Raw genomic sequence first — 57,671 nt, 5'->3', positions numbered from 1 at the left:
TCGTCGGCAGCGCGCGTGGCGGCGTTGCCTTGCGACACCGTGAGCTTGTCGGGCGCGCTGGCGGCGGCATTGCGGTCTTCCACGCTGGCCTGCAGCTTGCCCGAGGCCTGACGGCTGGCGGCGGCCACGTTGGTGGTCGGCGCGTTTTCGGCGAGGCGCTGGCGATAGCTGCCGAAGTCGCGGCTTTGCGCGGTGATCGTGCGGCGTGCATCAGCGGCGGGCACGGCGGCTGCCGCGGCAGCGCTCGGCAGGTCGAGCACGGCACCGGCCTTCATCCGGTTGACGTTGCCGCCGACGAAGGCGTCAGGGTTGGCGTTCAGCAGCGCGACCAGCATCTGGTCGAGCGAAACATCGGCGGGCTTGTGGGCCGCGGCGATCTTGCCGGCGGTGTCGCCGCGACGCACCGTGAGCTGCTCGCCACTGCCACCGGTGGGGGCCGCGACGGCGGCACGTGCCGGAGCTGGTGCGGCTGCAGGGGCAGGCGAAGCAGCGGGTGCCGGTGTTGCCGCAACCGCAGGCGCGGGCTCGCGGCGCACGCGCGGAGCAGGTGCGGGGCGTTCGACCGGCGTGGCGATCTGCGGCGCAATGGGGGCGATCGGCGCGGCTGCCGCCTGGCGCGTGGCCGGCGGATCGAGCAGCACGGTGTAGTCGCGCACGATGCGGCCCGAGGCGCCGTTGGCTTCGAGCAGCAGGTCGATAAAGGGGTCGTTGAGCGGGCGGTTGCCGGCCAGGCGCACCACGTACTGGCCGCCGGCACGGCGTTGCAACGTGGCTTTCACGTCGCCCAGCGCCGCGTTGTAGGGGATGCCTGCGTTCTTGAAGGCTTCGGCCTTGGCGATGTTGATCTTCAGGCTGTCCGCTTCGTTGGCGGCGATTTCGGTGACGTCGATCTCGGCGCGCAGCGGTTCGCCCAGTGCCGACTGCACCCGCAGCGGCCCCAGCGCGAAGGCGCTGGCGTCGGCGCTGGCCAGTCCCAGTGTCAGGGCGGCAGCGGCGCCCAGGATGGAGAGGCGCCAGCCGTTCGACGGCAGGGCGGGGCGGGCGGCCGAAGGGCGGGCCGCGGGCAACAGATGTCTTGTCATGCTGATAGGGGCGGCTCAGGCCCTGAATTTGTAAGAGGACGTTAGCATCATCACCATGCACTGACAAGGCAATGCGCCTCTTCTACCCAGTGCGCGCATACTTCCGATGACATCCTGTGTTGCCTTTCGGCAACATTTTTGTATTCCAAGGGCCTGAGCAGCCCGCATCAGGCTTCGAGCAGGATGCGCAGCATGCGGCGCAGCGGTTCGGCAGCGCCCCACAGCAGCTGGTCGCCGATGGTGAAGGCGCCGACGTACTCGGGGCCCATCGCCAGCTTGCGGATGCGGCCGACCGGGATGTCCATGGTGCCCGTCACGGCGACAGGCGTCAGGTCCTTGACCGTGGCTTCGCGCGTGTTCGGCACGACCTTGGCCCAGGGGTTGTCGGCGGCGATCATCGCCTCGATGTCGGCGACTGGCACGTCCTTCTTGAGCTTGAAGGTCAAGGCCTGGCTGTGGCAACGCATGGCGCCGATGCGCACGCAGAAGCCGTCCACCGGCGTGGCGGCGGTGCCGAAGCCCGCGCCCTGGCCGAGGATCTTGTTGGTCTCGGCGCCGCCCTTCCACTCTTCCTTGGACATGCCGTCGCCCAGGTCCTTGTCGATCCAGGGGATCAGCGAACCGCCCAGCGGTGCGCCGAAGTTGGCCGTTTCGGCGGCGCTCAGGTTCTGCTGCTTGTGCAGCACCTTGCGGTCGATCTCGAGGATGGCCGACTTCGGGTCGTCGAGCAACGCGCGTACTTCGGCGTTGAGCGTGCCGAACTGGGTCAGCAGCTCGCGCATGTGCTGCGCGCCGCCGCCCGAGGCTGCCTGGTAGGTCATGCTGGTCATCCACTCGACCAGGCCGGCCTTGTAGAGGGCGCCCACGCCCATGAGCATGCAGCTCACGGTGCAGTTGCCGCCGACCCAGTTCTTGCCGCCCTTGGCGAGCGCGTTCTGGATCACGGGCAGGTTGACGGGGTCGAGCACGATGATCGCGTCATCGTTCATGCGCAGCGTGGAGGCCGCGTCGATCCAGTGGCCGTTCCAGCCGGCGGCACGCAGCTTGGGGAACACCTCGCTGGTGTAGTCGCCGCCCTGGCAGGTGATGACGATGTCGCACTTCTTCAGTGCCTCGATGTCGTTCGCATCCTTCAGCGTGGTCTCGTTCTTGGCCATTGCCGGGGCCTTGCCGCCGGCGTTGGAGGTCGAGAAGAAGACCGGCTCGATGAGGCCGAAGTCGCCTTCGGCCTGCATGCGGTCCATGAGGACCGAGCCGACCATGCCGCGCCAGCCCACGAGGCCGACCAGAGGTTGCTTGGATGCGTTCGCCATTTCAGTTTGCCCTTAGTGAAGAAAGAAAAATTCAGTCTTTTTTGCCCCCCGACTCGTCGGCCGGGGGAGGGCGTGACGAAGCGGGCTGCGGTTAGCCGGTAATCGTCTTTTTGGTGATGGCTGCTACGACCGCGTCGCCCATTTCGCGGGTGCCGACGCGCTTCGTGCCTTCGGACCAGATGTCGCCCGTGCGCAGGCCGGAGGCCAGCACGTGCTTGACCGCCGACTCGATACGGTCGGCAGCTTCGGGTTGGTTGAGGGAGAAGCGGAGCATCATGGCAGCGGACAGGATTGTAGCCAAAGGATTGGCAACCCCTTTGCCAGCAATGTCGGGCGCGCTGCCGTGGCTGGGCTCGTACAGGCCCTGGTTGCTCGAGTTGAGCGACGCCGAGGGCAGCATGCCGATGGAACCGGTGAGCATTGCGGCCTCGTCCGAGAGGATGTCGCCGAACATGTTGCCGGTGACGACCACGTCGAACTTCTTGGGCGCCTTCACGAGCTGCATGGCCGCGTTGTCGACGTACATGTGGTCGAGTTCGACGTCCGGATATTCCTTGCCGACCTCGGTCACGATGTCCTTCCAGAACTGGAAGGTCTCGAGCACGTTGGCCTTGTCGACGCTGGTCACGCGCTTGCTGCGCTTGCGGGCCGCCTCGAAGGCGACGCGGGCGATGCGCTCGACCTCGGGGCGCGAGTAGCGCATCGTGTCGAAGGCCTCTTCCGCGCCCGGGAAGTGGCCGTCGACGGCCGTGCGGCGGCCGCGCGGCTGGCCGAAGTAGATGTCGCCGGTCAGCTCGCGGATGATGAGGATGTCCAGGCCCGCGATCAGCTCGGGCTTGAGGCTCGAGGCGCCCACCAGCTGCTCGTAGCAGATGGCGGGGCGGAAGTTCGCGAACAGGCCCAGGTTCTTGCGCAGCCCCAGGATGGCCTGCTCGGGCCGCAGCGGGCGGTCGAGCTTGTCGTACTTCCAGTCGCCGACGGCGCCGAACAGCACAGCGTCGGATTCCTTGGCGAGCTTGAGCGTCGATTCGGGCAGCGGGTGGCCGTGGGCCTCGTAGGCCGCGCCGCCGACCAGCGCCGATTCCATCTCGAACTTCAGGTCGAGGACTTCGAGCACCCTGACGGCTTCTGCCACGATTTCGGTGCCGATGCCGTCACCCGGGAGAACTGCGATTTTCATAAGTTGGTCTGAGGTTTCTTGAAAACGGAAATGCGGTCGGTCACGAGATCATCGTGTGCGCCAGCCAGGGCTTCTGCGCCAGGCGCTCGGCCTCGAAGGCCTTGATCTTGTCCTTGTGGCGCAGCGTGAGGCCGATGTCGTCCAGGCCGTTCAGCAGGCAGTACTTGCGGAAGGCCTGCACGTCGAACGCGAACTCCTGGCCATCGGGCTTCACGACCACTTGGCGCTCCAGGTCGATGGTCAGCGAGTAGCCCGGGAAGGCGAAGGCCTCGTCGAACAGCTGCGAGACCTGCGCCTCGGGCAGCACGATCGGCAGCAGGCCGTTCTTGAAGCTGTTGTTGAAGAAGATGTCGGCGTAGCTCGGCGCAATGATCGCGCGGAAGCCGAACTGGTCGAGCGCCCACGGCGCGTGCTCGCGCGACGAGCCGCAGCCGAAGTTCTGGCGCGCCAGCAGCACCGAGGCGCCCGCGTAGCGCGGCTGGTTCAGCACGAAATCGGGGTTGGGTTTGCGGCTGGCCGGGTCCTGACCCGGAAAGCCGGCATCGAGGTAGCGCCACTCGTCGAACAGGTTCACGCCGAAGCCGGTCTTCTTGATCGATTTGAGGAACTGCTTCGGAATGATCGCGTCGGTGTCGACGTTCTCGCGGTCCATGGGGGCCACGAGGCCCTTGTGCACGGTGAATTTCTGCATGTGAATCTCTGGTGGGTTCAGGCGAACGTACGGACGTCGACGAAGTGACCATGCACCGCGGCGGCGGCGGCCATGGCCGGGCTCACGAGGTGGGTGCGGCCACCGGCGCCCTGGCGGCCTTCGAAGTTGCGGTTGCTGGTGGAGGCGCAGCGTTCGCCGGGCTCCAGGCGGTCGGCGTTCATGGCCAGGCACATCGAGCAGCCGGGCTCGCGCCATTCGAAGCCCGCGGCCTTGAAGATCTGGTCGAGCCCTTCGCGCTCGGCCTGTTCCTTCACCACGCCCGAGCCGGGCACGACCATCGCGAGCTTCACGTTCTTCGCGACCTTCTGGCCGAGCTTCTTCACCACGGCGGCGGCTTCGCGCATGTCCTCGATGCGGCTGTTGGTGCACGAGCCGATGAACACCTTGTCGATGAAGATGTCGTTCATGGCCTTGTTGGGCTCCAGGCCCATGTAGACCAGCGCGCGCTCGATGGCGCCGCGCTTGTTGGCGTCTTTCTCCTTGTCGGGGTCGGGCACGCGGCCGTTGATCTCGACCACCATCTCGGGCGAGGTGCCCCAGGTGACCTGCGGCGGAATCTGCGTCGCGTCGAGTTCGACCACCGCGTCGAAGGTCGCGCCCGGGTCGGACTGCAGCGTGCGCCAGTAGCTCACGGCCTGGTCCCATTCGACGCCGGTGGGCGCGAGCGGGCGACCCTTCACGTAGCTGATGGTCTTGTCGTCCACGGCCACCAGCCCGGCGCGTGCGCCGGCCTCGATGGCCATGTTGCAGACCGTCATGCGGCCTTCCATGCTCAGGTCACGGATGGCCGAGCCTGCGAACTCGATCGTGTAGCCCGTGCCGCCGGCGGTGCCGATCTTTCCGATGATGGCCAGCACGATGTCCTTGGCCGTGCAGCCCAGGGGCAGCTTGCCCTCGACCTTCACGAGCATGTTCTTCGCCTTCTTGCCCAACAGCGTCTGCGTGGCCATGACGTGCTCGACCTCGCTGGTGCCGATGCCGTGCGCCAGCGCGCCGAACGCGCCGTGCGTGGAGGTGTGCGAGTCGCCGCACACGACCGTCATGCCGGGCAGCGTCGCGCCACTTTCGGGGCCGATCACGTGCACGATGCCCTGGCGCTTGCTCAGGAACGGGAAGAACGCGGCGGCGCCGAATTCGGCGATGTTGTGATCCAGCGTGGTGACCTGTTCCTTGCTGGTCGGGTCGGCGATGCCTTCATAGCCGCGCTCCCAGCCGGTGGTCGGCGTGTTGTGGTCGGCCGTGGCCACGACCGAGCTGATGCGCCACAGCTTGCGGCCGGCTTCGCGCAGGCCTTCGAAGGCCTGAGGGCTGGTCACTTCGTGCACCAGGTGGCGGTCGATGTAGAGGATCGCGGTGCCGTCTTCCTCGGTGTGGACGACGTGTTCGTCCCAGATCTTGTCGTAGAGCGTGCGTGCCATGTCGGTCTCGTTCTTTCGTGGGGAAATGGATTGTCTGTCGATGCGGCTCAGGCCGCGAGGGATTCGGGTGCGTCCGTCGAATCGGCGGCCGCGTGCAGGTGATTCACCAGCGAGCGCGCGGCCACGGGCAGCGTGGAGAAGTCGCGCGCCACCAGCCGGATCTCGCGCGCCGCCCAGGCGTCGTCGAGCGCCACGCTCACCAGGCCGCGGCCGATGCCGTCCTGCATGAGCTCGAAGGCGCGCTGCGGCATCACGCCGATGCCCAGGCCGTTTTCGATCATCCGGCACATGGCGTCCAGGCCCGTGACGTGGATGCGCAGCTTGACGCTGCGACCGGCCTGCAGTGCGGCCTCGTGCATGGCGACGTAGATCGAGCTGTTGGTGTGCAGGCCGACGTGGTCGAAAGCCAGCGATTCGACGAAGTCGATGCGGCGGCGGTCGGCCAGCGCGTGCCCCGTCGGCACGATGAGCGCCAGGCGGTCGTGGCGGTACGGCAGGCTCTGCAGCTCGCCCGCGCCGCCGGCCACATGGCACACGCCGAGGTCGGCCGCGCCTTCCTGCACGGCGCGGATCACCTCGCTGCTCAGATGCTCCTCGAGGTCGATCTTGATGGCCTCGTGCGCGCGGGTGAAGACGCCCAGGTCTTCCGGCAGGAACTGCACGATGGCCGAGATGTTGGCGTGCACCCGCACATGGCCGCGCACGCCGTCGGCGTACTCGCTGAGTTCGCCCTGCATCTTCTCGAGGCTGTAGAGCACCGAGCGGGCGTGGTGCAGCAGGCTCTCGCCGGCCGGCGTGAGGTCTACCCCGCGTGCATGGCGGTAGAGCAGGGCGGTGCCGAGCGTGGCCTCCAGGTCCGACAGCCGCTTGCTGACGGCCGACGCCGCGATGAATTCGCGCTCCGCCGCGCGCCCGATGCTGCCCAGCTCGCACACGGCCACGAACAGCTGCAGCGACGTGAGGTCGATGCGGCGGGCGAAGTTGCGTTCGGACGTGCTCATGGAGGCTTGGGCATCGCATTTGGCGATGAGTTGGCTATTTTCTTACTGTTTTCAAGCTGTTGCCATCGCGATGCGCGATGGCCTCGCTGCCGGCCTGCGAGGAGGGGCATGTCGAACAGGCAATAAAAAAGCTGCCCGGAGGCAGCTTTTTCAGGGGGCGGAGTCTCCTGCGCTCGATCAGCGGGCCGAGATCGGCTTCACGTCACGCTTGGGCGAGCCTTCGAACAGCTGGCGCGGGCGGCCGATCTTGTACTCGGGGTCGCCGATCATTTCGTTCAGCTGGGCGATCCAGCCCACGGTACGGGCCAGCGCGAAGATCGCGGTGAACAGCGGCACGGGGATGCCGATGGCGCGCTGCACGATGCCCGAGTAGAAGTCGACGTTCGGGTACAGCTTGCGCGACACGAAGTACTCGTCTTCCAGGGCGATCTTCTCGAGTTCCTTGGCGAGCTTGAACAGCGGGTCGTTTTCCAGGCCCAGCTCGGTCAGCACTTCGTTGCAGGTTTCCTGCATCAGCTTGGCGCGCGGGTCGTAGTTCTTGTACACGCGATGGCCGAAGCCCATCAGCTTGACGTTCGAGTTCTTGTCCTTGACCTTCTTGATGAACTCGCCGATCTTCTCCACGCCACCTTCCTTCTGGATGTCGTAGAGCATGTTCAGCGCCGCTTCGTTGGCACCGCCGTGGGCCGGGCCCCACAGGCACGCCACGCCAGCCGCGATGGCCGCGAAGGGGTTCGTGCCCGACGAGCCGCACAGACGCACGGTCGAGGTCGAGGCGTTCTGCTCGTGGTCTGCGTGCAGGATGAAGATGCGGTCGAGCGCGCGCTCGAGCACCGGGTTCACCTTGTACTCCTCGCACGGCGTGGCGAACATCATGTGCAGGAAGTTGCCTGCATAGCTGAGTTCGTTCTTCGGGTACATGTACGGCTGGCCGACGGTGTACTTGTAGGCCATGGCCACGAGCGTGGGCATCTTCGCGATCAGGCGGATCGCGGCGATCTCGCGGTGCTCGGGATTGTTGATGTCCGTGCTGTCGTGATAGAAGGCCGACAGGGCGCCCACGAGGCCGGTCATGATGGCCATCGGGTGGGCATCGCGGCGGAAGCCGCGCAGGAAGAACTGCATCTGCTCGTTGACCATCGTGTGGTTCGTCACGAGCTTGGTGAAGTTGGCCTTCTTCGAAGCATCCGGCAGTTCACCGTACAGCAGCAGGTGGCAGGTCTCGAGGAAGTCGCAGTTGGTCGCGAGCTGCTCGATGGGGTAGCCGCGGTACAGCAGCTCGCCCTTGTCACCGTCGATGTAGGTGATGGCCGACTGGCAGGCGGCGGTCGACATGAAGCCCGGGTCGTACGTGAACATGCCGGTCTGCGCATACAGCTTGCGGATGTCGATCACGTCGGGGCCGATGGTGCCCTTGTAGATCGGCAGTTCGACGTTGTCGCCGCCATTGCTGAACGACAGCGTGGCCTTGGTATCGGATGCTTTCATTTCGGTTTACTTTCAGAGGAGGATTCAGGACGAAGGAGAAGAAATGGCTGGGCGCTGAGCGCCGTCGGTACGCATCAGCTGCAGCAGGGCGACCACCTCGGCCCCGGCCCATGCGGGCTCGGGCTCCTTTCTGCACAGCAGGAGGTCGAGGAGATCGTTGTCCGACAGGTCCATCAATGTCTCCATCGCTCCCGCCTGGCCGACGGTCATGCGGGATTCGTGCCGCTCGAAGAAGCGGGCGATGAACAGGTCGTTCTCCAGCAGACCGCGCCGGCAACGCCACTTGAGCTTGCTCAGCGCACGTTCGCCGAGCAGCGTATCGGGGGCGTTGGCGGGGGTCGACATAAGGCTTCTCGGAAAAACCGTCAGATGGCGCGACGCACCATCAGTTCCTTGATCTTGCCGATGGCCTTGGTGGGGTTCAGGCTCTTCGGGCACACATCGACGCAGTTCATGATCGTGTGGCAGCGGAACAGGCGGTACGGGTCTTCCAGGTTGTCCAGGCGCTCGGCGGTGGCTTCGTCGCGGCTGTCGGCGATGAAGCGGTAGGCCTGCAGCAGGCCGGCCGGGCCGACGAACTTGTCGGGGTTCCACCAGAAGCTCGGGCAGCTCGTGGAGCAGCTCGCGCACAGGATGCACTCGTACAGGCCGTCGAGCTCTTCACGCTCTTCGGGCGACTGCAGGCGCTCCTTCTCGGGCGGCACGGTGTCGTTCTGCAGGTACGGCTTGATCGAGTTGTACTGCTTGAAGAACTGGGTCATGTCGACGATCAGGTCGCGGATGACGGGCAGGCCCGGCAGCGGCTTGAGCACGACGGTGCCCTTGAGCGTGTTCATGTTGGTCAGGCAGGCCAGACCGTTCTTGCCGTTGATGTTCATCGCGTCGGAGCCGCAGACGCCTTCGCGGCACGAGCGGCGGAACGACAGCGTGGGATCCTGCGCCTTGAGCTTCATCAGGGCGTCCAGCAGCATGCGCTCGTGGCCGTCGAGTTCGACCTCGACCGTCTGCATGTAGGGCTTGGCGTCCTTGTCCGGGTCGTAGCGGTAGATCTGGAATGTGCGCTTCATCGTATGGACCTTGTAAATATTCTTAGAACGTGCGGACCTTGGGCGGCACGGAGGCCACGGTCAGGGGCTGCAGCTTCACGGGCTTGTACGAGAGGCGGTTGTCCGCGCTGTACCAGAGCGTGTGCTTCATCCAGTTGGCGTCGTCGCGACCCAGCGGTGCGACCGGATCGTCCGCGGGACGCTCGTAGTCTTCCACCGTGTGGGCGCCGCGGCATTCCTTGCGGGCAGCGGCCGAGACCATCGTGGCCTGCGCCACTTCGATCAGGTTGTCGACTTCCAGCGCTTCGATGCGGGCGGTGTTGAACACCTTCGACTTGTCCTTCAGGCCGATCGACTTGACGCGGTCGCGCACGGCGGCGATCTTGACCACGCCTTCGTCCATCGAGGCCTGCTTGCGGAACACGGCGGCGTGCTGCTGCATGACGGCGCGGATTTCGTTGGCCACGTCCTGCGCGTACTCGCCGCCGGTGGAGGCTTCGAGTTCGTTCAGGCGTTGCAACGTGCGGTCGGCGGCGTTCTTCGGCAGCTCCTTGTGTTCCTTGAGCTTGTCGTTGAACTCGACGATGTGGTTGCCGGCCGCGCGGCCGAACACCAGCAGGTCGAGCAGCGAGTTGGTGCCCAGGCGGTTGGCGCCGTGCACGCTCACGCAGGAGCATTCGCCCACGGCGTACAGACCGTTCACCACGGCGCTGTTGTCTTCACCCTTCTGGATGACGACCTGGCCGTGGATGTTGGTGGGGATGCCGCCCATCTGGTAGTGGATGGTCGGCACCACCGGGATCGGTTCCTTGGTGACGTCGACGTTGGCGAAGTTGATGCCGATTTCGTAGACCGACGGCAGGCGCTTGTGGATGGTGTCCGCGCCCAGGTGGTCCAGCTTCATGTGGATGTAGTCCTTGTTGGGACCACAGCCACGGCCTTCCTTGATTTCCTGGTCCATCGAGCGCGATACGAAGTCGCGCGGAGCCAGGTCCTTCAGCGTGGGCGCGTAGCGCTCCATGAAGCGCTCGCCGTTGCTGTTCAGCAGGATGGCGCCTTCGCCGCGGCAGCCTTCGGTCAGCAGCACGCCCGCGCCGGCCACGCCGGTGGGGTGGAACTGCCAGAACTCCATGTCCTGCAGCGGGATGCCCGAGCGCGCGGCCATGCCCAGGCCGTCGCCGGTGTTGATGAACGCGTTGGTGGACGCACCGAAGATGCGGCCTGCACCGCCGGTGGCCAGCAGCACGGTCTTGGCCTGCAGGATGTGCAGGTCGCCGGTTTCCATTTCGAGGGCCGTGACGCCGACCACATCGCCTTCGTCGTCACGGATGAGGTCGAGCGCCATCCATTCGACGAAGAACTGGGTGCGGGCTTCCACGTTCTTCTGATAGAGCGTGTGCAGCATCGCGTGGCCGGTGCGGTCGGCCGCGGCGCAGGCGCGTTGCACGGCCTTCTCGCCGTAGTTGGCCGTGTGGCCGCCGAACGGACGCTGGTAGATCGTGCCGTCGGGGTTGCGGTCGAACGGCATGCCGAAGTGCTCGAGCTCGTACACGACCTTCGGTGCTTCACGGCACATGAACTCGATCGCGTCCTGGTCGCCGAGCCAGTCGGAGCCCTTGATCGTGTCGTAGAAGTGGTAGTGCCAGTTGTCTTCGCTCATGTTGCCGAGCGAGGCGCCCACGCCGCCCTGGGCAGCGACGGTGTGCGAGCGGGTCGGGAACACCTTGGAGAGCACGGCCACGTTGAGGCCGGCACGTGCGAGTTGCAGCGAGGCGCGCATGCCGGAGCCGCCGGCACCGACGATCACGACGTCGAACTTGCGCTTGGTGATGTTTTCTTTTGTGTAGGTCATGGTGGGTCAGATCTTCCAAAGCACTTGAATGGCCCAACCCGCACAACCGACAAGCCAGACGATGGTGAAAACTTGCAGCACGAGACGGATGGCGACGGGCTGGACGTAGTCCATCCACACGTCGCGCATGCCGACCCACACGTGATAGAGCAGGGCGACGATCACGGAGAAGGTCAGGACCTTCATCCACTGTGCGGCGAAGATGCCGGCCCACAGGTCGTAACCGATGGGGCCGCGCGAGAAGATCAGCTGTGCGAGCAGGATGATCGTGAAGAGCGCCATCAGGGCGCCGGTGATGCGCTGGCTGAGCCAGTCACGCAGACCGTAGTGGGCGCCGACGACGACGCGCTTGGAGCCGTAATTCACAGACATGGTGGGCTCCTTCTCAGTACAGGCCGAACAGCTTGGCGCCAAGCACCAGCGTGAGGATGACGCTTGCTGCCAGCGTGAAGATGGCAGAGCTGTGACCGAACTCCTTGGTCACGGCCGAATGGCTCACGTCCATCCAGAGGTGGCGCAGGCCGGCGATGAAGTGGTGCAGGTAAGCCCAGATCAGGGCCAGTGCGACGAGCTTGAAGAACCATCCCGGGGCAAAGCCGATGCCGGTGTTGAACGCGGCCTTGAATTTCGCGAACGAATAGTCAGATGACAGCGAGGTGTCGAACATCCAGATGATGAAGGGCATCAGCAGGAACATCAGCACACCGCTCACGCGGTGCAGGATCGACACGATGCCCGCCGGTGGGAGCCGGTAGGTTGTCAGATCGGTGAAGGCGTTGATGTTCCGGAATTCGCGACGCGGCGGCCGGGGGGGAGTTGCAAGCTCTGTCATAGGGAGATGGCTTTCGTGGCTTTGTGACTTGTTGGCTTGTTCTGAGAGCGAACGCTTTTGTTTCTTCTGCGGAATGCAAACAACGCAAAATTCTATTGCAATGCACCATCGCGCATCGGACGCGCAGGAGTCAACGCACTGCGGTAGTCGGATGCTCGGGGCTCAAGGCTGCGTTGCGCGGGGTGAGTGTGCGCGTTTGCGCCCGCGCGGGCGATGTTCTTCGGCGCCATCGGATCAGCCCAACTGGTTGCGGTAGTGGTGGGTGTCGGTGCGGTACAGGCCGCGGCGAAGTTCCATCGGCATGTCGTGGTACGTGTGCGCCACGCGCTCCACGCTCAGCAGCGGCATCTGCAGCGGCACGTCGAGCAACTGGGCCTGTTCGGCGTCGGGCAGCACGGCACGGATCTTTTCTTCGGCGCGCACCATGCGCACGCCGAATTCGGTTTCGAACATCGCATACATCGGACCTGGCCAGGCGCGCAGCCGGTCGGCCGTGAGGCCCTTGAAGGGCGCGCCGGGCAGCCAGAGGTCTTCGAGGATGGTCGGCACGCCCGCATAAGCGAGCACGCGGCGCACCTGCAGCACGGCGTCGCCGGTGCGCAGGCTCAGTGCGCGCGCCACGTCGGCCGAGGCGCGCAGGCGCTTGCAGTCGACGATGGTGCGTTCGGCCGGGCCTTCGGTGTTGGGGTCGCCGGCATCGGGCACGAGTTTCAGGAAGCGGTACTGCACATGCTGCTCGGCATGCGTGGCGACGAAGGTGCCCTTGCCCTGGCGGCGCACCACCAGGTTTTCGGCCGCCAGCTCGTCGATTGCCTTGCGCACCGTGCCCTGGCTCACGCGGTAACGCACCGCCAGGTCCATCTCGCTGGGGATGGGCTCGCCCGGCTTCCACTCGCCGGCCTGCAGGCTCTGCAGGATCAAGGTCTTGATCTGCTGGTAGAGCGGACTGAAGGACGGCGTCGTGGGCTCGTCGAGGGTGGAGGGCGTGTTCATGGCAGCGGTGGGGTGCGCCGTGGCGGACCCCCAGAGGATATCTTATATAAGACATAAGACGGCCTTTGTTGAATCGGCTTAAAATGCGGCCCGGTCCCGCGCCGCGGGAAAGCTTCCCCCCGCTGGACCGCGGCGCCCCACGAGGACGCTACCCCGTTTCACCACCTTCTGGAGTCTTCCCATGAGCAAAAAGCCTGTCCGCGTTGCCGTTACCGGTGCCGCCGGTCAAATCGGTTACGCCCTGTTGTTCCGTATCGCATCCGGCGAAATGCTCGGCAAAGACCAGCCGGTCATCCTGCAACTGCTCGAAATCCCCGACGAGAAGGCCCAGAAGGCGCTCAAGGGCGTGATGATGGAGCTCGACGACTGCGCCTTCCCGCTGCTGGCCGGCATGGAAGCCCACGGCGACCCGATGACCGCCTTCAAGGACGCCGACTACGCGCTGCTGGTCGGTTCGCGCCCCCGCGGCCCCGGCATGGAGCGTGCCGAGCTGCTGGCCGTCAACGGCGCCATCTTCACCGCGCAAGGCAAGGCCCTCAACGCCGTCGCCAGCCGCAACGTCAAGGTGCTGGTGGTCGGCAACCCGGCCAACACCAACGCCTACATCGCCATGAAGAGCGCTCCGGACCTGCCGCGCAAGAACTTCACCGCCATGCTGCGCCTGGACCACAACCGCGCTGCCAGCCAGATCGCCGCCAAGACCGGCAAGGCCGTGGCCGACATCGAGAAGCTCACCGTCTGGGGCAACCACTCGCCCACGATGTACGCCGACTACCGTTTCGCCACCATCAACGGCGAAAGCGTCGCCAAGATGATCAATGACCAGGAATGGAACGCCAACACCTTCCTGCCGACCGTCGGCAAGCGCGGCGCGGCCATCATCGAAGCCCGCGGCCTGTCGTCGGCTGCCTCGGCCGCCAACGCCGCCATCGACCACATGCGCGACTGGGCCCTGGGCACCAACGGCAAGTGGGTCACGATGGGCATCCCGTCGGACGGCCAGTACGGCATTCCGAAGGACGTGATGTTCGGCTTCCCGGTCACCTGCGAAAACGGTGAGTACAAGCTGGTCGAAGGCCTCGAAATCGACGCATTCAGCCAGGAACGCATCAACAAGACCCTCGAAGAGCTCGAAGGCGAACGCGCCGGCGTCGCTCACTTGTTGTAAACCCCCAGGCTTCGCGCACTTCGTGTCGCTTCGCCAACCCCCTTGCAGGGGGCAACACCAGCGGCCCGGCAAAGCCGGTTCCGCGGTGTTCCGCGAAGGATGCGTCGGGCGAAGCCGGTAGCACCTCAATCGGTTTGACCATGCTCGACTGGAACCCCGCGCTCTACCGTCGCTACGAGGACGAGCGCACCCGGCCCGCACAGGAACTCCTGGCGCGGGTCCCGCTTGCCGAGGCCGCCCGCGTGGTCGACCTCGGGTGCGGTCCGGGCAATTCCACCGAGTTGCTGGTTCGTCGGTTCCCCAAGGCGCAAGTCACGGGCACCGACAACTCCGAAGCCATGCTGGTCAGTGCGCGCGAGCGCCTGCCGGCCGCGCGCTTCGAATTGAGCGACATCGCGACCTGGGCGCCGCGGTCTTCGGACGAAGCGCCCGATCTCATCTATGCCAACGCGTCCCTGCAATGGGTGCCGGATCACGAAACGCTGATCCCGCGCCTGTTCGATGCGCTGGCCCCGGGCGGCGTGCTCGCCGTCCAGATGCCCGACAACCGTCAGGAGCCCACGCACCGCCTGATGCGCGCGCTCGCGGCCGAAGCGCCCTGGGCCGAGCCCATCGGTGACGCCGACAAGCTGCGCACCCTGTTGCTGCCGCTGGGCGCTTACTACGACCTGCTGGCGCCCAAGGCGGCGAATGTCGATGTCTGGCACACGATCTACCAGCACCGCATGGCCGATGCCGCCTCCATCGTCGAATGGGTGCGCAGCACGGGCCTGAAGCCTTTCGTCGACCGGCTGCCGCCCGACCTCCAGGCGAGCTATCTCGCCGAATACGAGCGCAGGGTGGACCAGGCCTATCCGGTGCGCACCGACGGCAAGCGCCTGCTCGCCTTCCCGCGCATGTTCATCGTGGCGCACAAGAAGACAGACGCATGACGACGAAGACCGTCGCCCATCCCGCGGACGTGCTGCTCGGCGCACAGGCCGGCGCCGTGACGCTGCCGGTGTGCGACCACTACAGCGGCGTCGAGGCCCGCATGAAGAAGAGCCTCGCGCTCCAGGCCGAGATGGCCGAGGAGTTCGGCGCCTGCGTGTTCGACGTCACCCTCGATTGCGAAGACGGCGCCCCGGTCGGTGGCGAGGCCGAGCATGCCGCGCTCGTCACCGAGCTCGCGCTGGCCGCCCAATCCGGCATGCGCGTCGGCGTGCGCGTGCATCCGGTCGACCATCCTGCCTTTGCCGGCGACGTCATCACCATTGCCGGACGCGCCGGCCAGCGGCTGAGCCACCTGATGGTACCCAAGGTCGAGTCGGTGGCCGATGTGTTGCAGGCTGTTGCAGCGCTCGACGCGGCGGATGCCGGTGCATTGCCTCTGCACGTGCTGATCGAATCCCCGCTTGCGGTGCACAACGCCTTCGAGATCGCCGCTCATCCGCGCGTGCAGTCGCTGAGCTTCGGCCTGATGGATTTCGTGTCGGCGCATGCCGGTGCCATCCCTGCCGACGGCATGGGCGCGGCAGGGCAGTTCAGCCATCCGCTGGTCGTGCGGGCCAAGCTGGCGCTGGCCTCGGCCGCGCATGCCCATGGCAAGGTGCCCTCGCACTGCGTGGTCACCGAGTTCAACGACATGGATGCCATGCGCACCGCGGCCCGCAAGGCAGCCACCGAATTCGGCTACACGCGGATGTGGAGCATCCACCCGAACCAGATCCGGCCGATCCTCGAGGCCTTCGCGCCCGACGAGGCGCAGATTCAAATTGCCACAAAAATCATTACAAAAGCCGCAGAGGCGGATTGGGCACCGACACAAATTGATGGCACATTGCACGACCGCGCGAGCTACCGCCATTTCTGGCAGGTTCTGACGCGTGCCCACGCAACAGGGCGCGCGTTGCCCTCCGAGGCGAAAGCCTGGTTTGCATCGCGGTCTCCAGAAACCCACTGAATCCAGCCTCAAGGAAACCCGCACATGAAGAAAATCGCATTGATCACCGCCGTTGCGCTGGCCCTGCCTTTGGCCGCCGTGGCGCAGAACGCCACCGCCACCAAGCCGGCCGCTGCCAAGGCCGAAGCCAAGAAGACGCCACCGAAGCGCCAGGTCACCCGCAAGGCGGCCAAGGCTGTCGAAGAGGTCACGCCGATCGCCGACGACACCAACATCGTGCTCACCGAAGCCGACCTGGCCGTCGCGCAGCGCGTGTCCACCGGCAAGGCCCAGTGCGAGCTCGGCGCCGACGTGACCGTCACGCCCGACGAGAAGAAGCCCGGCTTCTTCACCGTGACGACCAAGGGTCTGAAGTACCGCATGCACCCGGTCGAAAGCCGCACCGGCGCCATCCGCCTCGAAGACCCGCGCGCCGGCGCCATGTGGCTCCAGCTGGGCAACAAGTCGATGCTGATGAACCAGAAGGCCGGCCTGCGCATCGCCGACGAATGCCAGACGGCGGCCCAGGTCGCCTTTGCCGACGAAATGAAGAAGAACCCGCCGAAGGCCCTTTTCGAAGGTGCTGACGCGGCCAAGAAGTAAGACGAGCACCGAACCCGGGGTGCGGCGCGGCTCTTGCTTGGCCGCTGGAGACCGTACCGCACGCCCGATAGCCTAGTTTCCGGAGAAAAGAAGATGTTGCAAGCCTACGTTGACCATGTTGCCGAACGCGCCGCGCTCGGTATCCCGCCGCTGCCCCTGAGCGCGAAGCAAACCGCCGAAGCGATCGAGCTCCTCAAGAGCGCGAATGCCAAGGACGGTGCCTTCCTGCTCGACCTGCTCACCCACCGCGTGCCCGCCGGCGTCGACGACGCCGCCAAGGTCAAGGCGAGCTACCTCGCGGCCGTGGCCCACGGCACCGAGAAGAATGCGTTCATCTCGCGCGCCCGCGCGACCGAACTGCTCGGCACCATGCTCGGCGGCTACAACATCAGCCCCATGATCGACCTGCTGGACGACGCCGAAGTCGGCGCCGTGGCAGCCGAAGGCCTGAAGAAAACCCTGCTGATGTTCGACCAGTTCCACGACGTCAAGGAAAAGGCCGACAAGGGCAACGTCCACGCCAAGGGCGTGCTGCAAAGCTGGGCCGACGCCGAGTGGTTCACCAGCCGTCCCGAAGTGCCGGCCAGCATCACCGTCACCATCTTCAAGGTGGCCGGCGAAATCAACACCGACGACCTGTCGCCGGCCCCCGACGCCACGACGCGTCCCGACATTCCGATGCACGCCCTGGCGATGCACAAGAACGCCCGCCCCGGCATCGTTCCTGAAGAAGACGGCAAGCGCGGCCCGGTGAAGTTCATCGAGGACCTGCGCGCGCGCGGCCACCTCGTGGCCTACGCCGGCGACGTGGTCGGCACGGGCTCGTCGCGCAAGAGCGCCACCAACTCGGTGCTGTGGTTCACCGGCGAAGACATTCCCTTCGTGCCGAACAAGCGTTTCGGCGGCGTCTGCCTCGGCGGCAAGATCGCTCCCATCTTCTACAACACGATGGAAGACTCGGGCGCGCTGCCGATCGAACTCGACGTCACGCAGATGAACATGGGAGACGTGGTCGAGCTGCGTCCCTATGAAGGCAAGGCGCTGAAGGACGGCAAGGTCATCACCGAATTCCAGGTCAAGAGCGACGTGCTGTTCGACGAAGTGCGCGCCGGCGGCCGCATTCCGCTGATCATCGGCCGCGGCCTCACGGCCAAGGCGCGCGAAGCGCTGGGCCTGCCCGTCTCGACGCTGTTCCGCCTGCCGCAAAGCCCGGTCGACACCAAGAAGGGCTTCTCGCTCGCACAGAAGATGGTCGGCCGCGCCTGCGGTCTGCCCGAAGGCCAGGGCGTTCGCCCGGGCACGTACTGCGAACCCAAGATGACCTCGGTCGGCTCGCAGGACACCACCGGCCCGATGACGCGCGACGAGCTGAAGGACCTGGCCTGCCTGGGCTTCTCGGCCGACCTCGTGATGCAGTCGTTCTGCCACACCGCGGCGTACCCGAAGAAGGTCGACGTCAAGATGCACCACGAACTCCCCGAGTTCATGGCCAACCGCGGCGGCGTGTCGCTGCGTCCGGGCGACGGCGTGATCCACAGCTGGCTCAACCGCCTGCTGACGCCCGACACCGTCGGCACCGGCGGCGACAGCCACACCCGCTTCCCCATCGGCATCAGCTTCCCCGCGGGCTCGGGCCTCGTGGCTTTCGCTGCCGCCACCGGCGTGATGCCGCTGGACATGCCCGAATCGGTGCTCGTGCGCTTCAAGGGCAAGATGCAGCCCGGCGTCACGCTGCGTGACCTGGTCAACGCCATTCCGTTGTACGCCATCAAGTCGGGCCTGCTGACCGTGGCCAAGCAAGGCAAGAAGAACATCTTCTCGGGCCGCATCCTCGAAATCGAAGGCCTGCCGGACCTGAAGGTCGAACAAGCCTTCGAGCTGAGCGACGCGTCGGCCGAGCGCTCGGCCGCCGGCTGCACGGTGCACCTGAACAAGGAACCGATCCAGGAGTACATCAACAGCAACATCACGCTGATGAAGTGGATGATTGCCGAAGGCTACGCCGACGCCCGCACGCTGGCACGCCGCATCGCCGCCCAGGAAGCCTGGCTGGCGAACCCGCAGTTGCTCAAGGGCGACGACGACGCCGAGTACGCCGCAGTCATCGAGATCGACCTGGCCGAGATCCACGAACCCATCGTGGCCTGCCCGAACGACCCCGACGACGTGAAAACGCTGAGCGATGTGGCCGGCGCTGCCATCGACGAAGTGTTCATCGGTTCGTGCATGACCAACATCGGTCACTTCCGCGCCGCGTCGAAGCTGCTCGAAGGCAAACGCGACATCCCGGTCAAGCTGTGGATCGCACCGCCGACCAAGATGGACGCCCAACAGCTCACCGAGGAGGGCCACTACGGCGTGTTCGGCAATGCCGGCGCCCGCACCGAAATGCCGGGCTGCTCGCTGTGCATGGGCAACCAGGCACAGGTGCGCGAAGGCGCCACGGTGATGTCGACCAGTACCCGCAACTTCCCGAACCGCCTTGGCAAGAACACGAACGTGTACCTGGGCTCGGCCGAACTGGCCGCCATCTGCTCGCGCCTGGGCCGCATCCCGACGCGCGAGGAGTACATGGCCGCCACGGGCGTGATCGATGCGTCCAGCGCGCAGATCTACCAGTACCTGAACTTCGACAAGATCGAAGACTACAAGGGCGTGGCGGACACGGTCACGGCCTGAGGGCTGCGGCAGCCGGTGATCTGACCGATTGATCGACTCGCCGGCCCCATGAAAAAGCCCCGCTTCGGCGGGGCTTTTTCATGGGCGCTCGCTCGGTGTCAGCCGTGCGACGGATTGGATTTCAGGTGCTCCTGGCCCTTCAGCACCATCGTCATCCCGGCCGTGCCCCCGACCGCGTTGGGCAGCGAGGCCTGAAGCGAGTGGGCAAAGTCTCCCCGGTACAGCTTGGCGCCCTGGTGGGTCAGGTTCGAATTGGCGTCGATGTAGATCGACTCGCCCAGGCCCGACCACAGCCGGCAGAAGCCATAGTCTTCCGACAGGTAGCGCCGCGTGACCGGGTCGACCATCACATCGAAGAAGCGGTAGTGCAGCCCCTGGTCGGTCTCGCCGATGCTGTCGGGCGTGTATTGCAAGTCGGGGTAGGCGGCCATGAGCCGCTCGAACACCTGGCGCCGGATCGCCATGAAGCCCGTCGGCGCCTCGGTCATTTTCATGAAGCCGTCGGGCTGCACTTCGAGCTCGATCTGCGTCGCGCCTTCCTCGGCCTGGGCATTGACCGTGTAGCGCGTGAAGGCCGCCTCGAACTGTTGCTGCGTGGTGCCTGCCGCCACACCGTCCTGCGGCCAGTTCTCGCGCTTCAGCGGATAGACGCCCGCGGCGATGTCGTAGCCCGACAGCAGCAGGCGGAACGCTGCCTCGGCGGAGAAGCCGATGTCCGCATCCACCCAGAACAGGTGGGTCCACTCCTTGTTGGCCAGGAACTGGGCCACGCAGTTGTTGCGGGCACGCGTGACCAGGCTTTCACCCTGGTGCATCAGCACCTGCATCCTCATGCCGGCGCGCTCGGCGTTGATGGTGAAGTTCAGCAGCGAGGCCACGTAGTTCTGGAAGAACTTGCCGTCGTGGCTCGGTGTCACGATCACGGGGTAGAAGTTCCGGAGTTCGGACGGGTCGAGCATGCGAGGGGGTTCCGTGTGTCGGGTGTCTGGCTGACTAGCGGGCCGGACGCCGCATCAGGCCCTGCAACAGGGTGTCGTAGGTCTGCGTGGCCGCCGCATCGCCGGGCAGGTAGCGTCCGATCAGCGCGCGCTGCCGATCGCGGTAGGTCTGGGCCTGGGCGTCGTGCCCGTCGATGGCCTCGAGCACGCGGGCGCTGCCTGCGGCCACGTCGTTCTCGGCGTAGTAATAGCCGAGGTCCGCGCACAGATGCGCGTTGTGCACCAGCGGATAGCCCTGCCAGCAGGTCTCGAGGTAGAAGTAGTTGAGCGGGTTCTCCCACTGGTGGGAGACCACGATGTCCGTGTTCTGCGCCAGGAACACCGGGGTTTCGTGCCGGCCCAGGAAGACCGCCTTGTGCTGGCGCACCAGGTCGAGCTGGTTCATCAGCGTGATGAACTCCATGCTGTCCTTGGCCATGCGCTCCGCGTTCGTGACCTGCAGCAGCGCGACCGCATCGGGCCGGGCGCGGTACGCCAGCTCGGCGATCAGGATCGGGTAGACGCAGAACTTCACCACGTTGATGTTCGGCTCCATCACGCTCAACCGTCGCGGCCCGCTGCGCGGCTGATACACGCCGCCGTCGGGCAGGGCGCGCGAGCGCTCCTCCAGGAACACCGGGCTCCAGACGAAAGGCACGGCGCGCGCCTCGGCGCGGCGCAGCACCTCGAAGTACGGCTGGCTGATGTGGGCCACCTGCGGAACCATCCAGATGTCGTCGTAACGCTGGTTGATGAACAGGTTGCGCCCCCACAGCGGCTTGCCGAAGAGCATCGACTCCATGGCGTGCACGTACTCGAAGCCGCAGCAGTACGACACCAGCCGCGCGCCGCGGCGCTTCAGGTGCTCGGTCTGGTCGGCATCGATCTGGCCACCCAGCTCGATCAGCACGTCCACGCTGTCCTTGGCCGCCTCGAAGGTCACGGTCGGCCAGCGGGCCTGGTCCCAGGGCAGGGCGGGGGTGATGGCGGTGGCGGTCGTGTTGACCAGCACCACGGAGGCCACGCTGGGGCAGTGCTTCAGCGCCTCCGCCAAGAACACGGCGTTCTGCTTGATCCCGTTGTTCCAGAGGGTCTCGGCCTCGTGGTGGAGGCCGATCGTGATGCCGATGCGCAGGCCGGCACCCGAGGCGGTGGTCATTGGTTTTCGCGGGGGACGTAGCCCGTCAGGCGCCAGCCGTTGGGTTCGAGGCGGAAGCTGACTTTTTCGAAGACCGTCTTGTCGTTGGTCAGGCGGGTGGCGAAGTCGACGTTGGCGTACAAGCCTGGCGGAATGCCGGCGCTGTCGTCCAGGTAACGGATGCGCGTCACGCTGGCCCAGTCGCGCCGGGCCACGACGCCCACGGTCTGGCGCGAGCGTTGCGTGTTGGCGACAAATTCTGCCTTCGGGAAGCGAGTCTTCACAAACGCCGATGCGCTGTCCCAGAGCTCTCCCGAACGGCTCTCGTCGATCTGCTTGAGGCTGCTGAGGCCCGCCTGAATGAGTTCATCGGCGGAACTGCCGTCCTGCGCCAGGACGCAGGAACTGGCGAGGGCCAGCGTGCATGCGGCCAGGAAATGGGGGAGGAACGGCTTCATTTGGGCAACCTTTGTGAGGAAAACCGCTGTGACAAACAGCGGCGGCGATTCTAGGCGGCGTGTTTGGATCGACGTTCCACGGAGACATTGGCGAACCTGAATTTGTCGCCAATCGTGAAAGTTTGTGAACTAAATCATCATTTCACGGTTTCCGGTGGGAGCTATTGATCCCAAATGTAAACGCCTGCGTACATTACCGCGTCCATTGTGAACGTCAGGGTAAGTACGCCCTGGCTGGGGCGACGAACCGCGGGCGGTCGTCTCTCTTCCCCGCCGCCGATCCCGCGCCCGCCCTCTGTGAACCGAGCTCAAAGCAAATGAACAAGTCTTACCGAAGTATCTGGAATGAAGCCCTGGGGGCTTGGGTTGCGGCGTCTGAAATTACTTCGGCGCGGGGGAAGAAAAGCGGCTCGAAGCTGGTGAGGACGGCGGTCGCTGCGGCGACGCTCTTGGCTGTGGTGACAGGTGGGCATGCCTCCTATCAGATCGGCGGTGGGTATGCGCCGAACTCGGTGACCAATGCCATTGCCATTGGCAACGGATCCGGAAGTGGCACCTCGGGAAACAACAGCGCGTATGCGATCGCTGACTACTCTCTCGCAATCGGGAACAATGCTCAGGCAAGTTCCCACAGCGCAACAGCAATCGGCTCTGGTGCCAAGGCCTCTGGCAAAGGCGCCTACGCTCTGGGCAATGACGCCAAGGCCAGCGGGACTTCTTCGGTTGCGGTGGGTGGCGGGGACGGATCGGGCAACGGCGGTTCTTCTGCCTCGGGCGAGCAGGCTGTGGCGATCGGTCGGGCGACAAACGCCAGCGGTACGAACAGCGTCGCCATCGGCGGCAACCTGACGGTAGATGGGGGTGCGAAGAGTTCCGGTGTCAACTCCGTTGCGATTGGCACCGGGGCCAATGCCGGCAACGACAACAGCGTTGCGCTTGGCAGCAATAGTGCGACAGCTGCAGCGGTCGCGACCTCCAGTGCCACGGTGAACGGGGTTGTGCTGAGTGGGTTTGCCGGCACTACGCCGAGTAGCGTCGTGAGCGTCGGTTCGGTGGGTAGCGAGCGCCAGATCACCAACGTTGCAGCTGGCCGCGTAACTGCCACTTCGACCGACGCTATCAACGGCAGCCAGTTGTTCTCCGTGGCCAGCGCGGTAGGGTCGCTGTCGACCTCGACTTCCACGGGATTGAGCACGGCCACCAGCGGCATCTCGAGCCTGTCGACTGGCCTGAGCACTGCGAATAGCAATGTGAGCAGTCTCTCGACGTCCACGTCCTCGGGCCTGAGCACCACGAACAGCAACGTCAGCAGCCTGTCGACCTCGACATCGTCCGGCCTGAGCACCGCGAGCAGCCGCATCGGTAGCCTCTCGACTTCGACGTCGTCTGGTTTGAGCACGGCCAACAGCCGTATCGACAGTCTCTCGACATCCACGTCGAGTGGCTTGAGCACCGCCACGAGCAGCATCTCGAGCCTGTCCACCGGCCTGAGCACCACGAACAGCAACGTCAGCAGCCTATCGACCTCGACGTCGTCCGGTCTGAGCACCAGCAGTAGCCGCATCGACAGTCTCTCGACGTCGACTTCGTCGGGCCTGAGCACTGCGACCAGCGGTATCTCCAGCCTGTCAACGGGCCTGAGCACGACAAACAGCAATGTCAGCAGCCTGTCGACTTCGACGTCGTCGGGTCTGAGCACGACCAACAGCCGCGTCGACAGCCTCTCGACGTCGACTTCGAGTGGTCTGAGCACGGCCACGAGTGGCATCTCCAGCCTGTCCACAGGCCTGAGCACGACGAACAGCAACGTCAGCAGCCTGTCGACCTCGACGTCGTCGGGCCTTAGCACCAGCAACAGCCGCATCGACAGCCTCTCGACATCGACTTCAAGCGGTCTGAGCACAGCCACGAGCGGTATCTCCAGCCTGTCCACGGGCCTGAGCACTACGAACAGCAACGTCGGCAGCCTGTCGACGTCCACATCGTCGGGTCTGAGCACGGCCAGCAGCCGCATCAACAGCCTGTCGACCTCGACGTCGTCTGGGCTGAGCACTGCCGCCAGCGGCATTTCGAGCCTGTCCACGGGCCTGAGCACCACGAACAGCAATGTGAGCAGCCTGTCGACCTCGACGTCGTCGGGTCTGAGCACGACCAACAGCCGCGTCGACAGCTTGTCGACGTCTACTTCGAGCGGTCTGAGCACTGCGACCAGCGGCATCTCCAGCCTGTCCACCGGCCTGAGCACGACGAACAGCAACGTGAGCAGCCTGTCGACTTCGACGTCGTCGGGGCTGAGCACCGCGACCAGCGGCATCTCCAGCCTGTCCACAGGGCTGAGCACGACGAACAGCAACGTGAGCAGCCTGTCGACCTCGACGTCGTCTGGCCTGAGCACGGCCACAAGCAGCATCGGCAGCTTGTCGACGTCTACGTCCACTGGTCTGAGCACCACCAACAGCAACGTCAGCAGCCTGTCGACTTCGACATCGTCTGGTCTGAGCACGAGCAACAGCCGTATCGATAGCCTGTCGACTTCCACGTCGTCTGGATTGAGCACGGCTACCAGCGGAATCTCTAGCCTGTCCACGGGCCTGAGCACGACGAACAGTAACGTCAGCAGCCTGTCGACTTCGACGTCGTCGGGTCTGAGCACGGCTACGAGCAGCATCAGCAGCCTGTCGACTTCCACGTCGAGTGGCCTGAGCACCGCGGCCAGCGGAATTTCCAGTCTGTCTTCAGGCCTGAGCACGACGAACAGCAACGTCAGCAGCTTGTCGACCTCCACGTCGTCTGGCTTGAGCACGGCCACGAGCAGCATCGGCAGCCTGTCGACTTCGACGTCGTCGGGTCTGAGCACGACCAATAGCCGCATCGATAGCCTGTCGACGTCCACGTCTTCTGGGCTGAGCACCGCGACCAGCGGCATCTCCAGCCTGTCCACGGGTCTGAGCACGACGAACAGTAACGTCAGCAGCCTGTCGACCTCGACGTCGTCGGGTCTGAGCACGGCTACGAGCAGCATCGGCAGCTTGTCGACATCTACTTCGAGTGGCCTGAGCACTGCCACGAGCAGCATCGGTAGCCTGTCGACTTCCACGTCTTCTGGGCTGAGCACGGCGACCAGCGGTATCTCGAGCCTGTCTACAGGTCTGAGCACGACCAACAGCAACGTCAGCAGCCTGTCGACCTCGACGTCGTCTGGCTTGAGCACGGCTACGAGCAGCATCGGCAGTCTGTCGACGTCTACTTCGAGTGGTCTGAGTACTGCCACCAGTGGCATCTCCAGTCTGTCCACTGGTCTGAGCACCACGAACAGCAATGTGAGCAGCCTGTCGACCTCGACGTCGTCCGGCTTGAGCACGGCCACCAGCAGCATCGGTAGCCTGTCGACTTCGACCTCGTCGGGCTTGAGCACCGCCACAAGCAGCATCGACAGCTTGTCGACGTCTACGTCGAGTGGTCTGAGCACCGCAACCAGCGGCATCTCCAGCTTGTCCACCGGCCTGAGCACGACGAACAGCAACGTCAGCAGTCTGTCGACCTCGACGTCGTCGGGCCTGAGCACGGCCACGAGCAGCATCGATAGCTTGTCGACGTCTACCTCGAGTGGTCTGAGCACTGCCACCAGCGGCATCTCGAGCCTGTCGACCTCGACGTCGTCCGGCCTGAGCACGACCAACAGCCGAATCGACAGCCTCTCGACGTCCACGTCCTCGGGCCTGAGCACGGCGACGAGTGGCATCTCCAGCCTGTCTACAGGCCTGAGCACAACCAATAGCAATGTGAGCAGCCTGTCGACTTCGACGTCGTCTGGCCTGAGCACGGCCACGAGCAGCATCGACAGCCTCTCGACGTCTACGTCCAGTGGTCTGAGTACTGCCACCAGCGGAATCTCGAGCCTGTCCACGGGTCTGAGCACCACGAACAGCAACGTCAGCAGCCTGTCGACCTCGACGTCGTCGGGCCTGAGCACGGCCACGAGCAGCATCGACAGCCTCTCCACGTCCACGTCGAGCGGTCTGAGCACCGCGACGAGCGGCATCTCCAGCCTGTCCACCGGTCTGAGCACGACGAACAGCAATGTGAGCAGCTTGTCGACTTCGACATCGTCGGGTCTGAGCACGGTCACGAGCAGCATCGACAGCCTCTCCACGTCCACTTCGAGCGGTCTGAGCACGGCGACCAGTGGTATCTCCAGCCTGTCGACCTCGACGTCGTCCGGCCTGAGCACGACCAACAGCCGCATCGACAGCCTCTCGACGTCCACGTCTTCAGGCTTGAGCACGACGAACAGCAATGTAAGCAGCCTGTCGGCTTCGACATCGTCTGGTCTGAGCACGGCTACGAGCAGCATCGACAGCCTGTCGACGTCTACCTCTAGTGGTCTGAGCACCGCGACGAGCGGCATCTCCAGCCTGTCCACAGGTCTGAGCACGACGAACAGCAACGTCAGCAGTCTGTCGTCCTCCACTTCGTCGGGCCTGAGCACTGCCACCAGTGGCATCTCTAGCTTGTCCACTGGACTCAGCTCCACGAACAGCAACCTGGACAGCCTCTCGACTTCGACGTCGTCTGGCCTGAGCACAGCGACCAGTGGTATTTCGAGCCTGTCGACCTCGACGTCGTCCGGCTTGAGCACGACCAACAGCCGAATCGACAGCCTCTCGACGTCCACGTCTTCGGGCCTGAGCACGGCGACGAGTGGCATCGACAGCCTGTCTACGTCTACGTCGAGCGGTCTGAGCACTGCGACCAGCGGTATCTCGAGCCTGTCCACAGGTCTGAGCACGACCAACAGCAATGTCAGCAGTCTGTCGACGTCCACGTCGTCGGGCTTGAGCACGGCGACGAGTGGCATCTCCAGCCTGTCTACCGGCTTGAGCACGACGAACAGCAACGTGAGCAGCCTGTCAACCTCGACATCGTCTGGTCTGAGCACCGCGACGAGCAGCATCGACAGCCTCTCCACGTCCACTTCGAGCGGTCTGAGCACAGCGACCAGTGGTATCTCGAGCCTGTCTACCTCCACGTCGTCCGGCCTGAGCACGACCAACAGCCGCATCGACAGCCTTTCGACGTCCACGTCTTCGGGCTTGAGCACGACGAACAGCAACCTGGACAGTCTCTCGACTTCGACGTCGTCTGGGTTGAGCACTGCAACCAGCGGAATCTCGAGCCTGTCCACGGGTCTGAGCACCACGAACAGCAACGTCAGCAGCCTGTCGACCTCGACGTCGTCGGGCCTGAGCACGGCCACGAGCAGCATCGACAGCCTGTCCACCTCCACGTCGTCGGGCCTGAGCACTGCAACCAGTGGCATCTCAAGCTTGTCCACGGGTCTGAGCACGACAAACAGCAACGTCAGCAGCCTGTCGACCTCGACGTCGTCCGGTCTGAGCACGGCCACGAGCAGCATCGACAGCCTGTCGACGTCTACCTCTAGTGGCCTGAGCACCGCGACGAGCGGCATCTCCAGCCTGTCCACCGGTCTGAGCACCACGAACAGCAATGTGAGCAGCCTGTCGACTTCGACATCGTCGGGTCTGAGCACGGCTACGAGCAGCATCGACAGCCTGTCGACTTCTACGTCGAGCGGTCTGAGCACCGCGACGAGCGGCATCTCCAGCCTGTCTACCGGATTGAGCACGACGAATAGCAATGTGAGCAGCCTGTCGACTTCGACGTCGTCGGGTCTGAGCACGGCCACGAGCAGTATCGACAGCTTGTCGACGTCTACGTCGAGTGGTCTGAGTACAGCGACCAGCGGCATCTCGAGCCTGTCGACCTCCACGTCGTCCGGCCTGAGCACGACCAACAGCCGAATCGACAGCCTCTCGACGTCCACGTCTTCGGGCCTGAGCACTGCCACCAGTGGCATCTCTAGCTTGTCCACTGGACTCAGCTCCACGAACAGCAACCTGGACAGCCTCTCGACTTCGACGTCGTCTGGCCTGAGCACAGCGACCAGTGGCATCTCCAGCCTGTCCACGGGCTTGAGTACGACGAACAGCAACGTCAGCAGCCTGTCGACCTCGACGTCGTCCGGTCTGAGCACCGCCACCAGCGGCATTTCGAGCCTGTCCACAGGTCTGAGCACGACCAACAGCAACGTCAACAGCCTGTCGACCGGCCTGAGCTCTGCAACCAGCGGTTTCTCCAGCCTGTCCACGGCCCTCAGCACGACGAACAGCAACCTGGACAGCCTGTCGACCTCCACGTCGAGTGGCCTGAGCACGGCGACCAGCGGTATTTCCAGCCTGTCCACGGGTCTGAGCACGACGAACAGCAACGTCGGCAGTCTGTCGACCTCGACGTCCTCGGGTCTGAGCACAGCCAATAGCCGCATCGATAGCCTCTCGACTTCCACGTCGTCTGGTCTGAGCACGGCTACGAGCGGCATCGACAGCCTCTCGACGGGTCTGAGCACGACCAATAGCAACGTGAGCAGCCTGTCGACGTCCACGTCGTCCGGTCTGAGCACCGCAACCAGCGGTATTTCCAGTCTGTCCACGAGCCTGAGCACCACGAACAGCAATGTGAGCAGCCTGTCGACTTCGACATCGTCGGGTCTGAGCACGGCTACGAGCGGCATCTCCAGCCTGTCTACCGGCTTGAGCACGACGAACAGCAACGTCAGCAGCCTTTCGACCTCGACGTCGTCCGGTCTGAGCACGGCGACCAGTGGCATTTCCAGCCTGTCCACGGGCCTGAGCACCACGAACAGCAACGTCAGTAGTCTGTCGACATCCACGTCGAGTGGCCTGAGCACTGCGACCAGCGGTATTTCGAGCCTGTCCACGGGCCTGAGCACCACGAACAGCAACGTGAGCAGCCTGTCGACCTCGACGTCGTCGGGTCTGAGCACCGCCACGAGTAGCATCGACAGCCTGTCGACATCTACCTCCAGTGGTCTGAGCACCGCGACGAGCGGCATCTCCAGCCTGTCTACCGGCTTGAGCACGACGAACAGCAACGTCAACAGCCTGTCGACCTCGACGTCGTCCGGTCTGAGCACGGCCACGAGCAGCATCGACAGCTTGTCGACGTCTACGTCGAGCGGTCTGAGCACTGCGACCAGTGGTATCTCCAGCCTGTCCACCGGCTTGAGCACCACGAACAGCAACGTGAGCAGCCTGTCGACCTCGACGTCGTCGGGTCTGAGCACTGCCACGAGCAGCATCGACAGCCTGTCGACGTCCACGTCGAGCGGTCTGAGCACGGCGACCAGCGGCATCTCCAGCCTGTCTACCGGCTTGAGCACGACGAACAGCAACGTGAGCAGCCTGTCGACCTCGACGTCGTCCGGTCTGAGCACGGCCACGAGCAGCATCGACAGCCTGTCGACGTCTACCTCCAGTGGTCTGAGCACCGCGACGAGCGGCATCTCCAGCCTGTCTACCGGCTTGAGCACGACGAACAGCAACGTCAACAGCCTGTCGACCTCGACGTCGAGTGGCCTTAGCACTGCTACCAGCAGCATCGACAGCCTGTCGACGTCCACGTCGAGTGGCCTGAGCACGGCGACCAGCGGCATCTCGAGCCTGTCCACGGGTCTGAGTACGACCAACAGCAACGTGAGCAGCTTGTCGACCTCGACGTCGTCGGGTCTGAGCACTGCCACGAGCAGCATCGACAGTCTGTCGACTTCTACGTCGAGCGGTCTGAGCACGGCAACCAGCGGCATCTCCAGCCTGTCCACGGGGTTGAGCACCACGAACAGCAACGTGAGCAGCCTGTCGACTTCGACGTCGAGCGGTCTGAGCACGGCCACGAGCAGCATCGACAGCTTGTCGACGTCTACGTCGAGTGGCCTGAGCACTGCGACCAGCGGTATTTCGAGCCTGTCCACGGGCCTGAGCACCACCAACAGCAATGTGAACAGCCTGTCGACCTCGACGTCGTCTGGTCTGAGCACGGCCACGAGCAGCATCGACAGCCTGTCGACTTCTACGTCGTCCGGTCTGAGCACGGCGACCAGCGGCATCTCGAGCTTGTCCACGGGCCTAAGCACCACGAACAGCAACGTGAGCAGCCTGTCGACCTCGACGTCGTCGGGTCTGAGCACTGCCACGAGCAGCATCGACAGCCTGTCGACGTCCACGTCGAGTGGCCTGAGCACGGCGACCAGCGGCATCTCGAGCCTGTCCACGGGTCTGAGTACGACCAACAGCAACGTGAGCAGCTTGTCGACCTCGACGTCGTCGGGTCTGAGCACTGCCACGAGCAGCATCGACAGTCTGTCGACTTCTACGTCGAGCGGTCTGAGCACGGCAACCAGCGGCATCTCCAGCCTGTCCACGGGGTTGAGCACCACGAACAGCAACGTGAGCAGCCTGTCGACTTCGACGTCGAGCGGTCTGAGCACGGCCACGAGCAGCATCGACAGCTTGTCGACGTCTACGTCGAGTGGCCTGAGCACTGCGACCAGCGGTATTTCGAGCCTGTCCACGGGCCTGAGCACCACCAACAGCAATGTGAACAGCCTGTCGACCTCGACGTCGTCTGGTCTGAGCACGGCCACGAGCAGCATCGACAGCCTGTCGACTTCTACGTCGTCCGGTCTGAGCACGGCGACCAGCGGCATCTCGAGCTTGTCCACGGGCCTAAGCACCACGAACAGCAACGTGAGCAGCCTGTCGACCTCGACGTCGTCGGGTCTGAGCACTGCCACGAGCAGCATCGACAGCCTGTCGACGTCCACGTCGAGTGGCCTGAGCACGGCGACCAGCGGCATCTCGAGCCTGTCCACGGGCTTGAGCACCACGAACAGCAACGTCAGCAGCTTGTCGACGTCCACGTCGAGTGGCCTGAGCACCGCAACCAGCGGCATCTCCAGCTTGTCCACTGGATTGAGCACGACCAACAGCAACGTCAGTAGCCTGTCGACCTCGACGTCGTCCGGTCTGAGCACCGCCACGAGCAGCATCGACAGCTTGTCGACGTCTACGTCGTCAGGTCTGAGCACCGCGACGAGCGGCATCTCGAGCCTGTCGACGGGCCTGAGCACGACGAACAGCAACGTGAGCAGCCTGTCGACCTCGACGTCGTCGGGCCTGAGCACCGCGACCAGCGGTATCTCGAGCCTGTCTACCGGTCTGAGCACGACGAACAGCAATGTGAGCAGCCTGTCGACGTCCACGTCGTCGGGTCTGAGCACGGCTACGAGCGGTATCGACAGCTTGTCGACGGGTCTGAGCACTGCAACCAGTGGCATTTCCAGCTTGTCCACCGGCCTGAGCACGACGAATAGCAATGTGAGCAGTCTGTCGACGTCCACGTCGTCCGGCCTGAGCACTGCCACCAGTGGCATCTCCAGTCTCTCCACGGGCTTGAGCACGACCAACAGCAATGTGAGCAGCCTGTCGACGTCCACGTCGTCGGGTTTGAGCACTGCTACTAGCGGCATCGACAGCTTGTCGACGGGTCTGAGCACCGCAACCAGTGGTATCTCGAGCCTGTCCACCGGCCTGAGCACGACCAACAGCAACGTCAGTAGCCTGTCGACCTCGACGTCGAGTGGCTTGAGCACGGCGACGAGCAGCATCGACAGCCTGTCTACGGGTCTGAGCACGGCGACCAGCGGCATCTCGAGCCTGTCCACTGGCTTGAGCACGACGAACAGCAACCTGGACAGCCTCTCGACGTCTACGTCGTCGGGTCTGAGTACCGCGACGAGCGGCATCTCGAGCCTTTCGACGGGTCTGAGCACGGCGACCAGCGGTATCTCCAGCCTTTCCACGGGCCTGAGCACCACGAACAGCAACGTGAACAGCCTGTCGACTTCGACGTCGTCCGGTCTGAGCACTGCGACCAGTGGCATCTCGAGTCTGTCTACCGGCCTGAGCACGACGAACAGCAACGTCAGCAGCTTGTCGACCTCGACGTCGTCCGGCCTGAGCACCGCGACCAGCGGTATCTCGAGCCTGTCTACGGGTCTGAGCACGACGAACAGCAACGTGAGCAGCCTGTCGACGTCCACGTCGAGCGGCCTGAGCACGGCCACAAGCAGCATCGACAGCTTGTCGACGGGTCTGAGCACTGCCACCAGCGGTATCTCTAGCCTGTCCACTGGCCTGAGCACGACGAACAGCAACGTCAGCAGCCTGTCGACTTCGACGTCGTCTGGCCTGAGCACGGCCACGAGCAGCATCGATAGCCTGTCGACGGGTCTGAGCACGGCGACCAGTGGCATTTCCAGCCTGTCTACCGGTCTGAGCACCACAAACAGCAACGTGAGCAGCCTGTCGACGTCCACGTCGAGTGGCCTGAGCACGACCAACAGCAACGTCAGTAGCCTGTCGACCTCGACGTCGTCAGGCCTGAGCACTGCGACCAGCGGCATCTCCAGCCTGTCCACCGGCCTGAGCACCACGAATAGCAACGTGAACAGCCTGTCGACTTCGACGTCGTCCGGTCTGAGCACTGCGACCAGTGGCATCTCGAGTCTGTCTACCGGCCTGAGCACGACGAACAGCAACGTGAACAGCCTGTCGACTTCGACGTCGTCTGGCCTGAGCACCGCGACCAGCGGTATCTCGAGCCTGTCTACCGGTCTGAGCACCACGAACAGCAACGTGAGCAGTCTGTCGACGTCCACGTCGAGCGGCCTGAGCACAGCGACGAGCAGCATCGACAGCTTGTCGACGGGTCTGAGCACAGCGACCAGTGGCATCTCCAGTCTGTCCACGGGCTTGAGCACGACGAACAGCAATGTGAGCAGCCTGTCGACCTCGACGTCGTCCGGCCTGAGCACTGCAACCAGCGGCATCTCGAGCCTTTCCACTGGTCTGAGTACGACGAACAGCAATGTGAGCAGCCTATCGACTTCGACGTCGAGTGGCCTGAGCACTGCTACCAGTGGCATCTCCAGTCTGTCCACCGGTCTGAGCACGACGAACAGCAACGTCAGCAGCTTGTCGACGTCGACGTCGTCCGGCCTGAGCACTGCAACCAGCGGTATCTCCAGCCTGTCCACGGGCCTGAGCACGACGAACAGCAATGTGAGCAGCCTGTCGACGTCCACGTCGAGCGGCCTCAGCACGGCTACGAGCAGCATCGATAGCCTGTCGACGGGTCTGAGCACCGCCACCAGCGGCATCTCCAGCCTGTCCACCGGCCTGAGCACCACGAACAGCAACGTGAGCAGCCTGTCGACTTCGACGTCGTCCGGTCTGAGCACGGCGACCAGTGGCATCTCGAGCCTGTCCACCGGCCTGAGCACGACCAACAGCAACGTGGACAGTCTCTCGACCTCGACCTCGACGGGCCTGAGCACCACCACCAGCAGCATCGACAGCCTCTCGACCGGCCTGAGCACGACCAACAGCAATGTCGGTAGCCTGTCCACCTCGTTCTCGTCGGGCCTGAGCACCGCGTTCAGCGGCATCTTCAGCCTGTCGACGGGCCTGAGCACGACGAACAGCAACGTGAGCAGCCTGTCGACCTCGACGTCGAGCGGCCTGAGCACCGCGAACAGCGGCATCGGCAGCCTGTCGTCGGGTCTGAGCACGACGAACAGCAGCGTGAGCAGCCTCTCGACCGGCCTGAGCACGACCAACAGCAGTGTCGGCAGCCTGTCGTCGGGTCTGAGCACGACGAACAGCAACGTGAACAGCCTGTCGACCTCCACGTCGTCCGGCCTGAGCACGGTCACGAGCAGTGTCAACAGCCTGTCGACGTCGGTGTCCAGCGGTCTGAGCACGGTCACCAGCAGCGTGGACAGCCTGTCCACCGGCCTGAGCACGACGAACAGCAATGTGAGCAGCCTGTCGACCGGCCTGAGCACGACGAACAGCAACGTGAGCAGCCTGTCCACAGGCCTGAGCACGACCAACAGCAACGTCAGCAGCCTGTCGACCGGCCTGAGCACGACCAACAGCAACCTGGACAGTCTGTCCACCAGCGTGGGCTCGGCCAGCAGCGGCATCGCCAGCTTGTCGACCTCGACGTCGACCGGCCTGAGCACGGCGATGAGCGGCATCGGCAGCCTGAGCACCTCGGTCAGCTCGATCTACAACAACGGCACGAAGTACTTCCACGCCAAGTCGACGGGCGCCGACTCCATCGCCAGCGGGCAGGAGGCAGTGGCGATCGGACCGCGTTCCGAGGCCAGCGGCGACAACTCCTTCGCCGCCGGCAACGGCGCGAAGGCCACGGCCGACGGCGCGGTGGCGGTGGGCTTCGGGGCGCAGGCCACGGGCAAGAATGCCATCGCCATCGGTACCGGGGCGCTGGCCACGGGCTCGCAGGCCTTCGGCGCGAACTCCCGTGCCGGTGGCGGCGGTGCGGCCTTCGGCGACAGTGCCGACGCAGGCGGTACACCGCTGAGCAAGGCGCAGAACATCTCGCAAGGCACGGCCATCGGCTTCGGCGCGGTGGTGCAGCAGACCGGCGGCGTGGCGCTGGGTGCGAACTCGGTGGCTTCGACGGCGGCGGGCGTGGCCGGCTATGTGCCAGGCAGCGCGAACGCGGAGCAGGCCGCTGCCATCAGGGCCACGACCAGCACGCAGGGCGCGGTGTCGGTGGGCGATGCAGCCAACAACCAGTTCCGCCAGATCACGGGTGTGGCAGCCGGTACGGCCGACAGCGACGCGACCAACGTGGCGCAGCTGAAGGCGGCTTCAGCGGCTTCGAAGGCCAGCAGCGTGCAGTACGCCACCAACCCCGATGGGTCGGTGAACTACAACCAGATCACGCTGGGCGCCGGCGAGGCGGCAGGCGGCACGCGCATCAGCAACGTGGCGCCAGGTGTGCTGCCGACCGACGCGGTCAACCTGGGCCAGCTGCAGCAGGTGCAAAAGCAGGTGGGCGACGTGGCGCGCATTGCCTACTCGGGCACGGCGATGGCCTTCGCGATGTCGGGCACCTACCTGCCCACGCTGTATCCGGGCGAGAAGACGATCGGCGTCGGCCTGGGTTCGTACAAGGGCTACAGCGCCGTGGCGCTGACCTTCAAGGCCCTGTCGGACGACGGCAAGATGTCCTGGGGCGCGGGCCTGACCTCCACCGGCAAGGAGTGGGGCGTGAACGCCGGCATCGGCTGGAAGTGGAAGTAAGCGCTCGAGCCCGCACCTGAGCGAGCAACCGCCGGGCTGACGTCCGGCCCCGGTGGCTCCTGCGCCCTCAGCGCGGGAGCCATTGTTTTTTGGTACACACTCCGGCCATGCGCATCGGTATTTCAGTCCTCTCCCACGCGGGGCAGAACATCTGGGAAAACGGAATGGGACAGAACGTCCTGTTCCTGGCCCGGCTGTTGCAACGCATCGAATTCGTCGAGTCCGTCACCCTCATCGACGCGGGCGACCAGCACGCCATGCCGCCGCAGGTCGACCTGTCGGGCATGGGGCTCACGCTGGGCCATGCCCGCGAGCTGACCGACGCGCTCGACGTGGTCATCGAAATGGCGGGCGCGCTCGACGTGCAGTGGCTGGCGTACTTCCGCGCCTGCGGCGGGCGCGTGGCCTTTCACGGCGTGGGGCAGCCCTTCGTGGCGCTGGCCGAGCCGATCATCTTCAGCGACAAGGGCCACTTCGGCGCGGTCGACCGCAGCGACGAGATCTGGCTGCTGCCCAAGGACGCCGCCTTCGAGCCGATGATGCGCACGCTGCACCGCTGCCCGGTGCACGAGGTGCCGTACCTCTGGTCGCCGCAGTTCCTGGCGCAGCGCGTCGACGAGGTGCAGGCGCAGGGCTTTCGCTTCGGCTACCAGCCGCGCACGGCGCAGCAGCCGGGCTTTCGGGTGGCGATCTTCGAGCCCAACATCTCGGTGGTGAAGTCGTGCAGCATCCCGATGCTGATCTGCGACGAGGCCTACCGCGCCAACCCCGACACCGTCACGTCGATGCAGGTGCTCAACACGCTGCATTTGAAGGACCATCCGACGATGCTCTACCTTGCCAATTCGCTGGACATCGTGCGCCAGCACAAGGCGGTCTTCCACGGGCGCCACGACTTCGCCGGCTTCATGGTGCAGCACGCCGACGCGGTGGTGTCGCACCAGTGGCAGAACGACCAGAACTACAGCTACCTCGACGCGCTGTACGGCAACTACCCGCTGGTGCACAACTCGCCCTGGCTGCGCGATGCCGGCTACTACTACCCCGACTTCGACATTGCGGTCGGTGGCGAGCAACTCGCCGCGGCCGTGCGCGGGCACGACGCGCAGCTCGACGACTACCGCGCGCGCAGCCAGCGCGTGTTCGACGCGCTCGACCCGATGAACCCCGCCAACATCGACGGCTATGCGCAACGGCTGCTGCACCTGGTCGGTGGCGATCCGGCGTTCCGTGCCGATGGCGCAAAGGTGGCCGCATGAGCGAGGCGCCACACACCGCAATCCCGCGCGCGGCAGCCACTCCCACCAAGCTGAAAGTCGGCGTCTCCATCTTCATCCGCAAGGGTGAGCAGAGCTTGTGGGAAAACGGCGTCTATCAGAACTGCCTGTTCCTCGTGATGCTGCTGCTGCGCTCGCCCTGCGTCGAGCGCACCGTGCTGGTGGCCGGCGGCGGCGACGGCGGCCCGGCCGACGCGACCAACTTCCTGGCCGATTCGCCGGTACCGATCATCGACATGGCCACCGCCGCGCAGGAGCTCGACCTCATGATCGAGATGAGCGCGCAGCTCGGGCGCGACTGGTCGGTGGCGTTCCGCGAGCGCGGCGGCAAGATCGTCTCGATGCGCGTGGGCAACGACTACGTGATCGACATCGAGCGCATGATCTTCAACAAGCCGCACGGCATGCTGGTCAGCGGGGCGCCGTACGACGAGGTGTGGACGCTGCCGGAGTACGAAATCTCCTGCAAGCCGTACTTCGCGAGCACCTTCCGCGCACCCACCAAGCTGATGCCGCACCTGTGGAGCTCGATGGTGGTCGAGAAGGCCATGGCGCGCAGCCCCGAGGGCAAGCGCTTCGCCTACGAGCCGGGCCGCAAGCAGTGGCGCGTGGCGATCTTCGAGCCCAACATCTGCATGGTGAAGACCAGCTTCATCCCGATGCTGGGCTGCGAGTCGGCCCATCGCGCGCAGCCGCGCCTGATCGAGAAGATGTGGGTCTACAACAGCTTCCACCTGAAGGAGAAGCCGAACTTCGTGGCCTTCGCGCAGAGCCTGGACCTCGTGCGGCACGGGCTGGCAACCTTCGAAGGGCGCTTTCCGCTGTACCAGGTGCTGCCGGGCGCGATCGACGCGGTGTTCGCGCACCACTGGGAGAACGCGCAGAATTACCTCTATTACGAGGCGCTGTACGGCGGCTGGCCGCTCATCCACAACTCGCACCTGATCGGCGACTGCGGCTACCGCTACCACGACTTCGACTGCGAGGAGGGCGGGCAGGCGCTGCGGCGCGCGTTCGCCGAGCACGACGCCAACCTGCCGGCCTACCGCGAGCGCGCACGCGCACTGATCGCGCGGCTCGACCCGGAAGGCGAGGAAAACGTGCGCCTCTACACTGCGGCGATCGAGAGCCTCTACGCGTGAAGACGACACCGATGACCGTGCTTGCCCGACTCACTGCCGCTGCCCTGGCGTTCGCCGTCGGCAGCGCGCTCGCGCAAGGCGTGCTGGCCCCGCCTGCGGCGCCGCAGGACACGCTCACGCGCGCCGCCGCCAGCGTCGGCATCCAGCGCTGCCTGCCCGCCATCACGCGACTGGCGACGCTCACCGTGCAGGGCAGCCGGGCGCACGACGTGCTGCTCGACTGGGACCGCAAGCGCCCCGATGCCGGACCGGTGTTCTCGCTGGTCGGCATCCAGTATCCGAATGCGGGCGTGGCCGCGTCGATCACGGCCATTCCCGACGACAGCGGCGCCTGCACCGTGGCGGCCGAACGCATCTCGGTGGCGCCCTTCACCTGCGAGAGCGTGGCCGCGCAGGAACTGAAGAACTACAAGCGCACGGCGCTGCTGCCGATCTACACGGTCTACACCGACGACAAGGAGCCGACCTCGTCGGTCTCGCTGATCGATTCGCCGCCGGGCTGCCTCGTGATCCGCCGCTATGTCGAGTACGGCTGGCGCGATCCCAGTGCGCCCATGCCGGCCGCCGCGCCGGCGGGGCAGGCGCCCAAGCGCCGCTGATCCAGCGCTGATCCAGGGTTCGCGCGAGCCCGTCTCCGACACGCGCGAACGCCCTTGACCGGCCCTGGCGGGGGCCGCCTCCGCCCAAGAATGGATGGACGCCGCGTGCTTCGTTGCGGCGCAAGGAGACCCCATGCCACTGGCGACCCTGATCGGCCGATGGGCGATGCAGCCCTTCTCCAAAGCCCTGCCGCCGCTGGGCGACACCGAGCGCGCCGCACTCGAAGCCGGCACGGTCGGGTTCGAAGGGCAGCTGTTCGCCGGGCGCCCCGATTTCGATGCGCTCGCAGCCGCCGGCCCCAACCAGCTCAGCGCGCAAGAAGAAGCCTTCCTGGCGAACGAGGTGCCCGCGCTGTGCCGCATGCTCGACGACCACGCCATCGACCAGGCGCGCGACCTGCCGCCCGAGGTGTGGCGCTTCCTGCGCGAGAAGCGCTTCTTCGGAATGATCATTCCCGAGGCCTACGGCGGCCTGGGCTTCGGCCACTACGCCCATGCCACGGTGGTGGCGCGCATCGCCACCATCAACGTCGCGACCGCCGTGACGGTGATGGTGCCCAACTCGCTCGGTCCCGCGGAACTGCTGCTGCGCTATGGCACAGACGCGCAGAAGGACCACTACCTGCCGCGCCTGGCCGACGGCCGCGAGCTGCCGTGCTTCGGGTTGACTTCGCCCTATGCGGGCTCGGACGCCGCCGCCATTCCCGACCGCGGCGTGCTCGTCGAGCGTGAGTTCCAGGGGCGCCGCACGCGCGGCTTCCTGGTCGACTTCGACAAGCGCTACATCACGCTCGCGCCGGTCGCCACCGTGGTCGGCCTCGCGTTCCACGCCGTCGACGAGAGCCGACCCGAAGGTCAGCGCGACCTGGGCATTACCTGCGCGCTGATTCCCGTGCCGCACGAAGGCATGGAGATCGGCCGGCGCCACCGCCCGATGGACAGCGCCTTCATGAACGGCCCGATCCACGGGCGTCAGGTGTTCGTGCCGATGGACTGGATCATCGGCGGCGAGGCGCAGGTCGGGCAGGGCTGGCGCATGCTGATGGAATGCCTGGCCGCGGGCCGCGCCATCTCGCTGCCCGCGCTCGGTTCGGCGATGCAGCAGACCGCGCTGTACGTGAGCAATGCCTACGGCCAGATCCGCGAGCAGTTCGGACTGCCGATCGGCAAGTTCCACGCGGTGGCGGGGCTGGTCACGCAGATGTCGGCCGAGCTGTACGCCAGCGATGCCGCGCGCCGCTTCACCGCCGCCGCGCTCGACGCCGGCGAGCGGCCCAGCGTGGCCAGCGCGATCCTCAAGGTGCAGCTCACCGAGGCCGGTCGGCGCGCGGTGAACCGGGGCATGGACATCCTGGGTGGCAAGGGGATCATCTCGGGCCCGTCGAACCTGCTCGGCGTGGCATACCGCCAGGCGCCGATCGCGATCACGGTGGAGGGCGCGAACATCCTCACGCGCGCGCTCATCGTGTTCGGGCAGGGCGCGGTGCGTTGCCATCCGCATGTGCTGGACGAGATGGCGGCGGTGCAGGCGAAGGACGACACGGCACTGGGCCAGGCGCTGATCGCGCACGGCAAGCACGTGGCGCGCAACCTGTGGCGCAGCCTGTTCGGCGCACCGGTGCTGGGCGATCCGCCCGAGGCATTGACGGCCGAGGCGCGGCTCATCGCGCGCATGAGTGCCAAGTACGCACTCACGGCCGACCTGGCCATGGGGCTGCTGGGAGGCAAGCTCAAGCGCATGGAGCTGCTGTCGGCGCGGCTGGGCGACGTGCTCGCGCACCTGTATCTTGCGAGCGCTTGCGTGTGGCGCTACCGGGTCGATGCGGCGCCGCAGATGCTGCCCTTTGCCCAGGCGGCGATCCGGGTGCAGCTCGATGCGGCCGGCGAGATCCTGAGCGACCTCTACGCCAACCTGCCCACGCGCGGGCGGCGGCTGATGGGCGCGCTGGTGTTGCGCCGCACGGCGCATCTGGCCCCGCTTCGCGACGTGCAGCTGACGGCGTTGGCGGAGCTGTTGCGCACGCAACCGGACGTGGTCGCGCGGCTCGCGCCCGATCTGTCGGAGCCCGGCCCGGGCGGCCTGCGCGACCTGATGCAGGCGATGGCGCTCGGTGCGCGGCTGGGCGACGAGACCGCCGCGCTCAACAAGGTGCTGCGCCGCACGCGTTCGCTCGACGAGGCCGCGCGCTCGGCCACCGACCCCGCGCTGGCGCTGGCCTACCTGCAGGCGGCCGACAAGGTGATCCAGGTCGACGACTTCGAAGGTCCGGCGCGCACGGCGGAGGGCGCAGCCGACCTCAGCCTTTCGCCTGCTGGGCCGCCAGCGCCGTCAGGGCCGCCGCCGTCTGCTCGTCCGCCGGAAAGAACGACTCCACCGCGAGTTCCTGCAACGTGACGTCCACCGGCGTGCCGAAGATCGTGATGGTGCTGATGAAGCTCAGCACGCCGCTGGGCATGACCACCTGGAACGGCACGGCCACCGCCGACAGCGCGGTGTCGAGCAGCGGCGCGTCGTGGCTCACTGCCGGCGCGGGGTAGCCCTCCAGCTCGTCGTGCAGCGCCTGCAGCACGGTGTCGCCGGTGGCGGCGATCTGCTGCTGCAGCCGTTCGAGCAGGTGCGTGCGCCACTGCGCGAGGTTGGCGATGCGCGGCGCCACGCCCTGGGGGTGCAGGCTCAGGCGCAGCACGTTGATCGGCGCCTGCAGCAGTTCGGGCGCGCAGCCTTCCATGAGCAGCGGCACCAGCGCGTTGTGTGCCACGAGGTTCCAGTGGCGGTCCACGGCCAGCGCGGGGAAGGGCTCGTGGCCCTTGAGCACGAGGTCGATGGCGCGGCGCGCCGAGGCCATGGCGGGGTCGTCGAGCGAGCGCTGGCGGTACATCGGCGCGAAGCCGGCCGCCACCAGTAGCGCGTTGCGCTCGCGCAGCGGCACCTCGAGCCGCTCGGCCAGGCGCAGCACCATCTCGCGGCTGGGCGCGGCACGGCCGGTTTCCACGTAGCTCAGGTGGCGGGTCGAAACCTCGGCTTCCTGCGCCAGGTCGAGCTGGCTCAGGCGGCGGTGGGTGCGCCAGTGCCGCAGGTGGGCGCCGAACGGATCGCGTGCGCCGGGGAGGGCGGCGGCCTTGGACGAATGGGTGCGGGGGGTGTTCATGGAGCCGCATTCTGGCGCGGCGGCGGCGCACCGCCATGACCTCCCAGGTCATCGACGCGATCCACGTCCGACGGAATCATCGACCCCAACGCAGCAGGACTGGCCCGCAGCGTACCCACCCAGGAGATTCACATGTCTGTTTTCGCTTCCCCCCGCTTCCTGTCGAACGTGATGTGGGCCGATGCCGCTTCGTGCGCCGCGACCGGCGCGCTGCAGGTCGCGTTCACCGACGTCCTCGCCAACCTGACCGGCCTGCCGGCCTGGCTGCTCATGGGCACCGGCGTGTTCCTGCTGGCCTATGCGGCCGTCGCGGCCTTCATGGCCAGCCGCGCCACGCCGCCGCGCACGCTGATCGGCCTCGTGATCGTCGGCAACTTCGCCTGGGCCGTGGCTTGTGTGGCGTTGCTGGTGAGCGGCGTGTTCGCGGTCACCGCGCTGGGCGTGGCCTGGGTGCTGGCGCAGGCGCTGTGCGTGGTCGTGTTGGCCGAGCTGCAATGGACCGGCCTGCGCCGCACACGCGGCGGCGCCCGCATGGCCCTGGCCTGAGCGCCTGACCGTCCGTGATACGCCCGGCCCATTCGTGGGACGGGCGTTTTCCGGCTTCTCGGCTTCTTGCTATGAGAACGATAGTTTCGAGAGAGTCCGACAAGGAAGACTGACTACAGCCACTGACATTGATCCTCGCTATCCTTGAGGAGCTTCCACGAACACACAGGAGTCTTCTCATGGCCAAAGCCCCGGCGCACGCGTTTGCGTCCACCCTCAAGACCTTCAAGACCGCGTCGGGCAAATCCGGCAAGTACTGGTCGCTGAAGGAGCTGGCCAAGCAGTACCCCTCCGTCGAACGCCTGCCGGTGTCGATCCGCATCGTGCTGGAGTCGGTGCTGCGCAACTGCGACGGCCAGAAGGTGTCGGCCAAGCACGTCGAAGAGCTGGCCCACTGGGCGCCCAATGCCGAGCGCACCGACGAGATCCCCTTCGTCGTCACCCGCGTGGTGCTGCAGGACTTCACCGGCGTGCCGCTGCTGGCCGACCTGGCCGCCATGCGCAGCGTGGCCGGCAAGTTGGGCAAGTCGCCCAAGACCATCGAGCCGCTGGTGCCCGTCGACCTGGTGGTCGACCACTCGGTGATGGTCGACTACTACGGCACGCCCAAGGCGCTCGACCTGAACATGAAGCTGGAGTTCCAGCGCAACAACGAGCGCTACCAGTTCATGAAGTGGGGCATGCAGGCCTTCGACACCTTCGGCGTCGTGCCGCCGGGCTTCGGCATCGTGCACCAGGTCAACCTCGAATACTTCGCGCGCGGCGTCTACAAGAGCCCGGCCGACAAGAGCGACAAACCGGTCTACTACCCCGACTCGCTGGTGGGCACCGACAGCCACACCACCATGATCAACGGCATCGGCGTGGTCGGCTGGGGCGTGGGCGGCATCGAAGCCGAGGCGGCCATGCTGGGCCAGCCGGTCTACATGCTCACGCCCGACGTGGTGGGCTTCGAGCTCACCGGCAAGCTGCGTGAAGGCGTCACGGCCACCGACCTGGTGCTGTACGTCACGTCGATCCTGCGCGCCGAGAAGGTGGTGGGCAAGTTCGTCGAGTTCTTCGGCCCCGGCGCGGCCTCCATTGCCGTGCCCGACCGCGCCACCATCGGCAACATGGCGCCCGAGTACGGTGCGACCATGGGCTTCTTCCCGGTCGACGAGATGACCGTGGCGTACTTCGAAGGCACGGGCCGCACCAAGGAAGAGGTCGAGCGCTTCGAGGCCTACTACAAGGCGCAGGGCCTGTTCGGCATGCCCAACCCGGGCGACATCGACTACACCAAGGTCGTCAAGCTCGACCTGGGCACCGTCTCGCCCAGCCTGGCCGGCCCGAAGCGCCCGCAGGATCGCATCAACCTGGGCGACCTGTCGACCAAGTTCGCCGAGCTGTACAGCAAGCCCAACGACGCCAACGGCTTCAACCAGCCGGCCGACAAGCTCAAGCTGCGCTATGCGCTGCCGCGCAACGGCCAGGACGGCGACACCGACGTCGCGCCGCCGCCGCCCGGCTCGCCGCGCCCGGTGATCGAGATGGTGGCCAACCGCCCGACCAAGGAGGCCGCGCATGTCGCCGGCAAGCCGTTGTCGGCGGCGGAAAGCGAAGTGACCATCGGCAACGGCGACGTGCTGATCGCGGCCATCACCTCGTGCACCAACACCTCCAACCCGAGCGTGATGCTCGCGGCCGGCCTGCTGGCCAAGAAGGCGGTGGAGGCGGGTCTGAAGGTCAAGCCGCACGTGAAGACTTCGCTGGCCCCTGGCTCGCGCATCGTCACCGAATACCTGGAGAAGGCCGGCCTGCTGCCGTACCTGGAGAAGCTGGGCTTCTACCTCGCGGGCTACGGCTGCACCACCTGCATCGGCAATGCCGGCGACCTCACGCCAGAGATCAACGAGGCGATCACCAAGAACGACCTGATCGGCGCGGCCGTGCTCTCGGGCAACCGCAACTTCGAGGCGCGCATCCATCCGAACCTGAAGGCCAACTTCCTGGCCTCGCCGCCGCTGGTGGTGGCCTTCGCCATCGCGGGCAACGTGCTGACCGACCTCATGACGCAACCGGTGGGCAAGGGCAAGGGTGGCAAGGACGTGTACCTGGGCGACATCTGGCCCACGCCGAAGGAGATCGACCAGAACCTGCGCTTCGCGATGAACGCCAAGTCGTTCCGCGCCAACTACGACAAGGTCAAGACCGACCCGGGAAAGTTCTGGAGCAGCATCAAGGGCACGACCGGGCAGGTGTACGACTGGCCGAAGTCGACCTACATCGCCGAGCCGCCGTTCTTCGAGGGCTTCCAGATGACGCCGCACGCGTCGGACGCCGGCATCAAGGGCGCGCGCATCATGGCGCTGTTCGGCGACTCGATCACCACCGACCACATCTCGCCGGCCGGCTCCATCAAGGAAAGCTCGCCCGCGGGCATCTGGCTCAAGGCGCACGGCGTGGCCAAGGCCGACTTCAACAGCTACGGCTCGCGCCGCGGCAACCACGACGTGATGGTGCGCGGCACCTTCGCCAACGTGCGCATCAAGAACCTGATGATCCCGCCGGACGCCAACGGCACGCAGGAAGAGGGCGGCGTCACGCTGTTCCAGCCCGGCGGCGAGAAGATGTTCATCTACGACGCGGCCATGAAGTACATGGCGCAGGACGTGCCGACCATCGTCTTCGGCGGCGAGGAATACGGCACCGGCTCCTCGCGCGACTGGGCCGCCAAGGGCACGCAGCTGCTGGGCATCAAGGCCGTGGTGGCGCGCAGCTTCGAACGCATCCACCGCGCCAACCTCGTCGGCATGGGCGTGCTGCCGCTGCAGTTCCGCGGCGCCGATTCGTGGCAGACCCTGGGCCTCACGGGCCAGGAGCAGATCGACGTGGTGATCGGCGGCGAACTCAAGCCGCAGATGGACGTGAAGCTGGTCGTGCACCGCCCCGACGGCAGCCACCAGGAAGTGACGGTGCGCCTGCGCATCGACACGCCGATCGAGGTCGACTACTACAAGCACGGCGGCATCCTGCCCTTCGTGCTGCGGCAGCTGCTCGCGGCTTGACGGTTTGACCGCTTGATCCGCGTCGGACTCATCTCCGACACCCACGGCCTGCTGCGTCCGCAGGCCGTGGAGGCGCTGCGAGGCAGCGACTTCATCGTGCATGGCGGGGACATCGGCAACGCCGGCATCCTCGAAGCGCTCGCGGCCCTTGCGCCGCTGACGGTGGTGCGCGGCAACAACGACCGCGAGGCGTGGGCCGAGGCCATTCCCGAGACGGCATTCCTGAAGGTCGGCGACGTGCATGTCTACGCGATCCACGACCTCTCCCAGATCGACATCGACCCCGCCGGTGCTGGCGTGCGTGTCGTGATCTCCGGCCACTCGCACAAACCCAAGGTCGAAGACCGCGACGGCGTGCTCTACGTCAATCCGGGCAGCGCCGGCCCACGCCGATTCAAGCTGCCTATCGCTGTGGCGGAACTGATCGTCGACGGCAGCACGGTCAACGCGCACATCGTCGAACTGACAGTGTGAACGGCGGCGGGGTTGAATACCCCTAATTGAGAATAAATCTTATTCGATGGGGTATTCTCGGACCGCTCTTTGAAAAATGCACCATCACGGGGCATTGTCAAAGGGTGCTCTTCTGTTCGAGATCCCTGCCGATGCTCATTCCCTTTCTCATCATGCTGCGCGAAGGCATCGAGGCCGCGCTGATCGTCGGCATCGTTGCCAGTTACCTGAAGCAAAGCGGTCGCGGCGGCCTGATGCCCGCGGTGTGGGTCGGCGTGCTGCTGGCCGTTGCGCTGTCGCTGTTCGCCGGTGCCGGCCTGCAACTGCTCGCAGCCGAGTTCCCGCAGAAGCAGCAGGAGCTGTTCGAGGGCGTGGTCGGGTTCATCGCCGTGATCATGCTGACCTCGATGGTGTTCTGGATGCGCAAGGCCGCGCGCTCGATCAAGGGCGAGCTGCATGCGTCCATCGACAAGGCGCTCGCGCACCACGCCGACGGCCAGGGCTGGGCGCTGATCGGCATGGTGTTCCTGGCCGTGGCGCGCGAGGGGCTGGAATCGGTCTTCTTCCTGCTGGCCGTGTTCCAGCAGAGCACCGGTTGGGAGGCGCCCGTGGGCGCACTCGCCGGCATCGCGGTGTCTGTGGTCATCGGCTGGGGCATCTACTCGGGCGGCGTGCGGCTCGACCTGCGCCGCTTCTTCCGCTTCACGGGCCTGTTCATCCTGCTGGTCGCCGCCGGGCTGCTGGCCGGCGTGCTGCGCAAGCTGCACGAGGCCGGCGTGTGGAACCAGCTGCAGACGGTGGTGTTCGACATGAGCGAAACCCTGCCGATGGACAGCCCCGTGGGTGCCGTGCTGTCGGGCCTGCTGGGCTACCAGGCGGCGCCGGTGGTGGGCGAGGTGATCGTCTACCTGGCCTTCCTGGCCGTGGCCCTGTTCTTCTTCCTGCGCCCCGCCGCCGCTCCGGCGCCGCGTGCCGTTGCCGCCGGCTGATCCTCTTTTTCCATGTCTTCTTCCTCCTCTTCTTCATCGACGCTCATGCGCGTCGCCGTGGGCGCCTCGGCGCTGCTGGTCGTCGCCGGCCTCGCGGCCTTCTGGTACGCCTCGAACGAGGCGCGCAAGGCGCCGCCCAAGGCGGTCGACCATGCCGTCACGGTCACGATCCAGGGCAACGCCTGCGACCCGAACGAGATCACCGTGCCCGCGGGGCGCACCACCTTCACCATCGTCAACAAGTCGAACCGCGCGCTGGAGTGGGAAATTCTCGACGGCGTGATGGTGGTGGAAGAGCGCGAGAACATCGCGCCGGGCTTCTCGCAGACCATGACGGTCAAGCTCTCGCCGGGCGATTTCGCCATCACCTGCGGCCTGCTGAGCAATCCGCGCGGCAAGCTGCATGTCACGCCGTCGGCGGCGTCGCAGGCCGAGGAGGCCCGGCCTTCGCTGGTCAACTACGTGGGCGCGCTGGCCGAGTACCAGGTGTTCCTGCGCCTGGAAGCCGGCACGCTCGATGACGCGGTGCGCGCCCTGGCCGACGCGGTCAAGGCGGGCGACCTGAAGCAGGCGCGCGCGCTCTATGCGCCGGCGCACCAGGCCTACAAGCGCATCGAGCCGATGGGCGAGTTGTTCGCCGACCTCGACACGCGCATCAACGCCCGCGCCGACTACTTCGAGAAGCGCGAGGCCGACCCGGGCTTCAGCGGTTTCCATCGCATCGAGTACGCGCTGTACGGGCAAGGCGATCCGAAAGCCCTGGCCCCCGTCCTCGACCAGCTGCTGGGCGACATCGAGACGCTGCAGACGCGCCTGCGCGCGCTGAGCGTGCCGCCCGAGCGCCTAGCCAGCGCCGCCTCGAAGCTGCTGCGCCGCGTGGCCGACAACCTGCCGGCCGGCGGCGAGGACCACTACGGCCATGCCGAACTGGTGAACCTGCAGGGCAGCTACGAAGGCACGAAGAAGATCGCCGACCTGCTGCAGCCGCTGCTGGTCAAGGCCGCGCCTGCGCAGCAGAAGGCCGTGGACGAGCGCTTCGCCGCCTTCGACGCCGCACTGGCGCCGTACCGCGAAGGCGAGGGCTTCAAGCCCGCGCCGCTGGACGAGGCGCAGCGCAAGGCACTGGCCGAGCCGGTGCGCGCGCTCGCCGAAGAGCTGGGCAAGGTCAACGCCGCGCTCGGCCTGGAATGAGTTGAGAGAGAACGACGACCCCATGGAACCGACGAAGAAGAACGACGCCGCCCCCGACGCGGGGCAACCCACCTCGCCGCACCGCCGCCGCATGCTCGGCGCCGCGGGCGTGGCCTTTGCCGGCCTCGCGGCCTCCGCGCGTGCCGGCGCCGCCGTGCCGGGCGCGCCCGAGACCGGCCCGCAGGTCACCGATGCGCCGCAGAGCACGCACACGCAGGACCGCGTGCCCTTCCTGGGCCGGCACCAGGCCGGCGTCGTCACGGCCCGCCCTACGGCCGGCATGATCGCGTCGTTCTACGTGCTGGCCGAGAACCGCGCCGACCTGGAGCGGCTGTTCCGCGTGCTCACCGAGCGCGTCGCCTTCCTCACGCAGGGCGGCCCGCAGACCGACCCCGATCCCAAGCTGCCGCCCGCGGGCTCCGGCATCCTCGGGCCGGTGGTGCAGCCCGACGCGCTGACTGTGACCGTGTCGGTCGGCGCCTCGCTCTTCGACGAGCGCTTCGGCCTCGCCGCCAGGAAGCCCAAGCGCCTGAACCAGATGCAGCGCCACCCCAACGACGCGCTCGACGCCGCGCTGTGCCACGGGGACCTGTCGATCCAGTTCTGCGCGAACACGCCCGACACCAACATCCACGCGCTGCGCGACATCATCAAGAACCTGCCCGACCTGCTCGTGCTGCACTGGAAGCAGGAGGGCACCGTGCCGCCGATCCCGGCGGTGCCCGGCAAGCCGGCCGAGAGCGCGCGCAATTTCCTGGGCTTTCGCGACGGCTCGGCCAACCCTGATTCGGCGGACGACACGCTCATGGACAAGCTCGTCTGGGTGCCCGCCGGCGGCGACGAGCCGGCCTGGGCCGCGGGCGGCAGCTACCAGGCGGTGCGCATCATCCGCAACTTCGTCGAGCGCTGGGACCGCACGCCGCTGCAGGAGCAGGAAGCCATCATGGGCCGCCTCAAGCCCAGCGGCGCGCCACTGGACGGCGGCCACACCGAGCACGAGGTGCCCGACTACACGAAGGACCCCGAAGGCAAGGTCACGCCGATGGACGCGCACATCCGCCTGGCGAACCCGCGCACCAAGGCCTCGGACGCCAACCTGATGCTGCGCCGGCCCTTCAACTATTCGAACGGCGTGACCAAGTCGGGCCAGCTCGAGATGGGTCTGCTGTTCATCTGCTACCAGGCCGACCTCGAGAAGGGCTTCATCGCCGTGCAGACGCGGCTCGATGGCGAGCCGCTCGAGGAATACATCAAGCCCATCGGCGGCGGCTTCTTCTTCACGCTGCCGGGCGTGCGCGACGCGCGCGACTGGCTCGGGCGCAGCCTGCTGGCCGCCTGACGACCCCTTTCATCACCACCGCATCGCATTCAAGGAGATCCATGACCGTGCAGTTCCGCCGCCGCTTCCTCGCCACTTTCGTCGCAGGCTTCGCCGGGCTCTATGCCGTCGGCGCGCAGGCGGCCGTGTCGCCGCTCGAACTGGTCGGCCCGATCTCGGACTACAAGCTCTATGTGGCGCAGAACGTGCGCAAGCTGGCCGCCGACGTGCGCGTCTTCACTGCCGCGGTGAAGGCCGGCGACATCGAGAAGGCCAAGAAGCTCTACGCGCCCACGCGCACCAGCTACGAGCGCGTCGAGCCGGTGGCCGAGCTGTTCACCGACCTCGACCAGTCGATCGACTCGCGCGCGGACGACCATGAGAAGGCCGAGAAAGACCCGGCCTTCATCGGCTTCCACCGCATCGAGTACAGCCTGTGGACGCTCAAGACCACCAAGGACCTGAACCCCGTGGCCGACAAGCTGCTGGCCGACGTGCTCGAGCTGCAAAAGCGCCTGGGCGCGCTGACCTTCCCGCCCGAAAAGGTCGTGGGCGGTGCCGCCGTGCTGATGGAAGAGGTGGCCGCCACCAAGATTTCCGGCGAGGAGAACCGCTACAGCCACACCGACCTGTGGGACTTTCAGTCCAACTTCGAGGGCGCCTACAAGATCGTCGAACTGCTGCGCCCGCTGGTCGTGAAGCAGGACAAGGCCTTCGCGGACAAGGCCGACGCCAACTTCAAGGTCGTGTTCGACACGCTGGCCAAGTACCGCACGACCGATGGCGGCTTCGAGACCTATTCGAAGCTGACCGACCGCGACCGCAAGCTGCTGGCGGGTCGGGTGAACACGCTGGCGGAAGACCTGTCGAAGCTGCGCGGGATGCTCGGACTGAACTGAGTCCGGCCCCTGGGGGCGCTGTTTCCCGGCTGACCCGCCACTTTTTGGGGTTGGTCAGGTTTTCGCGAGTGAGAATTGCTAGCATCTAGGTTTTGCTTACAAGCGTGCCGGATGGACCGGGGCGCCCCCCACCGTGCGAAACAACGACCTCGGCGCAGCGCCGACCACCACCGCGCTGAGCCTCGACCAGCTTCCGACCCATCAGTGGGCCACCGTGCTCGACGTGGCGCGCCCCGACGGCGCGGAAGACCGCGAGCTGGTGCTGCGCCTGACCGAAATCGGCTTCGTGCCGGGCGAGGCCGTGCGCATCGTCGCCACTGGCACGCCGGGCCGCGAGCCGCTGGCCGTGCGCCTGGGCCACACCACCTTCGCGCTGCGCCGCCACGAGGCCGCGCTGATCCACGTCACGCCGGGAGCCGCGAACCATGGTTGAAGCCGTCATCCAGGGCCCGGGCCGTCTCGGTGCCACCGCACAGCCGGGGCGCATCGCGCTGCTGGGCAACCCCAACTGCGGCAAGACCGCGCTCTTCAACCTGCTGACCGGCAGCCGCCAGAAGGTCGCCAACTACGCCGGCGTGACCGTCGAGCGCAAGGAAGGCACGTTGCGCACGGCGTCGGGGCGCCGCGTGTTCGTGCTCGACCTGCCGGGCGCCTACAGCCTGAACGCGCTGAGCGCCGACGAGGCCGTCACGCGCGACATCGTCACCGGCCAGACGCAGGAGGCCTTGCCCGACCTGCTGGTGTGCGTGACCGACGCCACCAACCTGCGCCTGAACCTGCGCCTCGTGCTCGAAGCCCGCCAGTTGGGCCTGCCGATGGTGGTGGCGCTCAACATGACCGACATGGCCAAGAAGCAGGGCATCACGGTCGACACGGCCGTGCTGTCGCGCGAACTCGGCGTGCCGGTGATCGAGACCGTGGGCGTTCACAGCGGCGGTGCCAAGGGCCTGCTCGAAGCCCTGGACCAGCCGGTGGCCGCCGCCGCGCCCCAGCCCTGGCAGGCGCCCGGGCTGGACGACGTGCTCGCCACGCAGCGCGAGGTGCGCCGCATCCTCGGCCTGGCCGTGAAGGAGCCGGTGGGCAGCCTCGATACCAGCGACCGCATCGACCGCATCGTGATGCACCCGGTGTGGGGCATGCTGGTGCTGGCGGTCACCATGTTCCTGATGTTCCAGGCCGTGTTCAGCTGGGCCAACGTGCCGATGGACGCCATCAAGGCCGGCACCGAAGGGCTGGGCAACCTGATCAAGACGCACATGCCCGAAGGCATGCTGCAGAGCCTGCTGGTCGACGGCGTGATCGCGGGCGTGGGCGGCGTGATCGTCTTCCTGCCGCAGATCCTGATCCTGTTCCTGTTCATCCTCGCTCTGGAAGACTCGGGCTACCTGCCGCGCGCGGCCTTCCTGCTCGACCGCGTGATGGGCACCGTCGGCTTGTCGGGCCGCTCGTTCATTCCGCTGTTGTCGAGCTTTGCCTGCGCCATTCCGGGCGTGATGGCCACGCGCACCATCAGCAACTGGCGCGACCGCATCACGACGATCATGATCGCGCCGCTCATGACCTGTTCGGCGCGGCTGCCGGTGTATGCGCTGCTCATCGCAGCCTTCATTCCGGCGCGCGACGTGGGCGGCATCTTCAACCTGCAGGGCGTGGTGCTGTTCGCGCTGTACGTGTTCGGCATCGTCTCGGCGATGGCCGTGGCCTGGGTCATGAAGCGCTTCCGCGACAGCACGAAGCATTCGCCGCTCCTGATGGAGTTGCCGGCCTACCGCTGGCCGAACCCGCGCAACCTGCTGTTGGGGCTGTACGAGCGGGCCTGGATCTTCATCCAGCGCGTGGGCACGATCATCCTCACGCTCACGATCCTGCTGTGGTTCCTGTCGACCTTCCCGTCGCCGCCCGAAGGCGCGACCGGCCCCGCCATCCAGTACAGCCTGGCCGGCATGATCGGCCGCGGGCTGGAGCACATCTTCGCGCCCATCGGCTTCAACTGGCAGATCTCGATCGCGCTGGTGCCGGGCATGGCCGCGCGCGAAGTCGCGGTGGGCGCGCTGGGCACGGTGTACGCGCTCTCGGCCACCGGCGACGACGTGGCCGGCGCGCTGGAGCCGCTCATCGCCGGCAGCTGGACGCTCGCGACCGCGCTGTCGCTGCTGGTCTGGTACGTGTTCGCGCCGCAGTGCATCTCGACGCTGGCGGCCGTCAAGCGCGAAACCGGCTCCTGGAAATACGTGTGGATCATGGCGGGCTACTTATTCGCCCTCGCATACGTGGCATGCTTCTTGACCTACCGCATTGCACTCGCATTCGGTGCGGGGTAAAACGCCAGGGAAAGGTTTGAAGAAGACATGACACAGCAACTGATCGTCGGATTGATCGTCGCGGCCGCCGCGCTCTACGCGGTCTGGCGCTGGATGCCCGCCGGCTGGCGCCGCGGCGCGGCGCGCAAGCTGGCGGCTGGCACGCAGCGCACGGGCCTCATCGATCAGACCCGCGCCGATCAACTCGCAGCCTCGCTGGCCAAGACCTCGGGCTGCGGCTCGTGCGACAGCTGCGGCAGCTGCGCTCCCAAGAAACCCGCTGGCGCCGACCCGGCCGACAGCCACAGCCCCACGCTGACTTCCACGCCCGCCGGACGCTGAGTCCGATGCCCGCGCACATCCTCGTCGCCGGGGGCGGGATCGGGGGGCTGGCCACGGCGCTGGCGCTGTCCCGCGCCCACCACCGCGCCGACGTTTTCGAACAGGCCGCCGATTTCGGCGAGATCGGTGCCGGCGTGCAGCTCGGCCCCAACGCCACCCGCCGCCTTCAACAGCTCGACCTCGGCCGCGGCCTTGCAGCGATTGCAGCGCGCCCCGATGCGCTGGTGGTCCACAGCGCCGGCAGCGGCGCCGAACTGGCCCGCATGCCGCTGGGCGACGCCGTGCAGCAGCGCTACGGCGCGCCTTACTGCTGCGTGCACCGGGCCGACCTGCATACCTTGCTGCTCGAGGCCGTGCGTGCGCAGGGCACGGGTTCGCTGGTCACGGCTGCGCGCATCCGCGAGGTCGAGACCAGCGACGACCTGGTCTGTGTCTCGAGCACCGACGCGCGCGCCTGGGAGGGCGAGGCGCTGGTGGGCGCCGATGGCCTCTGGAGCCTGGTGCGCGCACAGCTCGAATCCGCTTCCGCCGAGGCGCCGCCGCGCGTGACGGGCCACACGGCGTGGCGTGCGCTGGTGCGCCAGTCCGATCTGCCTGCCGCGCTGCGCCGCACGCGCGTCGATGTCTGGCTTGGGCCGCGCCTGCACGCGGTCGCGTACCCGGTGCGCGCGGGCGATGCCCTCAACGTGGTCGTGATCGCCGAATCCGCACCGGCCGGTGACGCGCGCGATTGGGACCAGGCCAGCAGCCTCGCGGCGCTGAAGCAGGCCATGGGGCGCAGCTGCGCGAGTCTTCAGTCACTGCTCGATGCGATGCCGGGCTGGCGTGCGTGGACGCTGAGCGATCGCGCCCCCGTGGCGGGGCCGGGCGACATGGCGCACGAACGCGTGGCGCTGGTGGGCGATGCCGCGCATCCGATGGTGCCGTACCTTGCGCAAGGCGCGGGCATGGCGATCGAGGATGCGATCGCCCTGGCACAAGCCTTGGGCGATACCTCGGCGGCCGGGGTGCCGGCTGCGTTCGCGCGCTATGCCGAGGCGCGCTGGGAACGCAACGCGCAGGTGCAGGCACGGGCGCGTCGCAATGGCGAGATCTTCCATGCCACGGGTGTCGTGCGCTTCGGGCGCGACATGGCGATGCGGGTGTTGGGATCCCGGCTGCTGGACCAGCCCTGGTTGTACGGGGGCTGATTCAGGGACCGTCGCCCTGCATGACCTCAGAGCCTGAACGTCTGCAGATGCTCGATGCGCTCGGCCAGTCCTTCCTGTCCGAGGTAGTGCCCATGCGTCCCGTCGCGCATCTGCGCGAGCGTGGTTTCCAGCTCGAGCAGTGTCGCGTCGCGGTCAGACACGAAGGCCGGCGGCACGTCGATGCCGAGCCGCGTGCAGGCGTCGGCGATCAGGTGTGCGCTGGCGGGGGCGCCGCAGGCCGCGCATTTCACGATGGCTGCCACGGTGGGCTCGGCGCCGTTGTCCAGCAGGGCTTGCGTGAGTTCGGGCGAGATCTGGCCGTCGATGTTGCGCAGCACGTCGGGCGCCACCGGTGCGCCCGCGCGCACCAGCGCTGCCGCCGCCGCGAAGGCGCTGTGTCCCACGGCCACGTCGGTGGCGAGCGCGCTGCCTTGCTGCGGGCCTTCGAAGTTCAGGCCCGCAGCGGCGAGTTCGGCGACCAGCGCGGCGTCGTCGGTGGCGATGGCATGACGCAGGGCCGCGCGTGCGAGTGCCGGGTGATGGCGCAGCGTGCCGTCGGCGAGCGGGGTGCGCCAGTCGACCATCGCGCGGCAATAGAAGGTGACCAGCTTGTCCATCAGGTCGAGGTCCAGCCCGTACCCTTCGTGGCGGTCGTCGAGGTAGGCGAGCAGCGCCTGCCCCGAGAAGTAGTCGCTCGTGGGGGCCAGCGGGTCTTCGTCCAGGTGCAGTGCCGCGAAGGCGCCGTACAGGTCGGCGGCGATGGGGCTCAGGCCGTCTTCGTGCAGCGCGTGGGTCCAGGCCGGCGGCAGGCCCTGCTTCCATGCGATCACCTGGCCGTGTGCGTCGCCGGGTTCCACCACGGCGTAGATGCGGTCGCAGTATTCGAAGCCGCCGATGGGCAGGTGCGTGAGCTTGCCACTCCAGGGCGTGCCGCCGTCTTCGGCGGCTTCTTCGGCGAGCTCCTGTTCGTGTTCGATCCAGCCTTGCAGGTCGCGGTAGCCGTCGCTGCCGTCCCAGAACAGCTCCGACCAGCTGATGCCCTCGACGTTGCCGTTCATCGGCAGGGCGAGGTCGTAGTCGAGGCGTCCGCCCGCCGTGTGCTGCCACAGCGCGACGAGCGCCTCGGGCAGCGGACCGGCGCACAGCGCCTGCACGGCCGCGATCTGCTGCGCGGGCATGGGCGGCTGCGCATCGAAGATCACGCGCTGCGCGAACAGCACCACGCCGTGTTCGCGCAGGATGGAGAGCTCTTCGGCAGAGAACGAGGTGTTGTTGTTCATGGCAGCAGCCTCCGTGTTCTCCAAAATGTAGCGGTTTGCGCCAATGGAGCAACCCTCGTTCGCCCGGGGCCGTTGCGAACCCGCGTGTCGCGTCAGAGGTCGGTGCGCAGCTTCCAGATTTCGGGGAACAGCACCACGTCGAGCATCTTGCGCAGGTAGCTCACGCCGCCCGTGCCGCCGGTGCCGCGCTTGAAGCCGATCACGCGCTCGACCGTGGTCACGTGGCGGAAGCGCCAGAGGCGGAAGGCGTCTTCGAGGTCGGTGAGCTTTTCGCCGAGCTGGTACAGGTCCCAGTGGTCGTGCGGGTTGCGGTAGACCGCGAGCCAGGCGGCCTCGACGCCGTCGCTCGATTCATAGGGCTGGGTCCAGTCGCGCTCCAGCCGGTCGGCGGGCACGGGCAGGCCGTGGCGCGCGAGCAGGCGCAGCGATTCGTCGTACAGCGAGGGCGCGCGGTAGGCTGCATCCACCTGTGCGAGCAGGTCGGCGCGGTGCGCGTGCGGCTTGAGCATGGCGGCATTCTTGTTGCCCAGCAGGAATTCGATGCAGCGGTACTGCGCACTCTGGAAGCCGCTGGAGTTGGCGAGGTAGGGGCGCATGGCCGTGTACTCGGGCGGCGTCATGGTCGAGAGCACGGTCCACGCGCTCACCAGCTGTTCCATGATGCGGCTCACGCGCGCGAGCATCTTGAAGGCGTCGGGCAGCTGCTCCTGCGCGATGCAACGCACGGCGGCGTGCAGCTCGTGCAGCATGAGCTTCATCCAGAGTTCGCTGGTCTGGTGCTGCACGATGAAGAGCATCTCGTCGTGCGCGGGCGACAGCGGATGCTGCGCGTTGAGGATCTCGTCCAGGTGCAGGTAGTCGCCGTAGCTCATCGACGCGCTGAAATCCAGCTGCGCCTTTTCCTCGTGGACGATGCTTTCGGGGGTCTTGTTGTTGTCGTTGTCGGTGCTCATGTCACTGCGTTCTTGCGGTTGAATTCGGCGCGTCGCCATTCGCCGGTTTCGAGCACCTGCACGAAGTGCTCGACAGCATTCCACACGTCCTCGAAGCCGAGGTACAGCGGCGTGAAGCCGAAGCGCAGGATGTCGGGCATCTGCGAATCGCCGGCGCGGTAGTCGCCGATCACGCCGCGTGCGATCAGGGCCTGCACGATGGCGTAGGCGCCTGAGCCGCTTTGCGGCTCTTCCAGGTTCTGGCGGCTCAGGCACACCTGCGAACCGCGCAGCGCGTGGTCGCGCGGCGTGACGAGCGAAAGGCCCTGGCCTGCGCAGCGTTCTTCGATCAGGCGGATGAACAGGTCGGTCAGCGCGAGCGACTTGGTGCGCAGCGCGGCCATCGCTCCGCCCGTGCCGTTGAAGGCTTCGGCGGCGAGCACGGTGTCCAGGCCGCATTCGAGTCCGGCCAGCGCGATGACCGGCTGCGTGCCGCACAGGTAGCGGCCGACGCCGGGGGCGGGGCGGTAGTGCGGCGTGAACTCGAAGGGCGCCGCATGGCCCCACCAGCCCGACAGCGGCTGCTCGAACTGGCCCGCGTGCTTCGTGTTCACCCACGCGAAGGCCGGCGCGCCGGGACCGCCGTTGAGGTACTTGTAGCCGCAGCCGATGGCGTAGTCGGCGTTGCTGTCGTTCAGCGCCACGGGCACGGCGCCCGCGCTGTGTGCAAGGTCCCACACGGTGAGCGCACCCACGGCGTGCGCGGCCGCGGTGACGGCCTTCATGTCGTGCATGGCACCGGTGCGGTAGTTGACGTGCGTGAGCATCAGCACGGCGACTTCGTCGGTCAGCGCAGAGTTCGGGCCCTGCAGTTCGCTCGCGTCGATGAGCTTCAGCGTGAAGCCGCGTTCGCGGCACAGCGATTCGGCGATGTACAGGTCGGTCGGGAAGTTGCTGCGTTCGCTCACGACGAGCTTGCGGCCGCTGGCCTTCTGCTGCGAGAGTGCGGCGAACAGCACCTTGTAGAGATTGACCGAGGTGCTGTCGGTGCACACCACCTCGCCGGGCGCGGCGCCGATGAGCCGCGCCACCTTGTCGCCCAGGCGCTGCGGCAGGTCGAACCAGCTCGCGGTATTCCAGGAGCGGATCAGGCCTTCGCCCCATTCCTTGGTCACCACTTCGGCGATGCGCGCGGGCGCGGCCTTGGGCAGCACGCCGAGGGAATTGCCGTCGAGGTAGAGCACGCCCTCGGGCAGGGTGAATTGGTCGCGCAGGGCGCGCAGCGGGTCTTGCGCGTCGAGCGCGCGGCAGTCGGCAAGGGTCGTCGTCATGGAAGGGATGGTTTCAGCGGGGAAGTTCGCGCAGCACGGCGCGCACGGGGGAGGCATCGGCGCTCGTCAGCTTGAGCGGCAGCGCGATGAGTTCGTAGTCGCCCTCGGGCACCTCGTCGAGCACGAGGTTCTCGAGCACGCGCAGGTCGAGGTGGCGGATGCGCTGGTGGCTGTCGAGCGTCTTGCTGTCGGCCGGGTCGATGCTGGCGGTGTCGATGCCGATGAGCTTCACACCCATGGCCGCCAGGCGCTCGACGGTGGCCGGCTCGTAGGCCGCGAGCTGCGGGTCCCAGCGATCGACCGGCATGGCCTGGTAGGTGCGCACCAGCACGCGTGCGGGCAGCGTGTCGGTCACGGCGTGCGCGATGTGTTCCCAGGTGACGAGCGGGCCGCGGCCAATCGCATGGATCACGCGGCAGGGGCCGATGAAAGGCGTGAGGTCGACGTGGCCGATGGTCTGGCCTTCGGGCGCGTAGTGCAGCGGCGCGTCGGCATGGGTGCCCACATGCGGCGACAGCGTGATCGCGCTCACGTTGACCGGGCAGCCGGGCGAGATCGTCGCGCACCATTGCTGGCTGTAGGGCGTGTCGCCCGGGAATACCGGGCTCGCGTCGTGGATCGGGGGGGAGATGTCCCAGAGTTGCTGTGGCATGGTCATTCAACTGTATACCGCCAGTGGCGCGCGGCAAGCGGCGCGCGGCTAGTGGCGCGCGGCTAGCGGCGCCGGAACCAGACCGCGTAGACCAGCAGCAGCACGCCCAGGAACGGCA

At 66.4% G+C, this 57,671-nt stretch carries 42 protein-coding genes and 1 pseudogene (1 of these 43 running past the window's edge); 22 read left to right on the top strand and 21 right to left on the bottom strand.

Annotation, left to right across the window (positions count from 1 at the left end):
* The 13 genes from D3H34_RS23800 to D3H34_RS23740 form a co-directional block, all read right to left on the bottom strand.
* Positions 1–1,082: the 5' portion of a FimV/HubP family polar landmark protein gene (locus tag D3H34_RS23800; RefSeq protein ID WP_119556709.1), read on the bottom strand. It extends 1,714 nt beyond the left edge of the window; only the first 1,082 of its 2,796 coding nucleotides appear in the window; the start codon lies at positions 1,080–1,082; its stop codon lies beyond the left edge, outside the window.
* Positions 1,083–1,249: 167 nt separating this feature from the next.
* Complete coding sequence (gene asd, locus D3H34_RS23795) at positions 1,250–2,395, bottom strand: aspartate-semialdehyde dehydrogenase (RefSeq protein WP_119556708.1); 1,146 nt, start codon at positions 2,393–2,395, stop codon at positions 1,250–1,252.
* 91 nt (positions 2,396–2,486) lie between these two features.
* A complete protein-coding gene (leuB, locus tag D3H34_RS23790) occupies positions 2,487–3,575 on the bottom strand; it encodes a 3-isopropylmalate dehydrogenase (protein WP_119556707.1) in 1,089 nt (362 codons plus the stop codon).
* A gap of 40 nt (positions 3,576–3,615) precedes the next feature.
* Complete coding sequence (leuD, locus tag D3H34_RS23785) at positions 3,616–4,266, bottom strand: 3-isopropylmalate dehydratase small subunit (protein ID WP_119556706.1); 651 nt, start codon at positions 4,264–4,266, stop codon at positions 3,616–3,618.
* Positions 4,267–4,283: 17 nt separating this feature from the next.
* Complete coding sequence (gene leuC, locus D3H34_RS23780; protein ID WP_119556705.1) at positions 4,284–5,705, bottom strand: 3-isopropylmalate dehydratase large subunit; 1,422 nt, start codon at positions 5,703–5,705, stop codon at positions 4,284–4,286.
* Between the two features lie 47 nt (positions 5,706–5,752).
* A complete protein-coding gene (locus D3H34_RS23775) occupies positions 5,753–6,706 on the bottom strand; it encodes a LysR family transcriptional regulator (RefSeq protein WP_119556704.1) in 954 nt (317 codons plus the stop codon).
* Positions 6,707–6,883: 177 nt separating this feature from the next.
* Positions 6,884–8,194, bottom strand: a complete 1,311-nt coding sequence (gltA, locus tag D3H34_RS23770; RefSeq protein WP_119556703.1) for a citrate synthase — start codon at positions 8,192–8,194, stop codon at positions 6,884–6,886.
* Positions 8,195–8,218: 24 nt separating this feature from the next.
* Positions 8,219–8,539 (bottom strand): FAD assembly factor SdhE, encoded by a 321-nt coding sequence (locus D3H34_RS23765; RefSeq protein ID WP_119556702.1) that lies wholly within the window; start codon positions 8,537–8,539, stop codon positions 8,219–8,221.
* A gap of 20 nt (positions 8,540–8,559) precedes the next feature.
* Positions 8,560–9,261 carry a succinate dehydrogenase iron-sulfur subunit gene (locus D3H34_RS23760; RefSeq protein WP_062479706.1) on the bottom strand — a complete coding sequence of 234 codons (702 nt, stop codon included), beginning with the start codon at positions 9,259–9,261 and terminating at the stop codon, positions 8,560–8,562.
* A gap of 22 nt (positions 9,262–9,283) precedes the next feature.
* Positions 9,284–11,092, bottom strand: coding sequence for a succinate dehydrogenase flavoprotein subunit (gene sdhA / locus D3H34_RS23755; protein ID WP_119556701.1), 1,809 nt, complete (start codon positions 11,090–11,092; stop codon positions 9,284–9,286).
* Positions 11,093–11,098: 6 nt separating this feature from the next.
* A complete protein-coding gene (gene sdhD, locus D3H34_RS23750; protein WP_119556700.1) occupies positions 11,099–11,464 on the bottom strand; it encodes a succinate dehydrogenase, hydrophobic membrane anchor protein in 366 nt (121 codons plus the stop codon).
* A 13-nt stretch (positions 11,465–11,477) separates the two neighbouring features.
* Positions 11,478–11,924, bottom strand: coding sequence for a succinate dehydrogenase, cytochrome b556 subunit (gene sdhC / locus D3H34_RS23745; protein WP_119556699.1), 447 nt, complete (start codon positions 11,922–11,924; stop codon positions 11,478–11,480).
* Positions 11,925–12,158: 234 nt separating this feature from the next.
* Positions 12,159–12,917 (bottom strand): GntR family transcriptional regulator, encoded by a 759-nt coding sequence (locus D3H34_RS23740; RefSeq protein ID WP_119556698.1) that lies wholly within the window; start codon positions 12,915–12,917, stop codon positions 12,159–12,161.
* A 181-nt stretch (positions 12,918–13,098) separates the two neighbouring features.
* Here D3H34_RS23740 and D3H34_RS23735 point away from each other — a divergent pair, with 181 nt between their 5' ends.
* The 5 genes from D3H34_RS23735 to D3H34_RS23710 all read left to right on the top strand — a co-directional run bounded on the left by D3H34_RS23735 (position 13,099) and on the right by D3H34_RS23710 (position 19,288).
* Positions 13,099–14,085, top strand: a complete 987-nt coding sequence (locus D3H34_RS23735; RefSeq protein ID WP_042578072.1) for a malate dehydrogenase — start codon at positions 13,099–13,101, stop codon at positions 14,083–14,085.
* 140 nt (positions 14,086–14,225) lie between these two features.
* Positions 14,226–15,017, top strand: a complete 792-nt coding sequence (tam, locus tag D3H34_RS23725; protein WP_119556712.1) for a trans-aconitate 2-methyltransferase — start codon at positions 14,226–14,228, stop codon at positions 15,015–15,017.
* Positions 15,014–16,027 (top strand): HpcH/HpaI aldolase/citrate lyase family protein, encoded by a 1,014-nt coding sequence (locus tag D3H34_RS23720; protein WP_119556697.1) that lies wholly within the window; start codon positions 15,014–15,016, stop codon positions 16,025–16,027. Before tam ends, D3H34_RS23720 begins: the two co-directional genes overlap by 4 nt.
* Positions 16,028–16,051: 24 nt before the next feature.
* Positions 16,052–16,609 carry a hypothetical protein gene (locus tag D3H34_RS23715; RefSeq protein WP_119556696.1) on the top strand — a complete coding sequence of 186 codons (558 nt, stop codon included), beginning with the start codon at positions 16,052–16,054 and terminating at the stop codon, positions 16,607–16,609.
* Between the two features lie 93 nt (positions 16,610–16,702).
* The gene (locus tag D3H34_RS23710) at positions 16,703–19,288 is read left to right on the top strand and encodes a bifunctional aconitate hydratase 2/2-methylisocitrate dehydratase (protein WP_119556695.1); all 2,586 of its coding nucleotides are present in this window, start codon (positions 16,703–16,705) and stop codon (positions 19,286–19,288) included.
* A gap of 98 nt (positions 19,289–19,386) precedes the next feature.
* Here D3H34_RS23710 and D3H34_RS23705 read toward each other — a convergent pair whose 3' ends face one another.
* From D3H34_RS23705 to D3H34_RS23695, 3 genes are read right to left on the bottom strand one after another with little or no spacing between them, the layout of a single operon-like run.
* The gene (locus D3H34_RS23705; RefSeq protein WP_119556694.1) at positions 19,387–20,247 is read right to left on the bottom strand and encodes a hypothetical protein; all 861 of its coding nucleotides are present in this window, start codon (positions 20,245–20,247) and stop codon (positions 19,387–19,389) included.
* A 34-nt stretch (positions 20,248–20,281) separates the two neighbouring features.
* The gene (locus D3H34_RS23700) at positions 20,282–21,424 is read right to left on the bottom strand and encodes a DUF2827 domain-containing protein (protein WP_119556693.1); all 1,143 of its coding nucleotides are present in this window, start codon (positions 21,422–21,424) and stop codon (positions 20,282–20,284) included.
* Positions 21,421–21,861: a DUF4019 domain-containing protein gene (locus D3H34_RS23695; protein ID WP_119556692.1), complete on the bottom strand. Its 441-nt coding sequence runs from the start codon at positions 21,859–21,861 to the stop codon at positions 21,421–21,423. Before D3H34_RS23695 ends, D3H34_RS23700 begins: the two co-directional genes overlap by 4 nt.
* Positions 21,862–22,178: 317 nt before the next feature.
* Between D3H34_RS23695 and D3H34_RS35010 the strand changes: the two are divergent.
* The 6 genes and pseudogenes from D3H34_RS35010 to D3H34_RS23660 form a co-directional block, all read left to right on the top strand.
* Positions 22,179–30,965: pseudogene (locus D3H34_RS35010) on the top strand (ESPR-type extended signal peptide-containing protein); the annotation flags it as partial.
* Positions 30,966–33,575: 2,610 nt separating this feature from the next.
* Positions 33,576–34,916 carry a YadA family autotransporter adhesin gene (locus D3H34_RS34730; RefSeq protein WP_286186159.1) on the top strand — a complete coding sequence of 447 codons (1,341 nt, stop codon included), beginning with the start codon at positions 33,576–33,578 and terminating at the stop codon, positions 34,914–34,916.
* 107 nt (positions 34,917–35,023) lie between these two features.
* Complete coding sequence (locus D3H34_RS23675; protein WP_119556691.1) at positions 35,024–36,175, top strand: DUF2827 domain-containing protein; 1,152 nt, start codon at positions 35,024–35,026, stop codon at positions 36,173–36,175.
* Entirely contained in the window at positions 36,172–37,335 is a 1,164-nt protein-coding gene (locus tag D3H34_RS23670; protein ID WP_119556690.1) for a DUF2827 domain-containing protein, read from the top strand. The genes D3H34_RS23675 and D3H34_RS23670 overlap by 4 nt, the downstream gene beginning before the upstream one ends.
* Positions 37,336–37,346: 11 nt before the next feature.
* Complete coding sequence (locus tag D3H34_RS23665) at positions 37,347–37,934, top strand: hypothetical protein (protein WP_119556689.1); 588 nt, start codon at positions 37,347–37,349, stop codon at positions 37,932–37,934.
* A gap of 133 nt (positions 37,935–38,067) precedes the next feature.
* A complete protein-coding gene (locus D3H34_RS23660; RefSeq protein WP_119556688.1) occupies positions 38,068–40,329 on the top strand; it encodes an acyl-CoA dehydrogenase in 2,262 nt (753 codons plus the stop codon).
* Here D3H34_RS23660 and D3H34_RS23655 read toward each other — a convergent pair.
* Positions 40,232–41,083, bottom strand: a complete 852-nt coding sequence (locus D3H34_RS23655; RefSeq protein ID WP_119556687.1) for a helix-turn-helix domain-containing protein — start codon at positions 41,081–41,083, stop codon at positions 40,232–40,234. The genes D3H34_RS23660 and D3H34_RS23655 overlap by 98 nt on opposite strands.
* Positions 41,084–41,215: 132 nt before the next feature.
* Here D3H34_RS23655 and D3H34_RS23650 point away from each other — a divergent pair, with 132 nt between their 5' ends.
* The 11 genes from D3H34_RS23650 to D3H34_RS23600 all read left to right on the top strand — a co-directional run bounded on the left by D3H34_RS23650 (position 41,216) and on the right by D3H34_RS23600 (position 53,358).
* A complete protein-coding gene (locus D3H34_RS23650) occupies positions 41,216–41,629 on the top strand; it encodes a hypothetical protein (RefSeq protein ID WP_119556686.1) in 414 nt (137 codons plus the stop codon).
* Between the two features lie 179 nt (positions 41,630–41,808).
* Complete coding sequence (locus D3H34_RS23645; protein WP_119556685.1) at positions 41,809–44,676, top strand: aconitate hydratase; 2,868 nt, start codon at positions 41,809–41,811, stop codon at positions 44,674–44,676.
* Positions 44,677–44,688: 12 nt separating this feature from the next.
* On the top strand, positions 44,689–45,150 hold the full coding sequence (locus tag D3H34_RS23640; protein ID WP_119556684.1) for a metallophosphoesterase family protein: 462 nt from the start codon (positions 44,689–44,691) through the stop codon (positions 45,148–45,150).
* Positions 45,151–45,281: 131 nt separating this feature from the next.
* Positions 45,282–46,118 (top strand): iron uptake transporter permease EfeU, encoded by an 837-nt coding sequence (gene efeU / locus D3H34_RS23635; RefSeq protein WP_119556683.1) that lies wholly within the window; start codon positions 45,282–45,284, stop codon positions 46,116–46,118.
* Positions 46,119–46,130: 12 nt separating this feature from the next.
* On the top strand, positions 46,131–47,309 hold the full coding sequence (gene efeO / locus D3H34_RS23630; protein WP_119556682.1) for an iron uptake system protein EfeO: 1,179 nt from the start codon (positions 46,131–46,133) through the stop codon (positions 47,307–47,309).
* Between the two features lie 22 nt (positions 47,310–47,331).
* The gene (gene efeB, locus D3H34_RS23625) at positions 47,332–48,648 is read left to right on the top strand and encodes an iron uptake transporter deferrochelatase/peroxidase subunit (RefSeq protein WP_119556681.1); all 1,317 of its coding nucleotides are present in this window, start codon (positions 47,332–47,334) and stop codon (positions 48,646–48,648) included.
* 41 nt (positions 48,649–48,689) lie between these two features.
* The gene (gene efeO / locus D3H34_RS23620; protein ID WP_119556680.1) at positions 48,690–49,526 is read left to right on the top strand and encodes an iron uptake system protein EfeO; all 837 of its coding nucleotides are present in this window, start codon (positions 48,690–48,692) and stop codon (positions 49,524–49,526) included.
* A 133-nt stretch (positions 49,527–49,659) separates the two neighbouring features.
* A complete protein-coding gene (locus tag D3H34_RS23615; protein ID WP_119556679.1) occupies positions 49,660–49,959 on the top strand; it encodes a FeoA family protein in 300 nt (99 codons plus the stop codon).
* A complete protein-coding gene (feoB, locus tag D3H34_RS23610) occupies positions 49,952–51,847 on the top strand; it encodes a ferrous iron transporter B (RefSeq protein ID WP_119556678.1) in 1,896 nt (631 codons plus the stop codon). Before D3H34_RS23615 ends, feoB begins: the two co-directional genes overlap by 8 nt.
* Before the next feature lie 27 nt (positions 51,848–51,874).
* A complete protein-coding gene (locus tag D3H34_RS23605) occupies positions 51,875–52,168 on the top strand; it encodes a DUF6587 family protein (RefSeq protein WP_119556677.1) in 294 nt (97 codons plus the stop codon).
* 5 nt (positions 52,169–52,173) lie between these two features.
* Positions 52,174–53,358: an FAD-dependent monooxygenase gene (locus D3H34_RS23600; RefSeq protein ID WP_119556676.1), complete on the top strand. Its 1,185-nt coding sequence runs from the start codon at positions 52,174–52,176 to the stop codon at positions 53,356–53,358.
* A gap of 26 nt (positions 53,359–53,384) precedes the next feature.
* On the opposite strand, the gene D3H34_RS23595 is transcribed toward D3H34_RS23600, so the two are convergent.
* From D3H34_RS23595 to kynB, 4 genes are all read right to left on the bottom strand, one after another.
* On the bottom strand, positions 53,385–54,638 hold the full coding sequence (locus tag D3H34_RS23595; RefSeq protein ID WP_119556675.1) for an SMI1/KNR4 family protein: 1,254 nt from the start codon (positions 54,636–54,638) through the stop codon (positions 53,385–53,387).
* Positions 54,639–54,730: 92 nt separating this feature from the next.
* A complete protein-coding gene (gene kynA / locus D3H34_RS23590) occupies positions 54,731–55,591 on the bottom strand; it encodes a tryptophan 2,3-dioxygenase (RefSeq protein ID WP_119556674.1) in 861 nt (286 codons plus the stop codon).
* Complete coding sequence (gene kynU, locus D3H34_RS23585) at positions 55,588–56,901, bottom strand: kynureninase (RefSeq protein ID WP_119556673.1); 1,314 nt, start codon at positions 56,899–56,901, stop codon at positions 55,588–55,590. Before kynU ends, kynA begins: the two co-directional genes overlap by 4 nt.
* A gap of 13 nt (positions 56,902–56,914) precedes the next feature.
* Complete coding sequence (gene kynB / locus D3H34_RS23580) at positions 56,915–57,553, bottom strand: arylformamidase (protein ID WP_119556672.1); 639 nt, start codon at positions 57,551–57,553, stop codon at positions 56,915–56,917.
* Positions 57,554–57,671: the final 118 nt, after the last annotated feature.

This window comes from Acidovorax cavernicola, from assembly GCF_003581445.1.
This window is presented reverse-complemented; position numbering and strand designations above follow the sequence as displayed.

Excerpts from the sequence above, each read along its gene's own strand:
- sdhC (WP_119556699.1), bottom strand. The coding sequence starts at position 11,924 with ATGACAGAGCTTGCAACTCCCCCCCGGCCGCCGCGTCGCGAATTCCGG.
- leuD (WP_119556706.1), bottom strand. The coding sequence starts at position 4,266 with ATGCAGAAATTCACCGTGCACAAGGGCCTCGTGGCCCCCATGGACCGC.
- kynU (WP_119556673.1), bottom strand. The coding sequence starts at position 56,901 with ATGACGACGACCCTTGCCGACTGCCGCGCGCTCGACGCGCAAGACCCG.
- leuC (WP_119556705.1), bottom strand. The coding sequence starts at position 5,705 with ATGGCACGCACGCTCTACGACAAGATCTGGGACGAACACGTCGTCCAC.
- D3H34_RS23660 (WP_119556688.1), top strand. The coding sequence starts at position 38,068 with ATGCCACTGGCGACCCTGATCGGCCGATGGGCGATGCAGCCCTTCTCC.
- gltA (WP_119556703.1), bottom strand. The coding sequence starts at position 8,194 with ATGAAAGCATCCGATACCAAGGCCACGCTGTCGTTCAGCAATGGCGGC.
- D3H34_RS23760 (WP_062479706.1), bottom strand. The coding sequence starts at position 9,261 with ATGAAGCGCACATTCCAGATCTACCGCTACGACCCGGACAAGGACGCC.
- D3H34_RS23600 (WP_119556676.1), top strand. The coding sequence starts at position 52,174 with ATGCCCGCGCACATCCTCGTCGCCGGGGGCGGGATCGGGGGGCTGGCC.
- kynA (WP_119556674.1), bottom strand. The coding sequence starts at position 55,591 with ATGAGCACCGACAACGACAACAACAAGACCCCCGAAAGCATCGTCCAC.
- D3H34_RS23700 (WP_119556693.1), bottom strand. The coding sequence starts at position 21,424 with ATGACCACCGCCTCGGGTGCCGGCCTGCGCATCGGCATCACGATCGGC.
- kynB (WP_119556672.1), bottom strand. The coding sequence starts at position 57,553 with ATGCCACAGCAACTCTGGGACATCTCCCCCCCGATCCACGACGCGAGC.
- D3H34_RS23645 (WP_119556685.1), top strand. The coding sequence starts at position 41,809 with ATGGCCAAAGCCCCGGCGCACGCGTTTGCGTCCACCCTCAAGACCTTC.
- D3H34_RS23710 (WP_119556695.1), top strand. The coding sequence starts at position 16,703 with ATGTTGCAAGCCTACGTTGACCATGTTGCCGAACGCGCCGCGCTCGGT.
- leuB (WP_119556707.1), bottom strand. The coding sequence starts at position 3,575 with ATGAAAATCGCAGTTCTCCCGGGTGACGGCATCGGCACCGAAATCGTG.
- D3H34_RS23735 (WP_042578072.1), top strand. The coding sequence starts at position 13,099 with ATGAGCAAAAAGCCTGTCCGCGTTGCCGTTACCGGTGCCGCCGGTCAA.
- D3H34_RS23695 (WP_119556692.1), bottom strand. The coding sequence starts at position 21,861 with ATGAAGCCGTTCCTCCCCCATTTCCTGGCCGCATGCACGCTGGCCCTC.
- D3H34_RS23605 (WP_119556677.1), top strand. The coding sequence starts at position 51,875 with ATGACACAGCAACTGATCGTCGGATTGATCGTCGCGGCCGCCGCGCTC.
- efeB (WP_119556681.1), top strand. The coding sequence starts at position 47,332 with ATGGAACCGACGAAGAAGAACGACGCCGCCCCCGACGCGGGGCAACCC.
- sdhA (WP_119556701.1), bottom strand. The coding sequence starts at position 11,092 with ATGACCTACACAAAAGAAAACATCACCAAGCGCAAGTTCGACGTCGTG.
- D3H34_RS23715 (WP_119556696.1), top strand. The coding sequence starts at position 16,052 with ATGAAGAAAATCGCATTGATCACCGCCGTTGCGCTGGCCCTGCCTTTG.
- D3H34_RS23740 (WP_119556698.1), bottom strand. The coding sequence starts at position 12,917 with ATGAACACGCCCTCCACCCTCGACGAGCCCACGACGCCGTCCTTCAGT.
- D3H34_RS23650 (WP_119556686.1), top strand. The coding sequence starts at position 41,216 with ATGTCTGTTTTCGCTTCCCCCCGCTTCCTGTCGAACGTGATGTGGGCC.
- sdhD (WP_119556700.1), bottom strand. The coding sequence starts at position 11,464 with ATGTCTGTGAATTACGGCTCCAAGCGCGTCGTCGTCGGCGCCCACTAC.
- feoB (WP_119556678.1), top strand. The coding sequence starts at position 49,952 with ATGGTTGAAGCCGTCATCCAGGGCCCGGGCCGTCTCGGTGCCACCGCA.
- efeU (WP_119556683.1), top strand. The coding sequence starts at position 45,282 with ATGCTCATTCCCTTTCTCATCATGCTGCGCGAAGGCATCGAGGCCGCG.
- D3H34_RS23595 (WP_119556675.1), bottom strand. The coding sequence starts at position 54,638 with ATGAACAACAACACCTCGTTCTCTGCCGAAGAGCTCTCCATCCTGCGC.
- efeO (WP_119556680.1), top strand. The coding sequence starts at position 48,690 with ATGACCGTGCAGTTCCGCCGCCGCTTCCTCGCCACTTTCGTCGCAGGC.
- D3H34_RS23775 (WP_119556704.1), bottom strand. The coding sequence starts at position 6,706 with ATGAGCACGTCCGAACGCAACTTCGCCCGCCGCATCGACCTCACGTCG.
- D3H34_RS23705 (WP_119556694.1), bottom strand. The coding sequence starts at position 20,247 with ATGCTCGACCCGTCCGAACTCCGGAACTTCTACCCCGTGATCGTGACA.
- asd (WP_119556708.1), bottom strand. The coding sequence starts at position 2,395 with ATGGCGAACGCATCCAAGCAACCTCTGGTCGGCCTCGTGGGCTGGCGC.
- D3H34_RS23665 (WP_119556689.1), top strand. The coding sequence starts at position 37,347 with ATGACCGTGCTTGCCCGACTCACTGCCGCTGCCCTGGCGTTCGCCGTC.
- D3H34_RS23765 (WP_119556702.1), bottom strand. The coding sequence starts at position 8,539 with ATGTCGACCCCCGCCAACGCCCCCGATACGCTGCTCGGCGAACGTGCG.
- D3H34_RS23655 (WP_119556687.1), bottom strand. The coding sequence starts at position 41,083 with ATGAACACCCCCCGCACCCATTCGTCCAAGGCCGCCGCCCTCCCCGGC.
- D3H34_RS23720 (WP_119556697.1), top strand. The coding sequence starts at position 15,014 with ATGACGACGAAGACCGTCGCCCATCCCGCGGACGTGCTGCTCGGCGCA.
- D3H34_RS23670 (WP_119556690.1), top strand. The coding sequence starts at position 36,172 with ATGAGCGAGGCGCCACACACCGCAATCCCGCGCGCGGCAGCCACTCCC.
- tam (WP_119556712.1), top strand. The coding sequence starts at position 14,226 with ATGCTCGACTGGAACCCCGCGCTCTACCGTCGCTACGAGGACGAGCGC.
- D3H34_RS23675 (WP_119556691.1), top strand. The coding sequence starts at position 35,024 with ATGCGCATCGGTATTTCAGTCCTCTCCCACGCGGGGCAGAACATCTGG.
- efeO (WP_119556682.1), top strand. The coding sequence starts at position 46,131 with ATGTCTTCTTCCTCCTCTTCTTCATCGACGCTCATGCGCGTCGCCGTG.